Below are 57,671 nucleotides of genomic sequence, written 5' to 3' on the forward strand. Positions count from 1 at the left end.
CATACCTCGAACGACACGCGACGCACTAACGCAGTCACGAGGCCCATCCGGACTCGGAGTCATCGCGACACTCAACACGGCTGTGGACGTAGGCTCGCAGGGTGACCACTCAGCCCCGCCTCGTCCTCACCATCGCCGTCGTCGCGAGTTTCGTGTCCTTTCTCGACGGCACCGTGGTGAACGTGGCATTGCCTGCCATCGTCGACGAACTCGGTGGAGGCATCTCCACCCAGCAATGGACAGTGGACGCCTACCTGATTTCCCTGGGGGCACTCATGCTGGTGGCCGGGTCAGTCTCGGACACGTACGGCAGGCTCCGGGTGCTGCGCTGGGGCCTCATCGGATTCGCGCTCACATCGATCGCCATTGCCCTGGCCCCAACTGCCACATTCCTCATCGTGGCGCGGCTGCTCCAAGGCGTCGCGGGCGCAATGCTCGTCCCCAGTTCACTTGCCCTCATCACCTCAACGTTCCGTGGGCCCGCGCAAGCCAAAGCAATCGGCACCTGGACTGCCGCGACGTCAACGGCCATGATCATCGGTCCTATCGTCGGTGGCCTTTTTGTGGACTTCGCGTCATGGCGGTGGGTGTTCCTTATCAACGTGATCCCCGTGGGCGCGACGCTGTGGATGATGGGCCGCCTCGCGCAACGTGATGTGCGGAACCCCGATGGCCGTATTGACATCATCTCTGCCGTCCTGTGTGCAGCGGGCCTGGGCGGCATGGTGTACGCCCTCATTGAAGAGCCGATGCTCGGGTGGACCCACCCAGGGGTGTGGGCTACCGGACTTGCAGGCGTGGCAGCATTCGCCGCCTTCTTGATTCGCCAGACGCAAGTAGAGCAGCCAATGCTCCCACTCACTCTCTTCCGCGAGCGCAACTTTGCGTGGGGCAACGGCGCAACCTTCCTGATCTACGGTGCACTCGCACTCAATGGCTTCGTGGTGGCGGTGTACTTGCAAGAGGGAGCGGGACTCTCGGCCACGGCCGCAGGCTTGGCAAGCTTGCCGATCACAATCCTGATGATCGCGCTGTCGTCACGAGTGGGCGCGTGGGCGGGCCGGCATGGTTCGCGGCTCTTCATGACAGTGGGCCCGGTGACGATGGCGGCGGGCGCATTGCTGATGTTGACGGTCTCCGCTGACTTCAACTACTGGTGGCAGGTGCTGCCGGGCATGATTCTGTTTGGGTTGGGTCTCACACTGACTGTGACGCCGCTGACGTCAACCATTCTGGCTGCGGTGCCTTCGGAGCGTGCAGGGATTGCGTCGGCGACCAACAATGCGATCTCGCGCGTGGCAGGACTGGTTGCAGTCGCTCTCGTAGGCGCAGTTGTCGGTGGAGTGCTGGATTTGGGTGGCTTCCATCGGGCAATGTGGGCTACCGCCATTTTGATGGCCGCCGGAGGCATGGTGTCGTGGCTTGGCATTCGTAACACCGCAGCGCACGAGCAGCCAACACGCTAAAACGACCACAAAGCGCCTAGAGTGTGGTGATGACAAACACACCGCCGCAATACGCGTACAGCCCACTTCCACCCAAGTCGCTCGCTGTCGCGTACGTGCTGTGGTTCTTCTTTGGTCTGCTCGGCATCCACCAGTTCTACCTGGGCAAGGTGGGTCGTGGAGTGCTCTACCTGTTGACGGCCGGCATCTTCGGCATCGGCTTCATCATCGACCTCTTCACGCTGCCGTCGCAGACCCGCCAGGTGAACACCCAGCGTGCGGTGCGGCTATAACAAAACCCAGCATCGGCCGTATCGGAGCGTTCCGTACAATGAAGCGCATGTGCTCACCTATCGCATGCCCTGACTGCAAGAAGACCACCTGGACTGGCTGTGGCCTCCACGTCGACGAGGCGCTCGCGGGTGTCGCTGAAGCGGATCGTTGCGCCTGCGCGGCCTGACTGTCGACGCCACCTGACCCGTGGCGTTAGAGCCCGTCGAGCAACTCCACACCCCACGCTGCCTTTTCTTGCTTGGTGTAGAACGCTGTCCAGCCGCCGTACTCGCCAGAGTGCTCGTGCGCGATTCGTTCGCCTAGGTCAACAGCGTCCTTGAGCACGTCGGGGACTAGCGCGGTGTCGCGCCAGTGGATCAGGATGCCCCACTCCTCAACGCCGTGACTGGGCGGCACCAGTTCGCCTCGTGCCCCTTCTGCCGCAAGCGTCTTTCCAGCTGCCCGCGCGTTGTCCTCTGCTGTGAACGCCACGGTGACTTCCAAGTCCCGGGCTGTTGAGGCATCGGCCCCTCGCCCAAGGAACGTTTCCCAGCGTGCAGCATCGTCGCTCCACAGTCCGTAGGGCTCGGTGCGGCGGCGTGAACGACTGAACAATCCCATATCGCCTCACACTAGTGCGTGGGAGCGACCGAAAGTGGCGTTGCGGTCGCACAACCTGACGGCAACAGGGACGATGCTTATGGGAGGACTAGCATCGTGTCACCTTCGCGTCAGGGAGGCTTGCAGTGAGCGAGACCTTGGTCGATACCCACCCACGGAAGTTTGGTGTCCATTCTGAGGTGGGTGAGCTCCACAGCGTTTTGGTGTGCTCCCCTGGTCTTGCACACCATCGGTTGACTCCGTCGAACGCGAGCGACCTTCTCTTTGACGATGTCATGTGGGTGGATCACGCGATTCGTCACCATCGGGAGTTCGTTGACCTGATGCGCGAACGCGAGATTGAGGTGTGGGAACTCACGGCTCTGCTGACTGAGGTTCTCGATATCCCGAGGGCTCGCGCGTGGCTGCTGGACCGCAAGATCACGCCCAACGAGGTAGGGCTTGGCCTGGTGGAAGAAGTCCGCGCCTTCGTGAATGAACTTCCTTCTCCAGCTCTCGCGGGCTTTGTGCTGGGAGGCTTGTCCACGCGGGATCTTCCCGGGGACTTCCGTTCGTCCTCCGTAGCGCTGGTGCGCGAAGAGTCGGGCATGCGCGACTACCTGATGCCGCCTCTGCCGAACACCATGTACACGCGCGACACCACGAGTTGGATCTACGGCGGAGTCACGCTCAACCCCCTGTACTGGCCCGCGCGCCACGCAGAAACCCTGATTATGCGGGCGGTGTACGAGTTTCACCCTAAGTTCGCGAACCAGGTGCAAACCTGGTGGGGCGACCCGGAGCTTGACCATGGGCTTGCCACTCTTGAGGGCGGCGACGTGATGCCCGTGGGCAATGGCGTAGTGATCATCGGGATGTCGGAGCGTTCCAGTCGGCAGGCCATCACTCAGGTGGCCACAGAGTTGTTTGCCGCTGGCGCTGCCGAGAGGGTGATCGTTGCCAAGCTTCCGCGTATGCGTTCCGCCATGCATCTCGACACTGTGTTTACGCTGGCGGATCGCGATGTGGCAACGGTCTTCCCAGCGGTCGTGGACGCGATCGAAACTTACTCCATCTACGAGTCCACACGCCCTCTCGCCCTCGACGTGCGGCAGGAGTCACGACCCTTCACGGAGGTGGTCGCGGAGGCGATGCGGATCCCCAGCTTGCGACTTATCGCTACTGGCGGGGACCGCTACGCGGCGGAACGCCAGCAGTGGGACGATGCTAACAATGTGCTCGCTCTCGAGCCCGGCGTTGTGGTGGGCTATGACCGCAATACTCACACCAATGCTGCGCTGCGGGACGCGGGCATTGAAGTCCTCGAGATTGTCGGTGCCGAACTTGGGCGGGGTCGCGGCGGCGCTCACTGCATGACTCAGCCGCTCGTGCGTGACGCCCTGTCGTCATGACTCACACCGCGACTGCCTCCCGCGGGCTGGTCGACCGAGCACATACCCGGTTCACTCAGCCCCGTCCGCCCCGCCGGCGCGCGCCCGGCATCATTGAGCCGCATTTCTCCGGCCTCGGCGTGATTGTTGGGCTGTACTTCTTTTCACTCTCACTCACTCCCTCACTGCTTCCGCGTGAGGGGTGGGTGCAGGGAATCAACTCGGGTGTGACGTTCATGGTCGGTTACGGCCTGGGTGTCGCAGTGTTCGCAGTGGGACGGTTCCTCACTGTGCCGCAGGCGCGTGGACGCATCCGGGCAGTGCTGCTCACCGTCGCGCTCGTGGTTATTGGTGTGCAGACGGGCCTTGCCATCTGGGACTACGTGGGGTGGCAGAACGAGACTCGGCTGGACTTTGGAATGGACCCGCTGTCGCCCCTGGTATGGCCTGTCATCGTGGTGGTCGCAGCTCTGGTCGCAGGCATCATTCTTGCGCTATCACGCTGCCTGCGCGCGCTGTTTAGGTGGGCCGACGACCTCTTGGACCACTTCCTTCCTCGGAGACTGGCGGTGGCTGTCGCTGCGGTCGCGTTGACCGCTCTGCTGTGGTGGGTTGCGTCGGGTGCGTTCGTCAACGCGTTCTTTACTGTCTCGAACTGGGCGTTCTCAGGCCTCGACCTAGACGACAAACCGGGAGTGACGCAGCCGGTCGACGAGCATCGTTCCGGTTCCCCCGCGTCCCTCGTCGCGTTCGACGACCTGGGCCGACAGGGCCGTTCCTTTGTGTCCACAGGCCCCACTGCTGCGGACATCGACGAGGTGGGGCCAGGCGGCGCACTCGAACCGGTACGCGCCTACGTGGGATTGCGGTCCGCTGAGACTCTTGAGGAGCGCGCAGAGCTCCTGCTCGACGAACTGATCCGGGCCGATGCCTTCTCGCGGGAGGTGCTTGTGGTCACCAGCACCACGGGTACAGGGTTCATCGACCCTCGCGGGGCGGACCCAATCGAGTACCTGTGGAATGGGGATACCGCCATCGCGGGTTTGCAGTACTCGTATTTGCCGAGTTGGATCTCTTTGCTTGCTGACCAAGAAGAGGTGGAGGAGACCTCACGAGTCGCGTTCCGTACCATCCACGATTATTGGGCGACGCTCGAGGACTCCGCGCGCCCTGAGCTGTACCTGTACGGACTCTCGCTCGGCTCCACGGGTGTCGAGGCCGTGCTGTCGAGCGTCGACATCCTCAACGAACCCATCGACGGCGCCCTCATGGCGGGCCCGCCGTCGCTCAATGAGATGCACTACGAGATCACGCGGGATCGAGACGCTGGATCCCCTGCGGCGTTGCCGGTCTTCAATGACGGGCGCACGGTGAGATTCGCCGATGAGGCCAGGGTGGTGGACAGCAGTGGGGGCACTCAAGCGAACGGCCCCGTGTGGGGTGACACCAAGGTGGTGTATTTGCAGCACGGGTCTGATCCAGTCATCTGGTTCAACCCGGAATTGGCCTGGACGTCACCCGATTGGCTCATCCCCGGCCAGCGAGCGCCCGATGTGTCCAGCACCATGGCGTGGTATCCGCTCGTGACCATGTGGCAGGTGCTGTTGGATCTGCCAGCTGCGGGCAACGTTCCGGATGGTTTTGGGCATCTGTATACGGTGACGGCGAACATGCAGGCGTGGGCCGCAGTCACGAACGTTGAGGTCAGTGACTCTCAGATGTCTGCGCTTGCCGCACATCTTGAGGAACGCGACGAGATTTACGCAATATCGCAAGACTGATATTGCGTTTTTAGCGTCACTCCCGCTAGTCTCCCGGTAAGGCATGCCTCACTTGGCTGCTGCGGCGCGTCGAAGCGCCCCAATTCTCTCGAGCCTGGAGTCCCCACGTGACATTGCGTAGCGCCCCTTCGCGCCCAGCCGCCATTGTGGTGGCGCTGGTGCTTTTTGCCCTGACGGCAACCATGCTGACCGCCTTCCCCATCGCCGCATCCGCCGCGACCCCAGGATCGCTCACATGGGGAGTGAAGGAGTCGTTCCGCTCCTACCTGGCCACAGGCGGAACAGCCACGGCGAGCAGCGGCGCTACAGACAACGGCACGGCCACCACCTTCCCTGCCAGCAACGCGAACATTGTCGACGGCGCCGGCGAGGTGAACTACGCCGGATCGGTCACCTTCGCATACCCCTCGCACGGACTCGACATCACCCTGTCAAACGTCAGCATCACACTCGACGGCTCCTCAACGGCGACACTGAGCGCCGAGCACGCAGGCGTCCGCCAGTCGCTGGCCAGCCTCGATCTCACGTCGGGCTCCCAGACAGTTGCCGATGGCGTCACGACCTACTCCGGCGTCTCCTCCGTGGCCCTCGCAGGCACACCTGCCATCTTCGGCAACTACTACCCCGTTGGCTCCGCACTCGCGCCCGTCACATTCTCTTATGCCACGCCTGCGGTGGACCCAGACCCCGAACCCACGTCCCCCGACCCTGAACCGACGGAGACCGAGACACCCGACCCTGAGCCCACCGAGACCGAGACGCCGGACCCTGAGCCGACGTCCCCGGACCCCACCACGCCCGACTACGGCATCACGGTGAATTCAGTGGTCGCAGACGGAGACTCGGCCGTCGTCACGTTCTCTGGCACCTTCCCGGCAACCGTCAACGAGGTGAACACTGGCATCTACGCCTTGTGGTGCACCGAGGGCTACGACCGCTCACGCAGCACCGGCTGCGCATCAACTCGCGATGCTGGCGGATGGTTCGCCCACACAAGCCAGTACGCCACCATCGTCGGCTCCGTCGCTCATGGCGTGTGGTCCTTCACAGACGTCCAGGTCACCGTGCCCAACACCGTGGGTGACACCCAGTGCAAGGGCGCGGACGGCGACGCCGAATGCGGATTGCTCTTCCGTCTGGACCGCTACAACAACTCAGACACCAGTTTTGATCAGTTCGAGTCAGTGCCGTTCCCCGACACGACTCCCCCAGCTGTACCGCAGATCACCGTCTCAGAAACCGAGAATCTTGACGGCAGCGGACAGACTGTCACCATCACCGGAACGGGATTCGACTTTGAAGCCGACGGTGCACCCGTAGGATCACGCCCACCGCTCGCCGGCCTGAGCACTGGTGCCTACGTAGTCTTCGGCAAGTTCGCAGACCAATGGCAGCCCACCTCGGGCGCGCAATCGACGGCTCGTCTGGTCGCGGAAGACCAGGACCGTTGGGCACTGCCCGCCGCATACCTCTCGACGGGAAGCGACAATCCTGTTCCGCCCATGTTCCAAGCCGCACTGCGAGCCGACGGTGTTGCGGTCGACGCCAACGGCGACTTTGAACTGACCCTTGAGGTGTCTGATTTTGCCCCGGACGCCGACGGCAACTACGGCATTTACACCTATGCTGCGAGCGGTGCAAAGTACGCGCCGTACGAGACCGCAACTCTCCTCTCGTTCCGCGACGATGCCCCTGAACCGGCGAGCGGTAACCTCACGTGGGCCATCTCTGAGTCCTTCAACGCGTATGTCACAGGCCCCGTCGGACAAGGGTCGATCACCGCATCGGCCGGAGCCACGGACAAGCCTGAGCGCTTCACCTTCACTGCGGATGGCGGCAACGCCGATGTGACACTCGGCAAGGGCACCGCACAGTTCCGCGGGACTGTCGCGTACAGCGCACATCACGGCCAGTTGACCCTCTCCATCGAGAACCCGTTCATTCGAGTCACCTCCCCGAACTCCGCTGTTCTCAGCGTCATGACCGGCGGACAGCGCATTGATTTTGCGAACCTCAACTTGGGGGCAGCGGCACGGGTCGCGGGCACGAATGCCGCGACGTTCTCCGACGTTCCCGCCACCTTGACCAGTGATGGTGCGGCAGTGCTGCGTTCCACTGCAGGAAGCGCGATCGCTCCACTGACCGTCACCCTCGGGGCCTCTGCGCCCACCGACGGTGACGGCGATGGCAGTGACGGCGGCTCAACCCCAGGTAACGGGTCCGGCACAGGCACTCCAGGCAATGGCAACGGTGGCACCGTCGTCGCGGTCGACGAACCCACGTCAACACAGACCGCCGCCACCGTGGGGCGATTGACCTGGGGCATCAGCTCTGGGTTCCGCAACTACGTGACAGGGCCTATTGCTCAGGGCCAGGTGTCTGTCACTGGCGCGAGTGCCGGAGGTTCGACCTTCACGTTTGTGCAGTCCGCGGGCACGCCCAATGTTGCTGGCGGCACCGGCTCCGCGACATACGGAGGCTCAGTGCGGTTCTCCGGCCACCACGGAGCATTGGACTACACGTTCGCGAACCCTCGAGTCACCCTGACGTCGAGCACCACAGCGGTGTTGAACGTCGCGGTGAACGGCACTCGGATGAACTTCGCGACCCTCAACCTGGCATCGGGGACCCGCTCTGAGCTGAACGGCGCGGTCCGGTTCTCCAATGTGCCTGCCACGTTGACCTCTGCCGGCGCATCCGTCCTGAGCTTTGGCGGAAACTCCCTCGGTGTTGACCCAGTCACTGTGACGTTTGGCGCCGCAGCATCGGGCGCGACCGGATCGAGCACAGCACGGGTGGTGCAATCCGCGTTCACGACACACACGGACACCGACATCCCTGACACTCCCCCCGCAACAACGGGCATCGAACTTGATGCAGAGACTCTCGAGGCACTCTTGCGTGGCGAGGTTGTCACCATTCAGGTCGGCGGCTTCCAGCCCAACGAAGAAGGGATCTCGGTCGTCGTCTACTCCACCCCCACGGTGCTCGCGTCAGACCTCACGGCCGATGCGACGGGAACCGTGACGTGGACTGGGTCACTCCCCTCAACGTTGACCGGGCAGCACACCCTCACGTTCCAGGGCTCAGTTGACAAGGGCATCGTGCTAGATATCCCAGATGCGTCACTCGAAGGCATGTGCGTAGCCGATGCCGAACTGGCCTGGGGTTTCAAGTCCGGATTCCGCGCCTACGTCGAGTCCACCACCGCCAACGGTGAATGGGAGCTCGAAGGCGTCACTGAAGAGGATGGCATCTTTACCTGGGCCACCGGGCAGGCCGTGCTCGACCCCGAAGACTCCACCGGCGCTGTGAGCACTGAAGGATCGGTGCGCTTTACCGGCCACGGCGGCGCACTGGACACCACTATTGCGAACCCCACCGTGGAACTCTCGGCCGACGGCGCATACCTGCTGCTCGACGTCTCAGGCACCACACAGAGTGGTGAAGATGTCACGCAGGACGCGATCCGTTTTGCCGAACTCGACCTCGAAAGCGCGACGGTCACCACCGACGGAAACACCACCACGGTGTCCGATATCCCGGCGGCTCTGACGGAGGCGGGCGCGGTCGCGTTCGGCACCTATCCGACCGGCGAGGAACTGGACACCATCACGGTGACGTTGACCGGTGCCGACGATTGCGCCGCGGTTCTTGGTGGCGCACAGATTGCTGTAGCGGAACCGAGCCCGTCGCCCACACCCAAGGCCGAGTCTGACGACCCGGCAGCGACGGCAGAGACTTCATCAGAGGGTGGCTCGTTCTGGTGGATCTGGGTCTTGGCAGCGCTGGCGATTGCAGGCGCCGCGACTGCCGTCATTGTGGGGGCACGCCGCAAGGCTTGACTCTGCTGAACACTGAAGCGGGGCCGTCCTGGGGACATGGGCGGTCCCGCTTTGGCGTACTAGCGGACCGGAACGACAATGGGCGTGCCGTCTGGGTCATCCAAAACGCGCACAGGCACTCCGTACACACGCTCGAGCATATGAGCGTCAAGAACATCCCTCGGAGCTCCAAGGGCGGCCAACGTGCCACGCTCCATCACCGCGATGCGGTCCGCATAGGCCGCTGCGAGCGAGAGATCGTGCAACACCACCACCACTGCAGCGCCAGCGCGTGCCTGGGCCCGGGCAACTTTCAGCACGTCTTCCTGATGTTTGAGGTCCAGCGCCGCCGTGGGCTCGTCAAGCAAGAGGGCCTGAGTGCGCTGCGCCAGCACTCGCGCAAGCGACACCCGTGCGCGCTCACCGCCAGACAGTGAGGTGAACGTGCGCTCGGCAAGATGAGTGACATCGGCCTCAGCCATCGCGGTGGCGACCGCCGCGTCATCGTCTTCTTCGTCAGCCGTGCCACGCCAAGGAGCGCGCCCCATGTCCACCACTTCACGGACACGGAAGGAGAACGCTACGTGGTTGTCCTGAGGCAACACGGCACGATGTCGCGCGAGCTCGAGTGCATTCCACTGTGTGATCGCGCGCTCATCGCAGGTGACTCGCCCTTCACTCGGGGTGCGGTCCCCCGCCATGACTCCAAGCAACGTTGACTTCCCTGCCCCATTGGGTCCCACGAGCGCCACGATCTCGCCATGTTCCACGTCGAGGGATACGCGATCGACAAGAGTCGCATCGCCGATTCGCACGCTGACCTCGTCCACCGAAAACGCCACGCTCATGCCCACCCTCCTTGGCGGGACCGAGCACGGCGCAGTAGCCAGAAGAAGAAGGGTCCACCAATGAGGGAGGTGAGCAAACCAATGGGCAGCTCCGCGCCTGTGACCGCAGTCCGCGCAAACAGGTCAGCCCAGACCATGAGCACTGCACCACCCAGCAGCGAGCCCGCCAGGAGCATCTTGTGCGCGGGGCCAAGCATCATGCGCACCGCGTGAGGGACCACGAGCCCCACGAACGCAATGATGCCGGCGAAAGCAACAGCGGCACCCGTCAGGACAGCCACCACAATGATGGAGATCACCCGAAGTCGCTCAACTCTCAAACCCAGGTGCCCAGCAGTGCGTTCGCCCAGCGCCAGCAGGTCGTAGCGCCGCGCCAAGGCGAAAGCCACCGATCCCGCCACAAGCGTCAAGGAAGCGACAACCGCTACCTCATTCCACCGCGAGCCGTTGAGCGACCCCAGCTGCCAGAACACAATTTGCTCGCGCGCAGCCGAGTCGCCAATGAAGATCACGAGCGCCACACCAGCACCGGCAAAGGCGTTCACCGCGATTCCGGTGAGAAGCAATGTGACCACCTCAGTCCTCCCCTGGGACCGTGCCATGAAGTACACGAGCAAGGTGGCGCCCACGCCGCCCACGAAAGCCATGGCCGCCATACCGAAGACACCAGCGAACACGCCGCCCGACACAATCGCGAGCGCAGCGCCTAGTGCCGCACCCGAGGACACACCCACGACGCCGGGCTCGGCCAAGGGGTTGCCGAAGATTGCTTGCATGACGGCGCCGGCTATCGCGAGGGCGGCACCGACGGCGAGGCTCATCGCTACGCGGGGGAACCTGATCTGCCAGAGCGCTTGATAGGTCACATCGGTGGCTGGAGCCCAGGAGGTGTCGACTCCGATGCCTTGCAGGAGCGCACCGATGACTTCGGTCACTGACACCGTCAACTGACCCACCCCTGCAGAGGCGATCATTCCTAGGACCAACAACAACGTGAGTGCCGCGAGCAACACCGGCGCCCGCCACCGTCCTCGCTGGCGGCCGGCAGCGGCGCTCGCGGGAGCATCGGCCTTTGCGGCCGCCACGTCGGTCACGACTAGCCTTCCGGTGCGTACACCGCGCGAGCCAACGCGTCGACGATGCTGGCGGAGCGCGGGCCAAAGGCCAAGAGTTGGTTGTCGGCCATATCTACAATGCGCGAGTTCTGTCCCGCGGCGGTGAGTGCGATGGAGGGCTTGGATTCGAGGAGGCCTTCGACACCGCCGACGGATTCGAGCCCCTTGGTCATCACAATGATGACTTCGGGGTCTGCGGCGAGCATGGCCTCGTCGGTGAGGGGCTTCATGCCCTCGAGTCCCGTCTCGGTGGCAACATCGACGCCGCCGAGCGCGCCGATGAGTTGGTCAGCTCCGGACTCGTCGCCGAACATGTAGTAGACGCCAGAGGCACCGCGGAGGTACAGCATCATCACCCGCAGTCCTTCCTGGGGTGCGATGGACGCCACCTGAGCGGTGGTGGCTTCCACATCGGCGGCGATGTGTGCGGCGACAGTCTCCCCGGCATCGGCCACTCCCAATGCCGCTCCCACCTGGCGCGATAACTCCTCTGCACCCGCGAAGGTCGGGTCGTTCTGTACATAGACCACGGGGATGCCGGCGTCGCGGATTTGAGCTACAGCATCGGAAGGGCCGATGCTGCCATCGGTGAGCACCAGGGTCGGTTCAAGTTCGAGGACGGCCTCGGGGTTGACCGTGTGGCTGGACCCGGTGATGACGGGAAGATCTTCAGTTCCGGGGAACTCCCCCGCTGCATCGCGTCCGACGAGCCGGTCGCCCTGTCCAAGTGCCCACACGGTCGCGGCGATGGAACCAGAGATGTCCATTGCCACAACCCGGGAGGTGTCGTCGACGGTGACCTGGCGGTCGCCATCGCGTTCCTTCGAGGTGACCTCGACTGGAAGTGCAGGGTCTGGTGCGGGCTCGAGCGCCGGGACGGACGCATCGGCGATGGTGGCAGTCGACGGACCCACAAAGGCGTGAGGGTCGTCGAGCCACGCGACCTCATCCCAGGGCGTCGTCTGCGCGAGTGCAGACTCAGTGGCCGATGCGGCCTCCGCGGTGGGGTGGGCTTCTACTGCCGCACCGCTGGCCTCAGGTGTCAGCGGAACTGCGCACGCCGTCAGGAACAGTAGTGCCCCTGCGAACGCGGCGGTGATCGAACGTCGAGCCACGTCTATGAGGCGACAGGCTCGGGCACTGCGTCACCCAATGCGTTAAACATGTCCCCGTTGAAACGGAACGCCAGCTTTGCCTCAGCGAACAGAATCTGCGCTTGGTCCTCGCAGAAGTCGAGCGCATCGATTTGGTCGCGGTATGCCCTCTTGAAGCGCACCGGACTATCGATCGCCTCAAAGCGGTAGAACGCCAGTTGGTCCGGGGTCGCGTCGTAGTGCCTCGCAACCAGGGATGCGATGGCTTGACCGCCCGAGAGGTCTCCGAGGTATCGCGTGTAGTGGTGCGCCAGGTAGCGCGGGACATCCGCATCGGCAATGGACTCTAGGTGTGCGACGTACGCCTGTGTGGCGGGCAGCGCCGGGTGAGCGATTTCCCAGTCCCCAGCACCCAAGTGAGCGAGGTCCGACACGATTGATGGGAACCGTGGCAACGCAGGTTCAGACAAGAACTCGGGGTCGCCCGGCTGGGGCTGACGCGCTTCCAGCGCGCGATACACGTACGCGTATTGAGCGAGGTAGCGCGTGTACTCGTCGAGCGAAAGTTCACCACCCATCAAGCGTGAGATGAAGGAACGGTTCTCCGTGTCCTTGTGTTCGACGGCGGTGGCGTCGCGCAGTCGCGCAGCGAGTCCGGGGGCACCCTCAGCAGAAGTCATAGGCCGATGCTAGCAATTACGCAAGGGTCATGTCACGCAAAAATTTCGGTTCACCTCAACTTTCTGCCTCCCAGGAAACATCCCTCCCGTAGAATGACCCCATGTTGGACCACGCACCCCTCCTGACCACGATGGCGGTGGGCCTGGTCATGGCCTTCATCCTCGGCTTCATTGCCCAGCGCCTCAAAATGTCCCCCATCGTCGGCTACCTCGCCGCCGGGCTCGTCATTGGCCCCTTCACCCCCGGCTTCGTCGGAGACACCGAAGTCGCCTACGAGCTTTCCGAAATCGGTGTGATCCTGCTGATGTTCGGCGTAGGACTGCACTTCTCGATGAAAGATTTGCTCGCCGTCAAGAAGGTCGCCATCCCCGGCGCCGTCGTGCAAATGCTCTTTGCTACTGCACTCGGTACCGGCGTTGGCCTGTGGCTCGACTGGTCGTTGGGCGCCGCCTTGCTCTTTGGCCTCGCGCTATCCGTCGCATCGACCGTGGTCATGCTGCGCGCGCTCGAAGACAAGCAGCTTCTCGACACCCGCGCCGGTCACATTGCCGTGGGCTGGCTCATTGTCGAGGACCTCGCCATGGTGATTGCGCTGGTGGTGGTCCCCGTGCTCGCCGTCGATGCCGCCGGTCCGGGAGCCATCGCGGGCGAGCTCGCGTGGACCCTCGTACGCGTGGGGCTCTTTGTCGCACTCATGCTCGTCGTGGGCAAGCGAGTCATCCCCTGGCTCCTGGCGCGCGTCGCAGACACCGGCTCACGCGAGCTCTTCACCCTGTCCGTCCTGGCAATGGCCATGGGTACTGCCGTGGGGGCGGCGTGGTTGTTCGACGTCTCGTTTGCGCTCGGCGCCTTCTTTGCCGGCATGATCATGCGCGAGTCCGACCTCTCTCACCGCGCGGCCGATGACTCACTACCAATGCGCGACGCGTTCTCCGTCCTGTTCTTTGTGTCGGTCGGCATGCTGGTTGACTGGCACATCATCATTGAGGCACCGCTCGCGCTCCTGGTCACGACGCTCGTGATCGTCGTTGGGAAGTTCGTGATCGCGTTCGGCCTGGTGCGTGCCCTGAAGTACTCGAGACGGATGTCCCTGGTCGTGGCGGCCTCTCTCGCGCAGATCGGCGAGTTCTCCTTCATCCTCGTCACGATGGGTAGCGACTACGACATCCTGCCCGAGGCCGCACAGGACCTCGTCCTGGGTGGAGCGATCCTCTCCATCGTCATTAACCCCCTGCTTTTTGCTTGGGTCTCCCGGTTCTACCGCGAAGGCGTCGACCCGGACGAGGCGGATGCAGCCGATGCGCCGCGCACTTACACGGGCGGCGAGCACGTCATCGTCGTAGGCTTCGGGCGGGTAGGCACCCGTGCAGCGACCACGCTGTGGCAACAAGGCGTCCCAACGGTCGTCGTGGTCGATGACGAAAATGTCGTTAAAGCGCTGCGCGAGGATGGCGAGGAAGCGATCCTCGGCAATGCAGTGCGCTCCAAGGTGTTGAAGGCAGCGGGCTTGCCCAACGCGACAACAGTCCTTGTCGCCATTCACGACACCATCACGGCCGGAGCGATCGTGGCCAAGGTCAAGAAGCTCCACCCCGAGGTGCGCGTCATCGCGCGCGGCCAGACCGAGACAGACATGGAGTACCTGACTCACCTCGGAGCGGATCGAGTTCTCGTGGGAGCCTTCGAAGTTGCGGATCTGATGGCCATCGATGTCATGACGGATCCCGAGTCCAACCCCACCTAAGAGCGCTCAGGGCCCAGCACTCGCGACACGATGGCCTGGGCGCTTGCCGGCACTCCTCGGTGCGTCTGACGAGACGCCGCACATGCACAAGGGCCCTGGACACCGCGATGGTGTCCAGGGCCCTTTCGTGTGAGAAAGCGAGGGTTAGTCCTTGCCTCCCACGCGCTCCTTAAGGATGAAGGACAGCAAGATCCAACCGGCAAGCGCCGAGGCCAGCCACACAATCAGTGTTCCCAGCAGCCAGGCAGTGACGCCATCAATGGTCAGCCCATCGGTAATGAGGGTCGTCAGGAGCAGTGCCACGAAGGTCGAGACCAGGGCAACGCCGCCCTGGAGTGCCTTCGCATACTTGACCGCAACCTTGAAGATGAATGGGGACAGGATGGCCTGAGCGGCCACGAAGATCACAACTGCGATGATGAACCCATCGAACGCGTTGATCGAGAACCCGTCGACGAAGTACGAGGCGGCCAGTAGGCCGACAACCGCAGCAACGAGGCTGGACAGAATATTCCACATGAATCGCACCATGTGACTGACGCTACTGCACCCACACCTCTCGCCGCACGAGATAGGCATCGACACGCCCACCGCCTCCCCCACCTTGTCCGGCTTCATTGGGACCCCAAAGATGCGCCGCCGGACATGCGCGCGCTGCTGCGGCACTGCGCTCACCTCCACCACGGTTTCCTATAGTGTGTGTCGCACAGTATTGTAGGGGGCATGCTCGATCCTGACCTCGTTGCCCAGCACCGGCAAGAACTCCGTCGTGGCACGACGTCCCTCGCCTGCCTGGCGCTCCTCGCACACACGCCCGATTACGGCTATAACCTGCTCTCGCGATTGTCCGCGATCAGCCTGACTATCGAGGCGAACACCCTCTACCCGCTGTTGCGCAGGCTCGACAAGCAAGGGCTTCTGACATTCGAGTGGGACACCACTGACTCACGCCCACGCAAGGTCTATGCCACTTCTCCGGATGGCATCTCGCTCATTGACCTACTGCGCGCGGACTGGGAACGCCTCAGTTCCGCGCTGCAACTGATGGAGAAATCATGACACTCACCGACCGCTACATCGCCGCAGCCGCCGCCAAGCTCCCCGAGGATCAGCGTGCGGAAGTCTCGGCGGGACTTCGTGAAGCCATCGGGGACGCCATTGACGCTCGCCTCGACGAGGGCCTCGACAACGGTTTCGCAGACGCCGAGCGCTCCGCCCTGAACGCCATGGGTGACCCTGAGGCACTCGCAGCAACGTACAGCGAGCGTCCCCTCGTGCTCATAGGACCGGATCTCTTCCTCAAGTGGAAGCGGCTGACGGTGCTCCTGCTGTGGATCGTTGTGCCAATCATCGCAGTCGTCATCCCCCTCGCGGGCTACCTTGATGGCGACTCATGGGGCACGATTGTCGGCAGCACCATTGGCGGATGCATCACCGTGGCCGTCCACCTGGTCTTTTGGGTGACGCTCATCTTCGCCGTCCTCGAAAGGACCGGCGTCGGCGCAGCTGACCTCTCTGACAAGTGGACCGTCGACGATCTGAAGGAGACTCCAGATCCACGTGTCCCTGCCGGGGACACGATCGGCGCCGCGGTCACGTTGGTCATCACGGCGATCTTCCTCATCTGGCAGCAGGTCTACCCCTGGGCCCACACTGACACCGGCGAGGGCCTCCCGCTCCTCAACCCAGCCTTATGGTCGTTCATCCTGCCGGCACTCCTGGTGGTGATGGCCGTCGAGTTGGTGCTCGTAATCGCGCGCCAGGTGCGTGGATGGTGGACGCCAGCCGATGCCTGGGCAACGCTCGCAATCAACGTCGCCTCCGTGGTCCTCGTCGCGATTCCGGTCGCACAGCATGCGCTCCTCAACCGGGAACTGTTTGCGCACATCGGGTGGCCAGATGCGGCCACGACTGTGACGCTCGATCAGATTGAGTGGATCACACTGGCCGCGATTGTCGCGATCAACATCACAGACGTGGTGCAGGGCTTTCGCAAGGCGCGGCGCGCTACTCGGTCCCCCGGGTAACGCGGTTCCACGCGTTGGTGACCGCCACCGTTTCCACGATGGCACCCAGTTGCTTGCCGGTGAAGAACTCGCCAGCCCGGGCGCGCGCTTCTCGCTCGAGGCCTCGGGGAGGGTCCGTCAGGATCTCGGCAAAACGCAAGGCCGCCGCGTCGCCCTCCGAGACGGCATCGGCCCTCATGCTGCTCACCGGGCGGGCAAGCGCACTGATCAGCACCGGAGACGCCCCCTCAGCCGCCAGCTGCTCTGAATGAAGCCGGATGCAATGCGTGCAGCCATTGATGTGGGAGACACGCAGACGGATCATTTCCCGCAGGCGCGGCTTCAGCTCTCCGCCCACGGACATGTCGAAGTCCTCGAGCGTCTTAAAGAACTCCGCACGCACTTTGGCCTCAGTCACGGAGCGACCCTAGCAACGCATTCCGCGCCACGCCAGAGCCCTGGTCAGAAATCTGTGAATGCGCCTGAGATACCCGCCGACACCGAGCATCGGCCCTGTTCTGGAAGAATGACCCCCATGAGCGCACGCATCCCCGACAAGGCCACCGTTGATGGACTCGAGGACCGCTGGAACGAGACGTGGGAAGCGGACGGCACCTACCGCTTCGACGTGTCGAAGTCCCGCGATGAGGTCTACTCGATCGACACCCCTCCCCCGACAGTCTCGGGATCGCTGCACGTCGGACACGTCTTCTCCTACACCCACACCGATGTGGTGGCGCGCTACCAGCGCATGTGCGGCAAAGAGGTCTTCTACCCGATGGGGTGGGACGACAACGGCTTGCCCACGGAGCGTCGCGTGCAGAACTATTTCGGTGTCCGCTGCGACCCGACGCTGCCATACGTGGAGGACTTTGAGCCGCCGCACTCCGGTGGAGCGAAGTCGGTCAAGGCTGCCGACCAGGTGCCGATCTCGCGCCGCAACTTCATCGACCTGTGTGAGCGACTCACTGCCGAGGACGAGCAGCAGTTCGAGCACCTGTGGCGCCGTTTGGGCCTCTCCGTTGACTGGTCACGCACGTACCAGACCATTTCGCCGTCGTCACAGGCTGTCGCGCAGCAGGCGTTCCTGCGCTCACTCGACCGCGGCGAGGCCTACCAGGCTGAAGCTCCCACCCTGTGGGATGTGACCTTCCGGACCGCCGTCGCTCAGGCGGAACTCGAGGACCGCGACCGTCCCGGCGCGTATCACCGCCTCGCCTTCGAGCCGGCGGCCGACATGGAAGAAGCCACTGGCTCCTTCGAGACGGTGTGGATCGAAACCACTCGCCCCGAACTCCTCGCGGCCTGTGTCGCTCTCGTGGCACACCCCGATGACGAGCGTTACCAGCCGTTGTTCGGCAAGCACGTGCGCACCCCCATCTTTGGTGTCGAGGTTCCCGTGGTGCCACACCGCCTTGCATCGCCTGACAAGGGTTCAGGCATCGCCATGATCTGTACTTTCGGCGACGTCACAGACGTGATCTGGTGGCGTGAGCTCGGCCTGCCCATGCGTTCCATCCTGGGCCGCGACGGACGCATCCTCCCGGACGCACCCGAGGGCATCGAGACGGCCGATGCTGTGGCCGCCTACAACGAACTCGCCGGCTTGACCGTGTTCTCGGCACAGAAGCGCATGGTGGAAATGCTGGTGGAAGCGGACGCCATCGACGGCGACCCCAAGCCCATCCAGCACCCCGTGAAGTTCTTCGAAAAGGGCGACAAGCCCCTGGAAATCGTCACATCGCGCCAGTGGTACATCTCCAATGGAGGCCGCGACACCGACCTGCGCTCGGAGCTCCTCAAGCGTGGCGAAGACCTCGACTTTGTTCCCTCCCACATGGGCAAGCGCTACGAGAACTGGGTCAATGGACTCACCGGTGACTGGCTAATCTCCCGCCAGCGCTTCTTCGGTGTCCCCATCCCCGTCTGGTATCCACTCGACGACGCCGGTGAAATCGTGTGGGACTCCCCCATCGTCCCGTCAGAAGACGCACTGCCCGTGGACCCGTCCTCGCAGACCCCCGCCGGATACGACGAGGCTCAGCGCGATGTTCCCGGTGGCTTCACCGGCGAGAAGGACATCATGGACACCTGGGCCACGTCATCGCTCACGCCACAGATCGTGTGTGGCTGGCGCGACAACCCGGAACTGTTCGCCAAGACGTTCCCCATGGACCTGCGCCCTCAAGGTCAGGACATCATCCGCACCTGGCTGTTCTCGACTGTGGTGCGATCGCACCTCGAGCACAACGCACTCCCCTGGAAGCACGCCGCGATCTCCGGCTGGATCCTGGACCCCGACCGCAAAAAGATGTCGAAGTCCAAGGGCAACGTCGTGACGCCGCTGGGCCTCCTAGAAACTCATGGGTCCGACGCCGTCCGCTACTGGGCAGCTTCGGCTCGCCTGGGCACGGATGCCGCCTTCGACGAAGGCCAGATGAAGATCGGCCGCCGCCTGGCAAACAAGGTGCTCAACGCCTCGAAGTTTGTCTTGGGTGCCACCGGCATCGCCACTGCTGCCAACGAGTCGCTTGAGGCGGGCCTTACTGCGACGTCGCACGTGACCGCTGGTGTCATCAATGGCGAAGGCGTCCACGTTGCCGGAGGCGCCGCAGGAGACGCCAACCCTGCCGCCCTCGATGGCACCGGTTCGCTCGTGACGGACCCGCTCGACCGCGCCCTGTTGGCCGGCTTGGCTGAGGTCGTCGACACCGCCACGAAGGCGTTCTCCAGTTACGACCACACGCGTGCGCTCGAGCAGGCTGAAACCCTGTTCTGGACGTTCTGCGATGACTACGTCGAACTCGTGAAGGCTCGTGCGTATGACGGTGCCGCACCTGGTGCCGACATCGACCCATTGGCCCCCTGCTCCCCCGGAGCAGCATCGGCCCGTGCCACGCTGGTGATTGCCCTCGAGACGTTCTTGCGCCTCTTTGCACCGTTCCTACCGTTCGCCACCGAAGAGGTGTGGTCCTGGTTCCGCCCCGGAACCGTGCACCATGCCGCATGGCCCGCCTCGGCTCCGCTGCGCGCGGTCGTCGGTGACGGCGCGGACGCATCCCTCGTGGGAACGGCCGGCGAGGCCCTCGCCACGTTGCGCAAGATCAAGTCGGAGGCCAAGGTTTCCCAGCGCACCGAATTGGTCTCGGTAGACCTCCTCGTGCCAGAAAGCCAGGTGGCTGCGGTTAACGCCGCCAAGAACGACCTGATGGCCGCCGGCCGCGTCCGCGCGCTGCAGGTTGTCGATGCGGTGGCTGCACTCGACCCCGCAGTTGATGGAGGGGAATCGGCGGAGATCGCTGACACCACGGTGATGCGTACCGAGAACGCCGTCCTCTCGGAGTCCTAGGACACGAACAGGCCCCTCCACACCACAGGTCCGTCGACACCCCCCTCCACAGCACAGCTCCGTCCACACCACAGAGCCTCACCGTCACCGTGGCGGTGAGGCTCTGTGGTGTGTTGCGTGGATGATGAAGGCAGCGAGTGCGACGCCTACGATGCCGGTGTCGCCGTTGGCGCAGGTAACTCAGTCCGCAGGTCTACGGTGGGTGTGGGGGCTGGCACATCAAAGTTTTGAATCACTTCATCCAGCGCGTCCGGATCATATGAACGAACCACGATGGGCGAGTCGACCACGTCATCCTCGTGAGCCGTGTCTCCCTCCCACTGGCCAGCGGAAGTGTGCATCATCACGAGCACCGACCCGGCGATCATGGCGCTGTTGCCTAGCAGAGAGACCCACGCCAAGGCGCGCGCTCCTACCCGCCACCCCGGAGCCGCCACTGCGCCCAGAGCAAACAAGAAGCCCGCCCACGGCAACACAACAATCCCCAAGAGTGACGCCCAGGTCAGCGTTGGGCATCCGCGAACTGCGGTTACCGCCGGCATCATCTCGGTGGATTCAACTTCGCTACCGTAGCTGCGGCGAAGGCCCGGCGTCAGCGCGTCGTAGAGCTCAGCAAGCCGATCACGAACACGATCGATGTCGGCATCGTCATAGCCATACGCATAGAGCATTGTTCCGCTCAACGCAACGCGATGACACATCAGCACTAAGTCATCCATGGCGTGTCTGGCTCGCGGCGTCATCCATGCGTGCACGAGAAGCGGCTCGCCTGACACCTCGTACTGGGCTTGATGAACATGACCGTCAGAGTCCACGGCTTGTAGAGGATCCGAGGCTGTGGAGTTCCCGGGGTGGCGGCGCCTGAACTCCACCGCAGGCATCGAGTGTTGAAGGTAGATGATCTGGACCGCGGTGCCAGCGCCAAAAGGAAGGATCCCCTGGACGGTGACGCGTTCAAGTGGGGCGACCGAGCCGCCTGATGTCTGCACTTCTGTAGTCAGACGCATGGTCGTGGGAATGTTGCCCCCGTTGAATGGCGCGAGGCTTGACGAGTACTCGCCTAGTGCCGGTCCCCAGATGTCGCGTCTCCACCCAGGCGGCTCAACCGGGATACGCGCGAACGCCACCCCCAACGTGATCGCCACAGCGACCACAAGCACACCCATGCCGAAAGCGAGCGGTACGGCGAGGCCCTCGGTGACGAACAGCAGCGTGAGAGCCATCGCAACGACGCCTGTCACACAAACCTGAAACCATCGCTGCCAGATGACATAAGCGAACATATGCATCCCCCCTAGGCTCTACCCGTAGGGATCCTAGCGAAGTCGCTGGGCAGCCCTGCAACCAGCGCCCTGCGACCCTGCAATCTGAGACCCGCGACCTGAGACCCGCGACCTGAGAGCCGCACACTGCACACTCCACACTGCACACTGCACACTGCACACTGCACACCCGCACCCTTCCATCGGCACACTGCAGGGCGGCAGGTGTCACGAGGATTATCGGATCCGAGTGACCTCTGGACGGACTGCGTGTCGTGATGACACGGGCGCTGGTGGAGCTTTAGGCTGCACCTTCTTGTTGCTCCGGCGCCTCGTGCGCGATGTATGCCGGCAGCACTCGGTTCATGACGACTTCGCGGGTGACAACGACTTGTGCCACGTCATCGCGACCTGGCACGTCAAACATTGTTTCCTGGAGCACTTCCTCCATGATGGCGCGCAGGCCACGTGCTCCGGTGCCGCGTTCGAGTGCCTGTTCCGCGATTGCTTCGATAGCTTCTGGCTCGAAGTCGAGTTGGACTCCATCGAGGTCAAACATGCGCTGATACTGCTTGACGAGTGCGTTCTTGGGTTCGGTGAGGATCGAAACCATGGCAGAGACGTCCAGCGGTGACACTGTCGCGATCACGGGCAGTCGGCCAATGAACTCTGGGATCAGGCCGAACTTGTGAAGGTCGGCGGGGGTGACCTGCGCGAACAAGTCCGAGTTGTCTGCTTCCTTGAGTTGCGCGCCGAAGCCAATACCCTTGCGTCCGACCCTGGACGAGACGATTTCTTCGAGCCCAGCGAATGCACCACCCAGGATGAAGAGCACGTTCGACGTGTCGATCTGGATGAATTCTTGATGCGGGTGCTTACGGCCACCTTGCGGGGGCACTGAGGCTTGCGAACCTTCAATGATCTTGAGGAGTGCCTGCTGGACTCCCTCACCCGAGACGTCACGAGTGATTGACGGGTTCTCGGCTTTGCGGGCGACCTTGTCAATCTCGTCGATGTAGATGATGCCGCGCTGGGCCTTCTCGACGTCGTAGTGTGCGGCCTGCAGCAACTTGAGGAGAATGTTCTCGACGTCCTCACCCACATAGCCCGCTTCGGTGAGTGCAGTGGCATCGGCGATCGCGAACGGCACATTCAACATGCGTGCGAGCGTCTGCGCGAGATACGTCTTGCCTGTACCAGTAGGGCCGATGAACAACACGTTCGACTTTGCAATGTCGACCGTGTCCTCGTCGTCCTTGGCGGCAGTCTCACCTGCGCGGACACGTTTGTAGTGGTTGTACACCGCAACGGAGAGCGCACGCTTGGCGGCCTCTTGTCCGACGATGTACTGCTCGAGGAAGTCGAAGATGACTCGCGGCTTAGGGAGCTCGGTGAGTTCTGCTTCAACCGCCTCGGCGAACTCTTCTTCAATGATCTCGTTGCATAGTTCAATGCACTCGTCACAGATGTACACGCCAGGGCCCGCAATAAGCTTGCGTACCTGCTTCTGGGTCTTGCCACAGAACGAACATTTCAGCAGGTCGCCGCTGTCAGCTGGTCTGGTCATCGAGGTCTCCTCTCACGGACTCGGGCACCATCAACTCGAGCCGTACCCGTTCAGGCTACCCACCACGTCTGACACGCGCTGGGCGACGCGCCGCCCGGCTGTCCCCATCTGTGGATAACTCTTTCCGGAACGCACAACGGCCGCCCTCCCGAGGTCTCGGGAAAGCGGCCGTTGGAGCATCTAGGGTTGCGCTGGCCTAGCCTTCGGCCTGCTTCAGTGCACGGTCCTCGGGTGACACGGTGTCGACGCCCTTGCGTGACTCCAGTACCTGGTCGACGAGGCCGTAAGCCTTCGATTCCTGTGCGGAAAGGAAGCGGTCGCGTTCGATGTCTTCGCGCACCTTTGCTTCGGTCTGGCCCGTGTGCTTGGCAAGGGTGTACTCGAGCCATTCACGCATGCGGATCATCTCTTCCGCGTAGATCTCGATGTCCGAGGCCTGCGCGCGAGCGCCCTGCTCAATGCGGGGCTGGTGGATCATCACGCGAGCGTTGGGCAGTGCCAAACGCTTGCCGGGCGAACCGGCTGCAAGGAGCACGGCCGCCGCCGACGCCGCCTGGCCCAGGCATACGGTCTGCACCTCAGGCTTGATGTACTGCATGGTGTCGTAGATCGCGGTCAGCGCGGTCTGCGATCCACCAGGCGAGTTGATGTACAGCGTGATGTCGCGGTCCGGGTCCTGGGACTCGAGCACTAGCAGCTGTGCCATGACGTCGTCTGCCGAGGCATCGTCGATCTGCACGCCCAGGAAGATGATGCGGTCTTCGAACAGCTTGGCGTAGGGATCCTGGCGCTTGAACCCGTAAGCCGTGCGCTCTTCGAATGACGGCAGGATGTAGCGCGAGCTGGGCCCTGCGGGAGCTGCTCCGCCGAAGCCAGCAGTGCGGCCGGCTGCGTGCAATGCCTGCTGAATCTCACTCATGCCTTGCCTCCCTGCGAAGAGTCGCCAGCCTCTGCGGCGTGCGTAATGACCTTGTCGACAAAGCCGTATTCCATTGCCTCGGGGGCAGTGAACCAGCGGTCGCGGTCGGCGTCCTTGTTGATCTGCTCAGGCGTCTTGCCCGTCTGCTCTGCGGTCAGCGTGGCGAGCGTCTTCTTCATGTGCATGATGAGCTCGGCGTTGATGCGGATGTCAGTGGTGGTGCCGTAGATGCCGCCGGAAGGCTGGTGCATCATGACGCGGGCGTGGGGCGTCGCAAATCGCTTCCCCTGTGCACCGGATGAGAGCAGGAACTGCCCCATCGATGCGGCCATACCCATTGCCACCGTGGCAACGTCGGGCTTGATGTACTGCATGGTGTCGTAGATCGCCATACCCGCCGTGATGGAACCACCCGGCGAGTTGATGTAGAGGTAGATGTCCTTGTCCGGGTCTTCCGCAGCGAGGAGCATCATCTGGGCGCAGATGGCGTTGGCGTTATCGTCACGCACCTCGTCGCCCAGCCAGATGATCCGCTCGCGTAGCAACCGGTTGAAGATCGAGTCGTTCAGCGCCATTCCTGCGCCGTCACCTCGAGCCGTAATCTCGTTCACGTGAATCCTCCTGTGTGAATGTCCTGTTTGACCCTAACGCGCGCCGCCCCTGCTGTATTGCCGTTTGGGGGTTGTTTTCGCTACAGGGTGAACGATCCGTCACGCAGCGCCCGTGAGACCCGATGCCACAGAGTTATCCACTGCGGGTATCCACTCAGTTGGGCCAGCGCTAGAGTTCTGTCCACAAGTCGCAGAGCACCGGGGGGCACCGCCTTGAGTACACCGACTCACGATCAGTTTCTCAATATTCGCGGGGAGCGTTCCACCACCCCGCAATACACGGTGCAGCCCGATCTACGAAGTTCCACTCTGCGCATCGCACCGACGACGACGGACAAGGACTGGATGGGCGTCATGTCTCTGGTCCTCTCCATCACTTCGCTATTTATTGGTGTGAACGCGATCGGTGGCGTCATCTTTGGCCACATGAGTGTGAAGGCAGTCAAACGCGGAGAGGCCAGCAATCTGAAGGCAGCACGGGCAGGACTCGTGATGGGGTACATCGTCCTTGGATTCGGCTTCGTCGGGTTCGTGCTCTTGTTCCTGCTGATCGCCCTGATCAAAGCAATGGTCGAGGGCGTCACGTACTGAGCGCCCCCTGGCGAGCGAGCGCTAAGGTTTCCCTGAGTAGTCACGCACACATGGGGAGAACACCTTGAACACGCCCACCAACGACCCGTTTACCAACCCTCCCGGAGACGCACCGTACACGCCTCCGGCACCCGCGCCACCCGCGGCACCGACGGCTCCACCTCCAGCACCTGCCGGATACGAGCAGTACGGCACCAACGAGCAGTACGGAGCGAACGGGCAGTACTCATCGCAGGCTCAGCCCGCGTATGGGGCGCCGGCACCCTATGCACCTGTCCCCTACGCCCAGAACGCTCCTTACACGCCTCAGGTGAGCCAGGAAAAGAACTGGATGGGCATCGTTTCACTCATCCTGTCTTTGTCCTCCATCATCGTCGGCATCACTGTCATCCCCGGCATCATCCTGGGTCACATGAGCCTTGCGGCGGCCAAGCGCGGAGAGGCAAACAATAGGGGCCTCGGCCTCGCGGGCCTCATCACGGGCTATGTCTTGCTAGGCCTCTCCATTCTCTTGATCCTGGGCTACCTCCTCTTTGTGGGCATATTCGTGGCCGCGGCAAGTTCGAGTTCCACCTACTAGTCAGCGGATCTTCCGCCAACACGCACTGGGCGCGCTCCCACGGCCTCACTTAGGCTGGGAGCCAGCGCCCCTCACCACGCCCAAGGGCCACACAACGCACGAGGAGAGTCTGATGACCAACCCACCAGAAGATCCGTTCCAGAACCCCCAGAGCGGCACTGACGAGCCGCCCGCACAGGGGCAGCAGCAACCCGGTGCAACACCACCGCCACCACCACCCGGAGCGGCACCTCAAGGCGCCCCGCAGAACCCTCCGCAGTACGGACAACAACCGAACCCGCAACAGGCCTATGCCCAGCAGCCGCCGCAACAGCCGTATCCGGGCCAGGCTTCACCGCCGCCCGCCTATGGCGCACCTCAGTATGGGCAGCAGCAGCCGTACAAGGATCCCGCGACCGCCAAGAACTGGATGAACATCACGTCCCTGATCTTGTCGCTGTCCTCTTTGCTCGTCGGCATCACCCTCATCCCGGGAATCATCTTTGGCCACTTGGGACGCTCGGCTGCAAAGAAGGGTGAAGCCAACAACGGTGGACTGGGTCTTGCCGGCCTCGTTGTCGGCTACGTGTTCTTGGCACTCAGCATCATTGCGCTCATCGTGTTCTTCGTCTTCATTGGCAATGTGATTGACGACTGCTCTGGGCCTAACCCTGAGTCTTGGTGTGAGAGTGAGACGAGTTGGACGTGGGAAGCCACCGCGTAAGCCCATCGAACGAGTCGTCACGCAGGTGCTCCCCGCACCTGTGTGACGAGATGACGAGAAAGACCTGAGTGTGACAGTCCCTCCCCCTCGACCTGACGAAGCTCAGTCGGTGGTGCCGTATAGCTCCGCACCTGAGAGTACATACAGCTATCCACCTCAGGGTTACCCATCTCAACGCTATGCGCCGGTGAATGACAAGTCGTGGATGAACATCACGGCGCTGGTGGCATCGCTTTGTGGAGTGGGCATCGCGGGCATCGTCTTTGGCCACCTAGGGCTTGCCGCAGCCAAGCGGGGTGAAGCCCAGCAACGCAATCTCGGGCTCGCGGGGCTCATCATCGGCTACGTGCAGGTAGGGATCATCGCCGCGGTGGTGGTGTTCTATTTTGTCTTCTTCCTCGTTGCCATGGGCGTGATAGGAAGTTTCGCCTTCGGCAGCACCCCTTGACCAGGTAAGCCAGGAAGTGGCCGCCAACAGCGAAGGGCCCCCATCACCACAGTGATGGGGGCCCTTCGCTTGACGAAAGCGGCTGAGCCTTAGTTGGTGGCCTCTTCGGTTGCTTCGTCGTCTGACTTCTCGTCTTCGACCGATCCGATGACCTCGGAGAGGTCCACGTCTGCACCAGTGGTGTCCTTGATCGTGGCGCGGCGCAGTGCGAAGGCGGTGGCCTTCGAGCGTGCAACCTCGGCAACGATCGCGGGAATCTGGCCACCCTGCTCCACCTGCTGGATGAAGGTCTGGGGGTCCATGTTGTACTGGCGCGATGCGTTGATCAGGTACTCGAGGAGCTCGTTCTGCTCAACCTGGATCTCTAGGTCGTCGGCAAGCTGGTCGAGGAGGATCTGCGCACGCAGGGCCTTCTGAGCTTCCTCGGTGACCTCGGCGCGGTGCTCATCGTCTTCGAGTCGGTTCTCGTTCTCGAGGTGCGAGTGCACTTCGCCTTCGATGACCTTCTTGGGGAGTTCGAAGTCGGTGGCTTCCTTGAGCACGTCAAGCAGCTTCTCGCGTGCCTCGATGGCCTGGTTGTTGGCCTTGATGCGTGCGGCCTGCGACTTGAGGTCTTCCTTCAGCTCGTCAACGGTGTCGAACTCGGAAGCGAGCTGAGCGAAGTCATCGTCCACCTCAGGAAGCTCGCGCTCCTTGACTGCGGTGACCTTGACCGTGATCTGTGCGGTCTGGCCGGCCAGTTCACCTGCGGCCAGAGGTGCCTCGAACGTGGTCTCTTCGTCAGCCGAGAGGCCAATCAGAGCATCGTCCATGCCCTCGAGCATGTTTCCGGATCCAACCTGGTACGAGGTGCCCTGAACGTTGTCGACCTCGGCGCCGTCAACCTTGGCAAGCAGGTCGATAGTCGTGTAGTCGCCGTCAGCGACGACGCGATCGACGGTCTTGAGCGAGCCAAAGCGTTCGCGGAGGTTCGTGAGGCGCTCTTCGACGTCCTCGTCCGACACCTCGATGGGGTCGACCTCGACGGTGATGTCTGCGGCAGCAGGCAGCGTCACCTCGGGACGGATCTCCACCTGTGCGGTGAACTCAAGGCCTTCGAAGCCCTCTTCCGAACCGGGGATCTTCACAACGTCGACCTCGGGCTGACCGAAGGGGCGCACGCCCTGCTCCTGGACTGCGTCCGAGTACCAGCCGGGGAGGCCCTCGTTGACGGCGTGCTCAATGACAGCACCCTTACCTACGCGCTGTTCAAGGATACGCGGCGGCACCTTGCCCTTGCGGAAACCGGGGATCTGGACCTGCTCACCAATGTGCTGGTAGGCGTGATCCATCGCGGGCTTGAGGTCTTCCTCGCTGAGGGTGACCGTGAGCTTGACGGTCGTGGCGTCGATCTTCTCGAGGGCGCTAGTCACTGCTGTGCTCCTGACAAATTGGGGTTGGATCCTGTCCGCATGCGGGCATACCGCAGTCGGGCAACCCTGCGAGTCTAGTGCGTACGGCCATCCGCGCCCAATCGGTTTCGCTGAGGGCCGATGCCCCGACCGGGTTGGCCATGGGCCTCAGCCTCGCCGTGCGCTTCAGTCCGACTCCCCGTAGGGTCACTTTTATGGCTCATTCCACGTTCGATGTCCGGGTTGCGTCACCTGACGACGCCGCCAGCCTCGCGACGCTCCTGCGTGACTTTAACCAGGAGTTTGACGCACCAGTGGACGAGCAAACGGCGCTCGAGGGCCGGTTGAGCCGTTTGCTAGCGCGACGCGATTTCTTTGCTGTTCTGGTGGGCGATCCCGCCTTCGGTTTCGCCACAGTGGCGTTGCGAGCGACCGCATATGGTGATGGCGAAGTCGCCGCGCTTGAAGACCTCTACATCCGGCCCGACGCGCGTGGCCAAGGTGCAGGAAGCGCACTGATCGAGAGCCTCGGACAGCATGCCCGTGCACGAGGAATCGTGGCGGCCGAGGTCTTTGTTGACGAACCAGACGCCGATGCTCTGCGGTTCTATCAGCGCCACGGCTTTGTCCACCATGACCCAGGTACCGGTGAGCGCGCGTTCTATCTTCACCACAACCTTGACTCAGGGACTCGGCTCCCCCACCCCGAACGGCAGTTCGGAAGTACCGCACCCAAGGCGTAAACCCGCACATCGCACCAGGTCCTCGCCGAGGGGGCGTACGAGATTCCGGTGCGATGCGCGGGCAGTCTGGAGTTGCGCAGTCCTTTACGCGCTGCGCCTACGAACGATGACGAGCACCGCACCAGCCATCAGTAGCGCCACTGCGACGGCCATCATGCGCCAGGCGTCGACGCCGGTGACGGCAAGGCTGTTCGCCGCCGATACCGTGACGTCGTCCTCGTCAGATGCCTCTTCGCTTGTGGGCTCGTCCTGGTCGGGATCGGTCCAGGCCACGGTGGCCTCGTTCGTGACGGTTCCTGTCGCATCTGAGCTCACAGCCGTCGTGATGGTGACGTTCGGCGCAGATTGGCCCGCACCTATCCAGCCACTCAGGACGCATGTCACTGTGCCGCCATATCCGTCGGCATCGGTTCCATCCACTGTGCACGAATTCCACGCAGGCTGTGTGTGATCAGCGGGGTCAGCGGCTGTCACGTCGGTAACCCTGAGCGTTGACGGGATGTCATCGGTCAAGACCACGTCGTCCGTAGCGCCCGGTCCATCGTTCGTGACGCTCAAGTCCCACGAGACTTCGTTCCCGGCGGCCACCGCATCGGTATCGGCGGTCTTGCTGACGGCAAGATCTGGCACTCGGTCCACAGCACACGAGGGAGTCGACATGGGGTACGCCGACCACACGCTGCTATCAGGGTTCATCGTGACCACAATCAGCGCGCCATCTCGGAGCGTGGCCACGTCTGCGGACCTGTCCAAGATGAGGTTCTCCCAGGTCGGCACCTCGTCGCGGGTCGCAACCCGCCATCCTGGCCAGGCTGTTCCCCACTGCGTCACCGGGTCTACGGCAGCTCCAGGCCACAGAACCGCTCCACTCAATGGGCTTCCAGCCGGGAACTCATCAACGTGTACGGGTGCGCCGGAACCATCGGGAATCAAGTCCCCGTCCGCGTCCGCATACCAACTAATGGTGTACGGAAGACCCTGCTCGACATATGCGCTGGTAGTGATCTCAAAGGAGAACCACGGCGCATCGAAAACACACTCAGAAGCCCCTGTGACGGAAATCCAGCGTGGATCAATGAGCATGAATCCAGCGTCGATGGTCGGGTTAATGGCGCTTCCATCCGCAATCTGCTGGAAGCCCAAAGCGTTGTATTCGTCGCTACTCATGACGTCGTCGCTAGCACCACGCGACGGGTAATCGATGTGAACGGGACTTGTCCAATACGCGCCGCCGTCGTCAGCGGTCGAGCTGATGTTGGAGTCAACGTCGGAGCCTCCCGCCAAAGGCAGCGTCGCCATGTAGATGGCCTGCTGCTCGTCAGTGAGCTCAAAACTGACGCGGTACGTCGCGGGGTAGAGCCCCTCGAATACGTAGTAGCCCTCCGCATCGGTCACCGTCTCTGCGAGCACGGCACCGGTGAGGTCGTGCAGCCGCACTGTGACACCAGGCAAGGGAAGTTCACCATCGTCTTGAACGCCGTTGCGGTTGTCGTCAATCCAGACCCGATCGCCGATGCTCAGCGGCGTCTCCGGCTGTGACATTACGATGCCCGCTTTGAGTGGCGCTGTGCGGAAGTACGTGTAGGCAGCCTGACCACCATTGCCCCCTTGATGCGCAAGAGTCTGGGCCCAGCCTCCAAACGAGTTCCAGGCCGGTGCATCGTCCGCAGGTGCGTTGGCGGGAAGCACCTCCGGGTTTTGAGTGCGGAAGTAGATCCTGACGGCCTCTCCCGGCTGCAACAAGTCATCATCGGCGTACGTGATCTCGAAACGCAGCGCTGTGACCTGAGCCAAAGCATCCGCGTCATCCTTGATCGCGTCCCAGTCGGACTCCCAATCGGCACATCGAGCGCTGAATGGGTCTTGTTCATCGACCCCGCCCGTCATGACACAGCCCTCGTTCACGGCCGTCTGATACTGGACTTCAAGCGTTCCTTCAGCGCCCAGCCACTCGACCTCCATGCCTGCGACCAGTTCGGGCGTGAAGGTACTGCCACGGCTTAGACCGGACAGTGCAGTGGTGATACCCACATCGCCTGGCGTCGGCAGAACATCAACAGCCACCAACTGCTTCGTGGGCTGGTTGCCTGCGTTCGTCAACCACAAGCGCCACTCAGACGTGCCACCCGGCTCCGTCTTGACGGTGCATGGTGTGCGCTGCCAGGGGTCAAGGTCACCGTTGAGGTACTCCTCCTCGGTGCCACGGCACATGCCATCGATACCGGTCAACTGTTCGCCTGCATCGGTGTCCACGACCTCACGGACGTACTTGGTGAACCAATAGCCGGGGGCATCCATGACGCTGATGTCGACCTCGACAGGATCGACCGTGTGCGCACCGAGTTCATCGGTGTACGCCAAGTCGTACGTGTTGATGAAGGTGCCTGGAGCGTGACCAGCACTTACGGTCAACGGAAGCGTGACGGCGTACGTCTCGCCGGGCCATACCGTGTTGGCTTCGGGCAAGGCGATCGTGATGGTGTCGGTGCCGTCAACACACCCCGTCTCGTATGTCACGCTGGCGTCTGCCAGATCTGTTGACACGTCGTCGGCGTTTGTCCCACCTGAACCCAACGTGATGGTCGCCGTTTCGGCGTCGTAGATCATGTCGGGTACGCCCGCCACGCACTGGATGGTGTCGGTGAGCACGAGGCCCCGGACGGCCGTAGTGCCGTCGTTTGTCAGTGACAGACCAAAGTTGATACTGCTACCGGCGGCGGTCAGCGTGTCCCGCGGTGTCTTGGAGATAGAGACGTCGCTCGTGCGCATGGCGACGGAGAAGTTGGCATCTGCCGTGTCCTGCGCGGAGTTGTCCTGCGCGTTCACTGCGTCAACCGTCACAGCATTGACCACGGAGGTGCCATCGGGCACGGCGTCACCACTGTCACGGAACGACGAGCGGAGCTCGAAGTCGAAGCGGATCTTTTGTCCGTACGCAGACAGGTTGGTCGCGTGAGTGGACATGTCAGGCAGTCGGGCGGACCCGTCAGTCCAGAAGTTCACGCGCACACCGGTGACGTCGGCAAACGTGTGGCCTGCAGGCGGCAACGTCGCTGCCGCTGGTAGTGCCCGGAAACTGGCTCCCTGGGGCACGTCGAAGCCATCCAGCGGCGCACCGTCAGGAGCGACCCAGTCGGTCCCCACCAAGTATTCGATGCTGAACTTCACATCGGTCGATGCACCGGTGGGCTCGCCAACGATAGTCGTGGGCGACTGAAGCGTGAACAGGTTCCAGAACTCAGGCGTGACGTCGGTGATCTCGTAGCGCACCGGGTTGCTGTAGGAGTCACGGTCGGGAGCCGTGGCATCTGCTGCGAACTTGTTTGCACCCAGAGTCATCGTGACAGTGGGGTCGGTGTCAGCAGACAGAATTGTCGCGCTGCTCGGCGACAGTGACTTGAGTGCCTGAACAGTGACTTCTTGGGTAGCCAAAGCTCGAAGCTCCAGCGAGTCTTGCGCGGCGGCGTCCGCCGAATAGTGCGAGTACTCGCCCGCGCCCTGCACCACGTTGTCCACTGTGAGCGCGCTTGCCGCCAGGTCATTAGGGTCAACGGCAACGCCCGCCAGGGTTGTCTCGCGGACTTGCGTGGCGAACAAAGCGTTCAGGCGTTCACCGCTCTCAATACCGCCGGCCTCACTGTGCACACTGATCTCGATCGACGTGACGTCGTCGTTCGCAGCGAGGTACGTATTGACCTGCGCTGTGACCGTGTCCGGGTGGGCTGGGCCGAACGTCTCCGAAGGGGCTCCTTGCGGCGTGAGTGTCACGGTGAAGGTATCCAGGTCAGCACCCTCGGGGGTGTTGACCGATTCGAGGGACAGCACCTGAATCGCGTCAAAAGGGTCGGTTTCAGCGGCCGTAGAACCCTCGATTTCCTGGGCGCCGAGTGCAGGTTCGCGGAGCGTCAGCGACTCCACGGGGATTCCGTAGTCCGAGTTGTTTTCGACGCCAATGGACAATCCAAACTGCGGGTAGTCACCGGTGGCAGGGATCCACAACGGCACATTCAGCGCACGCGAACCCGTGGCAGCAGAGTCGCGCCAGGTCTTCGCTGCGACAACATCGATGGGGCTCTCCCCGGGCTCGTCTCCTGGAAGACCGGTGCGGGTCGTGAGGGTGTCTACATCGGTCACTTCATCGCCGATGACGGGCGTAGCCGGGTCGGCAGGGTTGATGCCCGTGGCCTGGGACAAGGCAAGGTTGGTGAATGTATCCAGCGTGTTGACACCGTTGGCTTCCCAGTTCAGCAACGTCCTGTAGCGCTGCGACTCGTCGAGCGGTGTGCCATCAGTCTTGGTGTACGTAACGCGAACACCGTCGACGCCGCCAGCAACTCCAAAGCTCTGCTCAGCGATCGCGTCAGTGGCAACAGTGAACACCGACCAGTCGATGCCGTCATACGTTTCGATGGTCGCTTGCACGCCTGCTGGAAGCGTGGTCGCCGCGACGCCGGTGGGACGGAACGTGGAGTCCCAGACGGACGTACCGGTACCAGCTTGGTGGTCAATAGAGTCTTCGATCACCAGCGAGTCCACGGGTACGTTCGAGAGCGGCGTTCCGTCGGTCTTATCCAGACGACTCGTCAAGATTGACACAAAGGTCGCACCAGGCTCCAAGGAAACTCGGCTCGGTGCGATTGCTTTAGTGGTGGTGCTTTCCACATACGGCACCTCGATCTCCACCACGTCCGTCGCAGGCGCGGCATCGGCGCTGTCGTCCGCGGTGGTGACCATGCCATCGGCGCTATTGCGGGCACCGTCGACCGGCACGTCACCTGCGGTGAGCTGATAGGGCAATCGCGCGCTTGCATTGGGGGCGAGATCGCCGGTGTACGTGATCGAGAAACCGTCGACTGTGCCTGAAGGCGCGGGGAAGGTGACGCCTGGCGAGTTGAGCGTCGCCGCGAGGGTCTCCGTCCCACCGCCCACATAGGTGTAGGTCACCGTGGCGGCGGTGGCGCCGGAAGGAACGGAGTTCGCAGCGCCGATGCTGTTGGTTCCGTCCGTGCCGAAGCCCTCGAAGGCCACGCCTTGAGCTGAGAATGTGTGCTCAGCCACTGGAGTACCGGTGGGGTCGTGTAGAGCAGGGTCGTTCACGGTCAGGGATGTCAGGCGTACGTTCCCGCTGCTGGTGACAGTGGCACGGCCTCCGAACGTCTCCCCCGTCACGATGTTCTGATTGTTACTCAGCGTGTTGCCCGTGGCATCGGTGTAGACCTTGGTTGCACGAGCAGAGAGCGACCGCGGCTCAACGACGATCGAATCCTGTGCGGTAGCAGTCTCGTCACCAAAGTCCGAGGTGACGGTGGCGGAGGCGATATTGCCCACCGTTTCCGAGGAAAGTCCTTCACGTTGCGTCATATCGAATGACAGCAGCGCGTGCTCACCGGCGGGAATGACGTCGTCACCGGATGAGTGCGAGAACTCTGTGGTGACGCCGATGATGTCGGCACGTGCCGCACCAACCGCGTCCAATGCTGCCGTCACAGCGGCCGCGTTCGGCAGTGTCGCGGAAGCTGGAAAGTCGACAGAGCCCCCGCCAGCGAGATCAAGGGAGATCACGGCCTGGTCTGCGCCGGCGGGCAAGGTGAGCGAGGTGAAGTCCTCAAAGGCGAAGTGGTCGAACGAGTCTGATCCGTCGGCCGGATCGGTCACCACCAATGATCCGGCAGGGACGTTCGAGTTGTGCCAGGCATCAAGGTTAATGGTGACCGTTGAATTGTCTCCGGCCACCATTCGATTCTCGGACCACGACTTAGATACCTGGGGCTCGAGGCTGGCCACAAACTCGATCCGCGCGGTGTCGGTCGCTTCGTCGTCTTTCACTTGCGCATCAGTCGAGGTGAGGTGCGCCGTGTTCGGAATGTCCTGCCCCCCAGCAGGGATCACCGCATTCGCGGGCAAGTGAGCGCTCAAGGTGAAGGTCATCCCGTGGCCGCTCGCAAGCCCGGTCTGGCCAGGAAAGCTGTTGTTCTCATCGTTGAAGACCACCGTCAACGTGTTGTCGTTGTCGCTGGCGGGTTCCGTAATGGTGGGGTCCGGCCAATCACCGTCAGAGGTGAACTGCAGGCTATCGGGAACATACTCAAACGGCTCAGGGATCGCGTCTGTCAATGTGGCATCCCAGCAATAGACAGTGTCGGATTGGCAGTTGACTGTGATGGTCCACGTGATGTCGCCGCCCGAATGCACCACCTTGCTCTCGGGTGTAGTGACCTCCTTGGTCACCTCCAACAGCGCCTTGGGATTCTCAGGAGCGGGCACCGCAGCCGCAGTGGGCGCAAGGCCCAATGCGAATGCCAACAGTGCAGCGACAATGGCGAATGCCCTGCGGCGAACGACCGCACTGATGCGGATCGAACGAGGGACATGGGACAGGACGGTGGCAAGCATGCCGCCAGTCAAAGCGATCGCCGCATACCGCCTGGTAGAAAAACGGGTGAAAGCGCGGGTGAAAGCCGGAGCACACTCCCGGCAAACTAGGACAAAGAGCCCGCAGGCTAGTGCAAGAGGCCTCGGCGAGCAGCTGCCGCGATAGCTTCCGACCGCGAGGATGCACCCAATTTGCGATACGCCGCCTTGAGTTGTGACCGCACGGTGTTGGCGGAGACAAACAGTTCTGCCGCTGCCTCGTCGACCGTCAGACCGCCAGCCACGGACCTGAGAGCCGCCACCTCGCGCGCACTCAAGGCACGTTCCGCCAGCGGTGAAGGATACCGGGGAGCAGGTGCCCCTGGCGCCACTCGATTCCATTGGTCTTCACCCAGCGCCGCGCGAGCCTGCTCGTCAACCATGCTCCACGCACACGGCAACGCGTAGGCGCGAATCAATTCATCAGCCCTCGACAGAGACTCCCAAGCTGCGTCGTGTTCCTTCAGTTGCAGGCAACACATCAGTCGCACCACCGCGCCGTGGGTCCTCGCCACCGGCCCACCGTAACTACCCCATTTAACCAACGTGGCCGCATCAAGTGCCGCCCTGGCATCGCCCAGCACATACTCGACGTGCGCCTTCAACGCCTGAACTCGCGGCAAGGGGGGCAGGACCGACAGCACCGATTGAGCGCGATCTGGTTGCCCCAGAGAAAGACGGACTTCAGCCTCCGCCAATCCCACGAGCGCATAAGAGAAACTCGACTCCGGCATCAGGTCCGCGCGTGCCAGACGTTGCCGCGCGATGTCATCAAGCAACGCCATAGGCGCGCCCTGCGACTGCGCGACTATCGCCTGAACGTACAACGTGAAGGCCCAAAACTCATCGCGCTCGGCGACGCTCATCGGGTCCTCAAGGTGCTCCACAGCATCGGCCGTCCGCCCCTGGTAGACAGCGACCAACGCGAGCGCCAAGTTCTCCGCGACCATGGCGATACGTGTCCACCGGCCGCGCGGCCGGCGCAGGGCCCTCGCACGCTCCAGCCACGCTTGCGCATCCGCCACGTCACCGTCGATGGCCGACATCAGTGCGAGGCAGCCAGCTGCGTTCCGTGGCACAAAATCGACACGACTCGCGGGTCCAAGGGTGTAACTCGTTTCGAAGTGCTCGCGAGCGCGGGGCAGGTCGAATGCGAACAGAGACGTGATCCCCCACTGGAGAAACACGATGGGGGCAAACGACGCCGCGATGGTGCGCTCACCAGACACTGCCTGCACCTTGGCGTGAGCCATAGCGACGCTGTCGCGCGCCTCGTCAAAGTTGCCTATGCGCCGTGCACGGAGCATGCGCCACAGACCGTACAGCGCCATGTCTTGGGCAGGCTGAACCGGACGAGATTGTTCTCGCTCCTCCTGCCCATGGATCCGAGAGAAATTCTCTTCTGGATTGAGTGCAGGCCAACTGTCGGACGACAGCGCCAACGTGCGCATGTCCAGCGCAATCTCAAGTCCCGACATCAACCCCAGACGTGACTCTCGAAGTCGCGCGGGAAGCGCACCCAACGCCCACGCCACCAGTCCAGCGTGATCGATAAAGAGTTCAGACCAGTTTCGTTCGAATATGACGGTGGCGGCTTCCCACTCTTCGCCCTCGATGGCGTGATAGAGCGCTACATCCGGATGGAGTGCACCGTCGGTCATTTCCAGCATCGCTCGATGCTCCGCGCGCAAGGATGCCGGGTCGACCGCCTGCCTGCGGCGCACGAGCGTCCCACGAACCGCCGGAATCACCCGCAGGCGTTGACTCGCCCCGTGTCCACGGACTGCCGCAAGTGACGCACGCGTCACAACGTCGACGAGGGCGTCAAACTGTTCATCGGAGGCCCGCGTCAAGCGCCGCAGCGTGGACCGATCACACCACGTCGCTGCGGCTGTGGCCTCCAGCAGCGCGAGACTCTCTGCATCAAGGCGCGACAACAGTTCGGTGTCCACATATCCGTCAAGGACCTCTGACAGCAACACATCACGTGAATGCGTGCGTGCTGACAACAAGGCGACGGCCGCCGGCCACCCGACCGCGGTTCTCTGGATCTCGAGGGCATCGACAGCATCTGCGCCAGTGCGACCGCGCGTCGCCGCCAAAGCATGCACAATCTGATCGCGCCCGACACTCAGCTGATCCTCATTGATCACCACTCCCCCGGCAGCTGCAACCGCATGGTCTGGGAGTGAACGTGAGTCTGTGGAGATCACGATGATGGCGCACTTTGTGCGATCCATGAGCTCGCGGATTCCAGCGAACGCCTGGTCCGCACCTTCGGGAGAGGGATGCGGCAGGTGCGACACCACAAGTGTGTCGAGTTGACTGAGCCGGTCGTCTGCTGCCAGCGCTGTGAGGGTTTGCTGAAGAGCCTCGGCATTCACCCCGCGCAACGACAGCCACGCACTTCGATCGCGCCGCTCGGGCTCCGCCGTTAGCCATCCCTCGACCGCATCGGCTTTGGCGTATCCGAACGGCGCACACACCACGGTCAGGGGGTGTCGGGCTTCCAACACCGCATCGACCTCTGGTCGGGGCAGTGCCGCGGGATGAGCGCGAGGGCGCCACGAGAGGTCAAGTCGCGGGGTCGCAGAACCGACGGCCATGACTCTCCTTTCCCGCGAGCGCGTAGAGGCGTTCAACTGAGGACCATAGTCCTGCATTCAGGGCGCTCGGACCAATTTGAATGAAGTAACAACTGTTCCACCAATGAAGGAGGAAATGTCATGCCAGGCACATTTGAGGGAAAGATCGCCGTTGTCACCGGCGGAGCCTCGGGACTCGGCGAGTCTATCGCCAAGAAAGTTGCGGCAGAGGGCGCCACTGTCGTCATCGCAGACGTGTCCGGGCGCCAGGATGAATTAGCGAAGGAGATCGGCGGCACCGCCGTCGGGTACAAACTCGATGTCGCAGATGAGGAGGCAATCAACGCCTTCGAAACGTGGCTTCGCGATCGCTACGGTCACATCGACACACTCTTCAACAACGCCGGAGTTAACGGCGTCATGGCGCTCAGCCACGAGTACCCCATGGATTCGTTCGACAAGGTCATGTCGGTCAACGCACGCGGCGCGTTCATGGTTCAACGGATGGGGCTGCGGCTCATGCTCGATGAGGGTGGCTCCATTGTCAACACGGCGTCGATTGGAGGGCTCTTCGCCACACCCACCGCGTCGGCATACATTACGTCGAAGGGAGCTGTGGTGATGATGACCAAGACCGCCGCCCTCGAATACGCTCGCAAGGGCATCCGCGTCAATGCAGTGGCTCCGGGAATCATTCGTACCCCGTGGCTCGATGGCCTCGATGAGGACCTCATCGAGACGCTGGCCCAGCAGGTGCCACAGGGCCGTGTCGGCACATCCGACGAGGCAGCAGATGTTGCTCTATTTCTTGCGAGCGATCACGCGACTCATGTCACCGGTCAAGTCATGCTGGTCGACGGCGGACGTTCGGCAGGATAGCCACACTGCATACGGACTACCTGCGGCGTCGCGTCAGCGAGGACGTGCCACCGCAGGTAGTCCCCGCTGCCTTACCCACCACTCAGCGAACACGATGTTCGGCACCCAACACAGAAACGGCACCCACAGGTATGCAGAGGCGAACGCCTCATCGTCGTTCTCGGCGCCCAGAGCCATGTAGATGACGATCAGGACGATGAGCCAGAGCCGAAGTGTGACTGCAGCGAAGGTGAGCGAATAGTTCCGGATCATCCACGCCTGGTGGCGAGCGAGATCTCGCCTTCGCGCGGCGCGCACCGCCAGGATGACTGTCCCGAGCCACAGCGCCCCAAGGAGCCCGAAGCCCGCAGTGCCGATGGCGCCGGCTGAGTTCGATGGCGCTATGACGAGTCCGGACAGCGCCCCAACAACCACGGACACTGCGTAGATGCGTCCCATCACGCGGTGGGTGGCAGTGAAACGGCGTCGGAGCCGCTGAGAGAACTGGGCTGGACCGAGGACGAGTGCGGCACAGGCGCTCACAATGTGGACGTAGAGCGCTGACCTGAGAAACGTTGATCCTTCCGCGTAGGTGCGCGCTACCTCCGAGCCTTCGGCGAGGTCATCGAGCGGCTGACTGGCGTAAATGCCAGCGCTCACTGCAGCGATGGCAAGGGCGAGGAGCGCCACAACTCCCCACCCGATCTTTGAGGACGTTGACACGCTGCGCGATTGGACGCGCGTAGGACTCGAAGTCGACATAGGTACCCTCCCGGGGCCGCGGCTTAGCCAGTGTTAATGCCATTAACTTAGACGAGGATGTTAATGTCGTCAACATGAGTGAGAAAACGGCCTATCACCACGGCGCGCTGCGCGAGGCACTCCTCCAGGAGGGGCACGATCTCCTCGCAGAAACGGGGCCAGAACAGTTCTCACTCAACGCCCTGGCGCGGCGAGTGGGAGTGTCCCCCGCCGCCCCCTACCGACACTTCACTGACCGCAACCACCTGATCGACGCAATAGCCGATGCCGGGTACGAACTCTTTGGTGCGGCGCTCGGGGACGCCGTACGCAAGGCGTCCGATCCCGGCGACGCCGTGCGCGGCATCGTCCGGGCGTACCTCTCCTTCGCAGCGACCCACGCCACCTACTTCTCGGTGATGTTCCGTGACAGGCAGGACCGCCCCAACGCGGTTGGCCCACCTTCCTTCACCACTTTCGCCGATGCCATCACCGCCGCACAGCGCAGCGGACACCTGAACCCTCACGACGACGCCGCAGGCATTGCGCGCGCGATCTGGGCAGGCGTCCACGGTGCCGCGGTGCTCACCAGCACGGGCGGATTCGCCAAAGTAGGGCTGGCAGCTCCCCAGGAACAACTCGTCGAAGAGCTGGTCTCACCGCACTTGCGAACGCCACCGGACTAGCGTCTGGCAACGCTCTTGCCAACGGGCCACTGCCTCCTAGCGGTGCTTGAGTGTCACTTCTTCGCCGGATTGAGCGCCCAGTGACCGCCAGGGCACATCACTCAACGCGTTCGGCGAGGCGGCACCGGCTTTGCAGCAACGATGCTGGACACCGGAATACGCTCCACCCCGCGCACCCCGTCAACCACCACGAGCTCGTCGTCGGCGCTGAGCAGTTCACCGAGCGCATCGGTGGCTTCCCCAGTCGAGATCAGATAGCGCACCACCACTCGCGCACCGGGCCTCGGTAGGCGGATGCGTCCTTGGCTCTCACTGTGCTCAGGCATGAACCCATCCTCCCAGGAACACCTCTGCGCACACCAGGAACACCTCTGCGCACGAGCACACAACGCCGCCACCCAACTCGGCACCACCCCTCCCCGACCGATGCGAAGTGGCTCCATTTGCCAGCCTTGAGGACTCAATACGGTTAAGTGGAGCCATCTGCTGGGCGCTACGGGCAATGGCAGCCCGCGAAACAACAAGAGGCCCTCCCGAACGGGAGAGCCTCGTGCCAACGATGTTGCTACACATCACCATGCGTCGGGGTGACAGGATTTGAACCTGCGACCCTCTGGTCCCAAACCAGATGCGCTACCAAGCTGCGCTACACCCCGTTGCCCGTTTCCAGGCGTCGTAACTCTAGTACATCTGTGCCGGTCTCAACGACACCACCACAACATCGGCCTTTCCGTACACTCCGATTACACGGCTTTTCTCCACGAAGTTCCACGGCTCAGGAGGCCACCATGCTCGGTGTTGCACTTGTTTTGGCAGGAGCGGCCGCTCTGCTTCACGTCTACATTTTTTGGATGGAGTCGTTTGCGTGGATGCGCCCGGCCACACGAAGAGTCTTTGGGATTGCAAGCGAAGCCGATGCTCGGGCTACTCGGGATATGGCCTACAACCAGGGCTTTTACAATCTGTTCCTGGCGGTCATTACCGGAGTGGGCATCGGCTTCGCGGCGTCGGGCTCCGAGGCGGTGGGAGCAGCCCTGATCTTCGCCGGTGCAGGCTCAATGGTGGCTGCGGCCATCGTTCTCATCACGAGTGGTCCTGCGTACCGTAGCGCGGCTATCAAGCAGGCGACTCTTCCACTTCTTGCAGTCGTGTTCCTGGCCTTCGCGCTGATCTAGCAGGCCCCGATTGAGCCGTTGCGGCGTGCGAGTTTTTATTGTCGGCGCGGCTCGGCTACTCTAGGAGCGCTGACACGGTGGATAACGGTTCACCAGCCAGCATTGCGGGTGTAGCTCAATGGTAGAGCCTCAGTCTTCCAAACTGATTACGCGGGTTCGATTCCCGTCACCCGCTCCATTTGCAAAGCCCTCGCCACATGGCGAGGGCTTTTGTGTTGCCGGCGTTAACGGAACCGCACTGTGCACTGCGCGCTGGGCAACGTGGCGCGCCGGGCAACGTGGCGCGCTGCGTAACGTGGCGCGCCGGGCAAGGCGGGCTAAGCGAGGCATGTTCCGGACCGGCTTACCCGAGGAACATCCCAATGATTGCGCCAGCCGCGGCAAGCGAGACAGTGTCGTGGACGCCGTCAATCCAGGTCGCTGCTTGCCCGCGCATCGCGAAGCCGTCATGGATCAGGTGCGCTCCCCATCGGAAAGCCACGCCAAGAACTGCGCCCGTGAGTGCCGCGGCCCACCAGGAATCCACACCCAGTGCTACGAGCAGCACCGCGAGCGCTATGACGCCCAGGAGGTTTCCCACGACCATTTGCCCGAAGGCCAATGGCATGTTGGCGCCCTTCATATCTTCATCGGTGAATCCGACGGCGCGTTGCCATTGGCGAAAGAACAGCGGTGGCGAGTACCACAGCGATCCGATCACGAAAGTGGCGACGAACCCGAGTACGACGCCCAGCCACGGAACTGCATCAAAGTTGAGCCACTCCATTGTTTGCTCCCTTGTGTCGTTGTCGTCTACGCGCCTTCAGTGCTTCCTTCTGCCGCGGATGCGATGTCGGCGAGGTCGTCAGCGACGACCTTCTTGGTGGCCTTCATGCCACTTGCGCCAAACACCACCCATCCGAGTTTCTGAACAAAGGAGGGGTCACGCGGCTCCCCGGTAAACGAGCAAGTGAGCCGGGTACCAGAGTCGATCGGTTCGCAATGGAACTCGGTCGTGTAATACGTACCGTGGGACAAGGACCCGACGGTGGTCCGCACGGGGGCTTGGATGCCTGTCACTTCCATGACTTCGGAGGCTTCGCGTCCAAACATCTTGCGGGTCTCACGCCAGATGGTGCCGACTTCGTACCCGTCGCCCTCGAGGCGTTCAACCTTGAGAATCCCTGACATGACTTCTGTGGCGTGATCGAGATCGGTGAGCACCTCGAAGACGCGCTCGGGTGGCGCCTCGATGTCTCGCGTCACTTCAACAGTCCGGGGTTTCATCGCTGTTTCCTCAGTTCACTCGGCAACTTCCCTGCTTTCAAGGATAGTCCCGGTACGAGTCAGGCGCTCGTGGGGTCAGTTACCTCGGGCTCGTCGGCGTCAAAGTGCCCGTATCCGCACTCCTCAATGAGGTATCGCTGAAGCACGGAATACGCCACCAAGAAGTCGTCGCCTGCGTCGCTCTTGAGCGACCTCGATTTCAGTTTGACCGCTGCATATTCGCCAAGGGAAAGGTTGCGCGTACGGAGCACGATCCGTTGACGAAGTTCTTGCGCCCGTCCGTTGCTGACACCAAAGGACATGGTCGAGGTGGTGGTGACATCCGGCGCACGGAGCTCCGTGACATAGGACTCGGGACGCTTCACCTCGACAAGACGCTGCTGCACCATGAAGTCGGAGCCGTCCTTCGCGTGGCCTGTTGTCACAAACTCTGAGTTGACTTGACCCCATGCACCTTCGACGACGTCGATGCGTTCGATCTGGGGATGGAGCCGCACTTGCGCCTCACGATCGTCGATGAACGCCCAAATGTCCTCGATGGCGGCATCAAGTGGCAAAGTGAACTCGCTCGTCAGCGTCAGGTGGGGCATGGCTTCTCCTTTTCCAGGGACGATGCTAGCGGCAGGGACGTTGTCACGTCCCCTGATCTTGCTCCCCTGGGGCATCGGCGCTAGCCTGGCCATAACCGCACTCGGAAGGACGGCCCCATGAGCCACGCAACGCGCTTTGACGCGGCGTTCGCTCCTGCCTCCTCGATGTGTATGACCTCCGCTTGCATGTGCTGTGCCATGTGCGACGCGGACTGCTGTCTGTAGAGCGCTGGCACTGCCCCGCGGCCCCAGGCCACGGAGGTGACGCGCCGCCAGCGCTCGCCCCAGGAATCAAAGAGATTCCCCCTGCGTTACCCCCGCTAGCCGCGCTCGTGCACGGGCGCATTCATCGAATCACAAGGAAGAGAACCCCATGGCAAAGATCTATGAGGACGCCACGGCCCTCATCGGCAACACTCCCCTGGTCAAGATCAACGCGCTCGCTGAAGGCGCCGGCGCCACGGTGCTGGGCAAGCTCGAGTTCTACAACCCCGCTAACTCTGTGAAGGACCGCCTCGGTGTCGCGATCGTCGACGCAGCAGAGAAGGACGGCGCCCTCAAGGCTGGCGGAACCATCGTCGAGGCAACGTCCGGCAACACCGGCATCGCCCTCGCCATGGTTGGTGCAGCACGTGGCTACAACGTCGTGCTCGCTATGCCGGAAACGATGTCGAAGGAGCGCCGCGCCCTGCTGCGCGCCTTCGGTGCCGAACTGGTGCTGACCCCCGGACCAGAGGGCATGAAGGGCGCAGTCGAGGCTGCCAACAAGATTGCAGAAGAGCGTCCCGGATCGGTGCTGGCTCGCCAGTTCGCCAACGAAGCGAACCCCGAGATTCACCGCCGCACCACCGCGGAAGAGATCTGGAACGACACTGACGGCGAAGTTGACATCGTCGTGGCCGGCATCGGCACCGGTGGAACCATCACCGGCGTGGGCGAAGTCCTCAAGGAAAAGAAGCCCGGCGTTCAGATCGTTGCGGTCGAGCCCAAGGAATCGGCGATCCTCAACGGCGGTGAGGCAGGCCCGCACAAGATCCAGGGAATCGGCGCCAACTTTGTGCCTGAGGTTCTCAACACTGAGATCTACGACGAGGTCTTCGACGTCGACTCCGAGACTGCAATCGCCACGGCTCGCGCTGCTGCCCGCAAGGAAGGTCTGCTTGTCGGAATCTCCTCCGGTGCCGCCCTGCACGCTGCTATCGAGATTGCCAAGCGCCCTGAAAACGCTGGCAAGACCATCGTGACGATCATTCCGTCCTTCGGCGAGCGTTACCTGTCATCGGTGCTGTACGCCGACCTGATGGACTAAGGAGCTTCACCCACATATGACTGACCGCATCGGATTCTGGGGCTTGGTCCTGGAGGACATTCGCACAGCGCACCGCCGCGACCCCGCAGCGCGTTCCACGCTGGTCATTGCGTTGTCCTACCAAGGCGTCCATGCCGTGTGGCATCACCGTGTCGCACACTGGCTGTGGAACCACGGGCTCAAGACCTATGGCCGATTGTGGTCGCAATATGCACGCCGTCGCACCGGGATTGAGATTCATCCCGGTGCGACGCTTGGGCGTCGGGTCTTCATTGATCACGGAATGGGCGTCGTGATCGGCGAGACTGCCGTGGTCGGCAACGACGTCCTCTTGTTCCACGGAGTCACCCTCGGTGGAACCACGATGAGCCCTGGCAAGCGCCACCCCAGCATCGGCGATCGCGTTGTTGTGGGCGCCGGCGCCAAAGTCTTGGGACCCGTGCACATCGGTTGCGATGCCCGCATCGGCTCTAATGCGGTAGTCGTCAAGGACGTTCCCGATGGAGCTACGGCAGTGGGGATTCCTGCCAAGATCCGCAACCACCCCTCGGACCGCGAGGCCAGTACCGCTGCGTCCGCTGTCGACTCGGGCGACTCGCATCGGCACCCAGATCCCGATGCGCCGCCGCAGAGTTTCGAGCAGCGCGAACCGGCGATGTACTACATCTAGCGCAGAGCCTTCTGTCACCCCATACGCACGTCAGTTCGGTGGCGGGATGTGCGGCAAGACTGGACGCCGATGCGTGTTGCCATTGAGCCCGATTTACATTCACCAACGAGTGTAAATTTGCCGCATTTCGACGCGCATATCAACGTCCCTACCGTTGGTATCCTCACTGGTACAAGTGCGAATTGCCGCATTTCTCGGACAACCTTGGTTCGAACACTCCCAAAACCTGTAACGACCGGCTACAGTGACAAACAGAGCTTCCCCAAAGCTCGAAGGTGAGAGCGCCCCTCAGCCGCTCTCACCGCAAAAGGCCCCCGCCTCATGGCGGGGGCCTTTTGTCATGTATGTGGTGCGCGAGCCGCGTGGTGACACGCCACTCTCGACGCGCACTACGAGGCGAATGACCTCAGCATCCACGCCGTTTCCTCGTGGAATGCAAGACGCGCGTTATAGAGGTCAGCAGTGGCGCCATCTCCTGCCTCATCGGCAGCCTCAGACAGCGGGCGAATCAAGGAAGCAACCTTCTCGTGATCGCGCTGCAGATTCTTCACCATGGTCATGGCGTCATCCGTCGGCTCGTGATCCTTGAGGTTGGTCAGTTCAAGCATCTCCGCCATTGAGCCCGGGGCCATCTCACCCAACGAACGCATACGCTCCGCGAGTTCGTCCACCGCAAGGAACAGCGCGTTGTACTGCTCCTCCAGCATCAGGTGAAGTGACCGGAAATGCGGCCCAGTGACATTCCAGTGATATCCGTGAGTTTTCACGTACAACGCAAAGGTGTCCGCAGTAGTGCGGGCGAGTCCTGCGTTAATTTCCTTCAAGTGCGCTTCGTCAATACCAAGGGCAGGGGTTGTTTCAGCAGTCATCAACTTCGCTCCTTCCAAGAAATGCGTACGAGATACACCAGGTGTAACGGCTCGATTACGGACGCTATTCCCTTAGCCAAAAAGTCGCTTCTGCACCATTTTTTGGAGTAGCGTCAACATCATGGCGGACTTCACACCCATCGCGGCCACAGGTGACTCCGGCGAGGCATGCCCAGCGCCCACGCCCCAGCACATTCCAGACGACTCCACCCTGGCATCGGCCCTTGCCCAGGCCCAGACGGTTGCGGTCGTCGGCGCTTCTCCCAACGACCAGCGCACCTCCTACGCCATCGCCGTATGGCTCATGGACAACACGCCCTACCAAGTGTTCTTGGTCAACCCCATGGCAGTGGGCGAAGAAATCCGCGGGCACGGCTTCTACTCCTCCCTCGCAGACCTGCCGGTGACGCCGGATATTGTCGACGTCTTTCGTCGCAGTGAACACGTGCCTGAGGTTGCAGACGAAGCCGTTGAAGTTGGCGCGCGCATGCTGTGGATGCAACTTGGCGTCGTCAACGACGAAGCCGCCTCCACAGCACGCTCCGGCGGCCTCATGGTGGTGCAAAACCACTGCATCAAGATTGAATACGCACGGCTCCGCGAGCAGATTGAGCACCCTGAGTCCCAGTAGCGCGTCAGCCCCCGCCGCTTGTCACCGCCGCGTGGCAATATTGATCCATGAGTACCCCCGACGGCTACCGCCGCACCTCTGTTGACCAGACGCGCTCGAAAGAGATGCTCCACGTTGACGCGTTTGCCTTTGCTTTCACCGTGCCGGAGAAGGACCAAGGCTTCATGGATAAAGTCGTGCCCTGGCGTCGGGCACGAGCACTCGAGGTGGCCGATGCTTCACGCGGCACCGTAGGTACGCTCGCCGCCGTCCACGCAAGCTTTGAGTTCCACATGCGAGTCCCTGGGGGCGCGGAAGTGCCGACCGCCGGGCTCACGTGGGTAGGTGTCCATCCTGGCCACCGGCGTCGCGGATTGCTGCGCGACATGATCAATGACCACTTTGAACGCTCAATCGCGCGAGGCGAACACCTCTCCGCCCTCATCGCTGCGGAGACAGAGATCTACCAACGATTCGGCTACGGTCTCGCGACACACGACGTCCAAATGGAACTCGGCCGCGGCGTGGGGCTACGAGACTTCCCCGAGGCCGAGCAACTGCACGTCGAGCTCGAAACCGCGTCAATGGAACGCCATGGCGCAATTGTCAGCGACATCCAGTCACAGATGACACGCGCCGGAAGCTTCACCCGGATCACCGACAACACGCTGCACGACCTCTTCATCGACTTGGAATCAGACCGTGATGGCGCGGAAGAACAACGCATTGCGATCATTCGAGACGGCGAACGCCCCGTCGCATGGGCACTGTTCCAACGCAAGCAAGAATGGGGCTCCGCCGGGGCCGATGGCAAAACCCGCGTGAGAATGTGGGGATCACTCACGGCCGCCGCCACCCAGCGCCTCATGACTGTCATGTGCGACTTTGACCTGATGACGTCGACGGCCGTCGGAGGTTTCGCTGGTGACGACCCTCTCATTCTGCGACTCAAAGATGTCCGGGGCGCCAAACTTGCCATCAAGGACAAGATCTGGCTCCGTGTCCTGAACGTTCCCGGCGCACTGCAAGCGCGCACGTACTCATCCGACACGACCGCAACCCTGGCGATCGCTGACACGCAGATCCCCGACAACGACGGCACGTGGCGCATCACGATCACCGACGGGCGCGCCACAGTGGAACGCACTGATGCGGCTCCCGACATCTCCCTCAACGCTCAAGAGTTGGGTGCCGTCTACCTCGGCGGAACCACGCTCGCCCAACTCCACGCAGCAGCGTTGGTCACCGAGCATCGGCCCGGCGCCATGCGAGAACTCTCACGCGCGTTTGCTGGCGACACGATGCCCGCCGGAAACCTCTTCTTCTAAACGCACCGACCACAGAAAAGCCGCACGATTTCTTGACCCATCCAATACCTGAAAGACTGGACGCATGAAGAAGGCACAGGGTTACCAGTCCATCTCCGTTCCCGAGGACCGTCTCGACGACTTTTTTCAGGTAGTGCAATGGGCGTTCGTAGGTGAATGGCTCAAAGAAGACCGGCAAGATTACGTGGACGCACTCCCCACCGAGCGCGCACGTGCGCTCCAGGTCTCGGACGAGGTGCGAGGCGAGGTTGGCGAATTGGCCGCCGTGCACGCATCGTTCGGCACCGAGATGATCACCAACGGTGGACGCCGAGTCAAGACCGCAGGCCTCTCGTGGCTCGGGGTTCACCCCGCACACCGCCGCCGCGGACTCATGACGGCCATGATGCGCGACCACTTTGACCGTTGCATCGAGCGCGGCGAAGCCGTCAGCGCGCTGTACGCCATGGAAGCGGAGATCTACTCCCGGTTCGGGTATGGCATGGCATCGCAGACCGTCAAGGCATCTATCCCCCGCGGCTCCGCGATGTGGTCCGTCGACGGTGTCGATGACCTGTCCATCCGCCTCGAACGCGCCGACTTCGACAAGCACGATCAACTTGTCGCGGACCTCCAGGCCAAGCTCACCCGTCCGGCCACGATCATCAACCCCGAAGGCTCGGGACGCAATGCGCGCTTCACCGACCCCGTGGGAAATCGTCACGGCTACGAGAAGTGGCGTATTGCCATCGTTGAGGACCGCGGAGAGCCAGTGGCGTACGCATTCTTCCGACGCAAGCCTGACTCTGAACTCGGCATCCACGACGGCGTATGCCAGGTCCGTGAACACGGCGCCCTCTCTGCGGCGGCATCGCAGAAGCTGTGGCAGACACTGCTCGACTTCGACCTCGTGGGCACGACCCACACAGAGAACCTCGCGACCGACGATCCCCTGCTGCACCAACTCAAGGACGCACGCGGTGCGCGCTCCAAGATCGTCGACAACCTGTGGGTCCGCATCCTCGATGTGAAGACTGCACTGGAGTCACGCGAGTACTACCACGACTGTGATGTCACCTTCTCGATCACCGATAAGCACGTTCCCGCTAACCAAGGCGTGTGGCGCATCGTGGTGAGCGGAGCCGATGCTGAAGTGAGCAAGGTCAGCGATGACGCGTCCTCGCAGGCGGACCTGTCGATGAACGCTCGTCATCTGTCCACCATTTACTTGGGCGGAACGTCGGTCGAGTCCTTGTCGGCAGCCGGTCAGGTGGCGGAGCACACTCCGGGCCAGGCGCGTGAACTTGCGGTGGCCATGCTGTCGCCGGTTGCGCCGCTCACTAACTGGGACTTCTAAACCCCACCCCTTCTCCGCCAAGTGGCTCCATTTCGCTGTTTTGAGGCCTCAAAACAGCGAAATGGAGCCACTTGGTGTGGGGTGTGATGCCGCCACTCGGTGTGGGAGGATCCGCCAGTTCGCGTGGGGTGGCTTCGAGCGAGGTTAGCGGTTGGCCTCGTATGCCGACATCTCGTCAATACGGCGCTGGTGACGGGCGTCCCCACTGAACGCCTCGTTGATGAAGGCATCGGCAATAGCCGTCGCCTCGTCGAGTGAGTGCATCCGCGCGCCAAGCGAACCCACGTGGGCATCATTGTGTTGGCGAGCCAGTTGGGCCACTTCAACAGACCAGATCAGCGCCGCTCGAACACCCGTCACTCGGTTAGCAGCCAACTGCTCTCCGTTGCCCGAGCCGCCAATCACAATGCCCAGCGAACCAGCATCGTCCCGCACACCCTCGGCGGCAGCGATGCAGAACGACGGGTAGTCATCGAGAGCGTCATACTCGTGAGCGCCATGATCAATGACGGAGTGCCCAGCCTCCGAAAAGTGGGCCTTCAGGTGTTCCTTGAGCTCGAATCCGGCGTGGTCCGCGGCGATGTGGATGCGCATAAGGCCATCTTGCCAGCACACAGTGCGCACGCGCGACACGTACTCGCTTCCCACACCGCCTGGCCGTGAGCCGCCCATCCTCGCCGTGAGCGAAAACGCCCCTAGCCACCCACACCCGGGTCGTAGGGTGAGGACATGGCACTGCACTCAGGCATCGACAAGTCCAAGCTCTCTCCTACTGTTCGTCCCGGCGACGACTTCTTCCGCTACGTCAGCGGCCCTTGGGAAGACACACACGTCATCCCCGATGACCGTTCGGCGGACGGCAGCTTCTACACGCTTCGCGACGAAGCAGAAAAGCACACCCGCGTCATCATCGAAGCAGCCGCACCCGACACTCTGCTCGGCGCACTGTACGCGAGCTTCATGGACGTCGACCGCGTCAATGCGCTGGGTGCCACACCTCTGGACGCCGATTTTGCGGAACTCGACGCCGCAGCAGACCACGAGGCTCTGGCCGCCGCGACTGGTCGTCTGCAGCGCCAAGGCGTCGGCGGCCTCGTCGGCTACTACGTGTTTGCAGACAAAAACGCACCCGACAGCAACGTGGTCTATCTCAGCCAGTCCGGCATCGGCCTTCCCGACGAGGCGTACTACCGCGAAGACGACTACGCGCCCGTCCGTGAGCAGTATGCGGCGCACATCGACCGCATGGCGGCGCTGACGGGACAGTCCTTTACCGGCTCGGAGATTCTTGCGCTCGAGACCGCGATCGCTGAGCACCACTGGGACGTCGTGAAGTCCCGCGAAGCGGAGCTGACCCACAACCCGACGACGCTTGACCGTCTGGCCGATGACGCCGCTGGCTTTGCCTGGAAGGCGTGGGCGGACGCCATTCACCTTCCCGAGGCGGCACACGACCTGCTGATTGTCGGAGAGCCCAGCTACTTCGGGGCGCTTGGCGCTCTGTGGAAGAACACGGACCTGGAGCAGTGGAAGCGTTACTACGCGTGGCGCATCGTCTCGGCCCGTGCCCCGTACCTCACCGAGGAAATCTCCAAGGCCAACTTCTCCTTCTACGGCACTGTGCTGTCAGGCGCCACCCAGCAGCGTGATCGCTGGAAGCGCGGCGTGGGCTTTGTTGAGGCCGTCGCTGGCGAACTCGTCGGCCAGGAGTACGTCAAGAAGCACTTCCCGCCCACTCACAAGGCAGACATGGATCGCCTCGTGGCGAATCTGATCGAGGCCTACCGTCAGTCCATCAACGGCCTGCCATGGATGACACCGGCCACTCAGCAGCGCGCACTCGACAAGCTCGCGAACTTTACGCCCAAGATCGGCTACCCGGAGAAGTGGCGCGACTACACCGGGCTGGAAGCAGCGGCCGATGACTTGGTGGGCAACGTGCGCGCCTCCAGTGTGTTCGATGAGGACTGGGAATGGTCCAAGATCGGCAAGCCCGTGGACCACACCGAATGGCTGATGACGCCCCAGACAGTCAACGCCTACTACCTGCCTACGGCCAACGAGATTGTCTTCCCAGCAGCCATTTTGCAGCCCCCGTTCTTCCACCCCGAGTCCGATGACGCGATCAACTACGGTGGCATCGGCTCTGTGATCGGCCACGAGATCGGTCACGGATTCGATGACCAAGGCTCCAAGTACAACGGCTCGGGCGCCTTGGAGAACTGGTGGACTGACGAGGACCGCGAGGCCTTCTCGGAGCGCACCTCTCGCCTCATCGACCAGTACAACAGCTACTCGCCTGCACAGTTTGGTGACGAGCCCGTGTACGTCAACGGTGCGCTCACCATCGGAGAGAACATCGGCGACCTCGCCGGAGTCGAGATTGCGCTCAAGGCCTACGAGATTGCTCTTGGCCACCCCATTGAAGAAGCGCCTTCCGTGGACGGGTTCACTGCCACCCAGCGCTTCTTCATCGGCTACGCACTCACCGAGCAGATGAAGATCCGCAACGAGGCTCTTAAGACTCGCATGTCGATGGACCCGCACTCCCCCAGCGAGTTCCGCGTCAACGGCATCGTGCGCAACGTCGATGCCTGGTACGAGGCATTCGGCATCAAGGAAGGCGACGAGCTGTACCTGGACCCCGCTGAACGCGTATCCATCTGGTAAGCATCCATGCCTGATCCCGTTGACATCGATCCGTACGCGGACCTCGACCCACCTGACACCCGCAGCATGCACGAGCGCATGATCGCCGGCGACCTCTACCGAGGCGACGACGAGATCGCGGCAGGCGTGGCGCGTGGTCAGGAACTATGTGAGCGGCATGCCGCACAGGCACGCACTGATCCTGACGGCGCCACCGAGACTCTTCGTGAACTGCTCGGCAGCATGGGCGACGATGTCTGGATCAGGCCGCCGTTGCATGTGGACTATGGCTCCAACATTCACATTGGGGACAGAACCTGGATCAACTACAACCTGGTGGCGCTTGACCCGGTCAGCATCCATATTGGGGACGACGTACTGATCGGGCCCAACGTCCAACTCTTGACACCCACTCACCCCATCGATCCGGACTTGCGCCGCGCAAAGTGGGAGGCGGCAGAACCGATCACCATTGGTGACAACGTCTGGATTGGTGGCGGAGCGATCGTGTGCCCGGGCGTCACCATCGGCGACCATGCAGTGATTGGTGCCGGAGCGGTGGTCGTGAAGGACATTCCCGCGTACTCGGTCGCGGTCGGGAACCCAGCACGTGTGGTGCGAAAGATTGATGAAAACGAAGCACCCACAGACCCCAGATCGGGTCTACAGTAGAAGGAAGCCCCGATGTGGGGCGGTCACAGATGTGAAGGAGGCGCCAATGGCTGAAAAGCAGAACATTGACCTGATCGACCAGGACGTAGTTGCTGAGAGCAACGGCGGCGGCGAAGGCGGCGGTTGCTGCGGCGGAAGCTGCGGCTGCGGAAACTAGTCGACACTATTCGACTTCTTAAACCAAGGAGCGGGATCGGACCCAAGCGGTCCGGTCCCGCTTTTTGCGTCCCTCCGCGAACTGCCCCTCCGCGAACTGCCAAGTGGCTCCATTTCGCTGTTTTGAGGCCTCAAAACAGCGAAATGGAGCCACTTGGCGTGGAGGCGGCGGGGGTGTGGAGGCGGCGGGGGTGTGGAGGCGGCGGGTTAGTGCTCCGTCGCTTGGTCGCGTGCCAGGCGCGCATACAAGCCATCCGCCGCCACGAGATCCGGATGCGTTCCGGACTCCACGATGCGCCCGCCCTCGACGACGTGAATGACATCCGCATCGCGAATGGTGGAGAGCCGATGCGCGACCACCAACGTGGTGCGGCCGCGAGCCGCGCGGTCCAGTGCCGTCTGCACCACGCGCTCGGAGACCGTGTCGAGCGCACTGGTAGCTTCGTCGAGCAACAACACTGGCGGGTCCTTCAAGAGCACGCGGGCAATCGCGATCCGCTGCTTCTCTCCGCCGGACAGCCGGTACCCGCGCTCCCCCACCACCGTGTCGTACCCGTCCTCGAAAGACTCGATCTGCTCGTGAATGTTCGCGGCACGGCACGCTTCTTCCAACTCAGCGTCGGTGGCATCTGGCTTGGCGTACCGCAGGTTCTGCGCAATGGTCGCGTGGAACAGGTACGTCTCCTGACTCACCACGCCTACCTCGTCCACGATCGACGCGTGGGTGAGGTCACGCACATCCGCCCCTGCAAACTGCACGGATCCGGCCGATGCTTCGTGCAGTCGCGCAGCCAGGTACACGATGGTCGTTTTGCCCGCGCCGGAGGGTCCAACAAACGCCGCAGTCTGGCCCGGCTGGACCTCAAATGACACATCGTTGAGCGTGGGTCGAGAATCTTCAGCAGCACCCGGATAGCGAAAACTCACGTCCTCAAACTTCACCGACCCCAACGGTCCGGGTGCGTCCGCCACTGCGATCGCATCGGCGCTATCCACGATGTCCGGGGTGAGGTCGAGGTACTCGAAGATGCGGGCAAAGAGGGCTCGCGATGTCTGCACTTCCAGCGCCACACGCATCAACGCCATGAGGGGAAACAGCAGCCGACCCTGGATAGCCGTGAACGCAACGATAGTTCCTGCGGTGATGGACGGGTCAAAGCCCTGGTCGAGTGAGCGTGCAATAAGAAAGCCCGAGACCAGGTAAATCACCGCGGGAACGGAGCTCATGATGACCGTCACAAGGCCAAAGAACCACTGCCCAGACATCGACAGGCGCACCTGCAAGTCGATCTGATTGGCGTTCTCTGCTGCATACCGCTCGGACTCCAACCGCTGGCGATTGTGCACCTTGGACAGCAGGATGCCGCTGACGGAAAGCGTCTCCTGCGTGATCGCGGTCATCTCCGAAAGCGACTCCTGGGTCCGCGATGCAAGGCGTGCACGGACCTGGCCTACCCGGCGCTGCACAAGCACCAAGACGGGCATCATCACGATCGCCACGAGCGTCAGGCGCCAGTCCAACACGATCATTGCGACCAGCGACGCGAGGACCGTCACGGAGTTACCCAGAATCGAGGACACAAAGGTCGTGAGCACTCCCGAAACGCCGCCGACGTCATTGCTGAGGCGCGACTGGATGTCACCGGTACGCGTACGCGTAAAGAACGCCAGGTCCATCGATTGGAGCTTGTCGAACAGCCGAGTGCGCAAGTCGCCAGTGACGTTGTTGCCTACGGTCGCGGTCACGTAGGTCTGCCACACGCTCAACGCTGCGGTGATCAGAAAAATCACGATGACGAGCAACACGAGTTCCGTCAGCAAGGTCAGGTGCGGGCCTGCCTGATCTGCCGGGAAGAGCGCGTTGTCAAAGATTCGCTCGACGATGAGGGGTGGGATCACTCCAGCCGATGCCGTGATCACCACAAGGACGGCCGTCACCACGAGGGATGCCTTGTATGGCGCGAACATCGCTAAGACGCGCCGCCACAAATGCGGAATCTCAGGGGCGTCGGCGTTGCGGGCGCGCTGCGCGGCCTCATCCCTGCCTGCAACACCGCGGCCACTACCGCCACCCATGGCGGCTCGGCGGGATCCTGCAGGCGCGGGTGTATGCATGTGGCAAGCCTAGGCTGACACTATGACAACGGTTGCCAGCCCCCGCATCGACCCTGTGACGCTCCCCTCCCTGCAGCAAGCCGACGCCTACGACCTCGACGAGGGGCCCCGATGGGAGGACCTCGACTTCTCTGGCCTCTCATTTGACGGGCGGGATCTCACCGACACCGCAATGACCGGGTGTCTAGTGTCAGGAGTGCCGTTTGAGGACGTAGCCGCGCGAGGAGTCGCCATCTCAGACTCGCGAGTTGAAGCGTTGTCGGTCACGACGTGGCGCGGCGCCTCGAGTACCTGGCGCCGCAGCGAAGTAGCTCGCGCACGCATTGGCGCCGCGGAGTGGTACGACTCCGAATGGGACCAGTGCATGCTCACCGGCTGCAAGGTTGGCTACCTCAACCTGCGTGCCGCCACGGTGACGGATGTGGTTTTCGAGGACTGCGTTTTCGACGACCTTGACCTCATGAGTGCAACGCTGACGCGCGTCGAGTTTCGCAATTGCCGCGCGGGCATGCTGACAGTCAGCGGCGTTCGCTGCACAGATGTGAATCTCACGGGACTAGATCTAGGCGGCGTCGACGATCCAGCGGGACTGTCCGGGGCGCTGGTGTCCCAGGAGCAGGTCTTCGAACTCGCACCAGTGTTCGCCTCCCGGGCAGGGTTGCTGGTCGCGGACTGACACAATGATCGCTATGTCTGCTGCCCCACACATCGCATACTTTGAGCCGCGCATCCCCGAGAACACCGGTGCAGCGATTCGACTCTCCGCGGTGACGGGCGCGCACCTTCACCTCGTGGAGCCGCTGGGATTCGACCTGTCCGAGCCCAAGCTCAAGCGAGCGGGGCTGGACTATCACGACCTGGCATCGGTCACCGTGCACGCCGACTTCGACGCCCTGCTCACGGCGATGCCGGACTCCCGGGTGTTCGCGTACACGGCACACGCTGACACCATCTATTCGGACATCGAGTACCGCCCCAGCGATGTGCTGCTGTTTGGCCCCGAACCCACGGGACTACCCGAGGAGATCATGGCGCACCCGCGCATCACGTCGCGCGTGCGCATCCCGATGATTCCCGGGCGCCGCTCGCTCAACCTCACCAACGCGGCGTCGCTCGTGGTCTACGAGGCGTGGCGCCAGGCGGACTTCACGTAAGCTCCCGCCGAACTCAGGAATGAGCCAGCGGAGGCACCGACCACCATCCATAGACTCCGGTGCCACCTGCATCGACACAGATGAGTCCGTACCGCCGTGCAGCGCGCGCGATCAGCGACACCATGTGCGCTGCGTCCTCGGAGTTGACTTCCATGTCGCACACCTTGCCGAACACGCTCTCCGTCGGCGTCATGTCGTGCCACGGCCCCGCGAGATGTTCCGCCTCCGTGCGTGCGGGCCAACGGCGTTCAAGTGCGCGAGCAAACCGCTGTACACGGCGCGATGGCCGCGCACCGCTGGCCTCATCGAAGAGCCGGTCGAGGACATCGTCTGCACTATCCGGGGAACGTGGAAGAAAACCCTGGTAGACACGTACTGGATAACCCATGGTCGGGATTCTACTGTGGCGCTTACGGCGTAGGGCTGCGGTCGTCGTAATCGCGGAAGGTCTGTCCTGTCCGCGACCGAGTGACCCGGGTGATGATGCCGACGAGGCAGATGATGAGGAGTCCACCGAACAGTGGCGGGCACCACAGCGCGACTGCGCTGGCGAGAATGCCCGCATACATGTCGCCCAGGCGTGGACCGCCGGTGACGACAACGATGAAGATTCCTTGGAGGCGTCCGCGCATCTCGTCGGGCGCGGCCTTCAGGGTCATGGTTTGGCGGAAGATCGCTGAGATCTCGTCGGAGGCTCCCATACCTGCCATGGCTAGTCCCAGGATCACGAGCGCTGGCCAGTAGATGCCCGACCATCCCTCACTCGCCTCGTGGGGAATGCGCATCATGATGAGCACGGCGATTCCAAAGAGTGTGACGAATGCTCCGTAGACGGCGATGGCGCGCGACACGGCGAGTCCGTGACGGTGGACGCGTCCCACGGGTCCCGAGAACACGCTCGCGAGCAGCGTTCCTACGGCACCGGCCGCAGTCAGTGCGCCAACGGTCAGCGGTCCGCCGCCCACGACGGTGGCACCGAGAGCCGGGAACAGCACTAGTGGCCGCCCGAAGGTCATCGCGATGATGTCGACGATGAAACTCATACGGATGTTGGGGGCGCGTTTGAGGAACGCGAGTCCTTCGCGGACCTGTCCCCATCCTGCGGAGACCCGTTCACCGAGCCGAGGGAGCGAAGGCAACATCCAGATGCCGAGGAAGCCAGCGGTGAACAGCACGGCGTCGATGGCGAATGTCCATGGCAGCCCGACCGTGGCGGCGAGCACCCCCGCGAGCGCTGGCCCGACGGTGACCATCATGCCGATGCTGATGCCGTTCAGGGCGGTTGCGCGCGAGATGAGTTCTGGAGGCAGGATTCGCGGCACCACGGAGGAGCGCGTGGCGCCGGCAATCGTCGCTGCGACGGCGTTCACGGTGGTGACGAGGTAGAACGGCCATACTGCGGCGTGTCCCCCGCTGTCTTGCGCGATGGCGTCCCACGTGGACAGCGCTACGAGTGCGAGGGTGCTGGCCCATGCGGTGAGGGAGGCGATGATGAGGATGCGGCGACGGTCAAAGACGTCGGCTA

51 protein-coding genes and 2 tRNA genes (1 of these 53 running past the window's edge) are annotated in these 57,671 nt (G+C 62.7%); 28 read left to right on the top strand and 25 right to left on the bottom strand.

Going from position 1 to position 57,671, the window contains the following annotated elements; translation table 11 throughout:
* Positions 1–101 precede the first annotated feature (101 nt).
* The 3 genes from AOP79_RS00005 to AOP79_RS12100 are packed head-to-tail and all read left to right on the top strand — an operon-like array spanning position 102 to position 1,905.
* The gene (locus tag AOP79_RS00005; protein ID WP_062069093.1) at positions 102–1,466 is read left to right on the top strand and encodes an MFS transporter; all 1,365 of its coding nucleotides are present in this window, start codon (positions 102–104) and stop codon (positions 1,464–1,466) included.
* A gap of 29 nt (positions 1,467–1,495) precedes the next feature.
* Entirely contained in the window at positions 1,496–1,738 is a 243-nt protein-coding gene (locus AOP79_RS00010; RefSeq protein ID WP_062069096.1) for a TM2 domain-containing protein, read from the top strand.
* A 47-nt stretch (positions 1,739–1,785) separates the two neighbouring features.
* Positions 1,786–1,905: a DUF8730 family Cys-rich protein gene (locus AOP79_RS12100; protein WP_500778230.1), complete on the top strand. Its 120-nt coding sequence runs from the start codon at positions 1,786–1,788 to the stop codon at positions 1,903–1,905.
* A 26-nt stretch (positions 1,906–1,931) separates the two neighbouring features.
* Here AOP79_RS12100 and AOP79_RS00015 read toward each other — a convergent pair whose 3' ends face one another.
* Positions 1,932–2,339: a ribonuclease E inhibitor RraB gene (locus tag AOP79_RS00015; protein WP_062069099.1), complete on the bottom strand. Its 408-nt coding sequence runs from the start codon at positions 2,337–2,339 to the stop codon at positions 1,932–1,934.
* 125 nt (positions 2,340–2,464) lie between these two features.
* Between AOP79_RS00015 and AOP79_RS00020 the strand changes: the two genes are divergently transcribed.
* The 3 genes from AOP79_RS00020 (at position 2,465) to AOP79_RS00030 (ending at position 9,335) form a co-directional block, all read left to right on the top strand.
* Positions 2,465–3,730 carry an arginine deiminase gene (locus AOP79_RS00020; RefSeq protein WP_201774418.1) on the top strand — a complete coding sequence of 422 codons (1,266 nt, stop codon included), beginning with the start codon at positions 2,465–2,467 and terminating at the stop codon, positions 3,728–3,730.
* A complete protein-coding gene (locus AOP79_RS00025) occupies positions 3,727–5,490 on the top strand; it encodes an alpha/beta hydrolase (RefSeq protein WP_062069102.1) in 1,764 nt (587 codons plus the stop codon). The genes AOP79_RS00020 and AOP79_RS00025 overlap by 4 nt, the downstream gene beginning before the upstream one ends.
* Positions 5,491–5,597: 107 nt before the next feature.
* Positions 5,598–9,335 carry an HtaA domain-containing protein gene (locus AOP79_RS00030; protein WP_062069105.1) on the top strand — a complete coding sequence of 1,246 codons (3,738 nt, stop codon included), beginning with the start codon at positions 5,598–5,600 and terminating at the stop codon, positions 9,333–9,335.
* Between the two features lie 59 nt (positions 9,336–9,394).
* Here the strand turns inward: AOP79_RS00030 and AOP79_RS00035 are convergent, their stop codons facing one another.
* From AOP79_RS00035 to AOP79_RS00050, 4 genes are read right to left on the bottom strand one after another with little or no spacing between them, the layout of a single operon-like run.
* The gene (locus AOP79_RS00035) at positions 9,395–10,162 is read right to left on the bottom strand and encodes a heme ABC transporter ATP-binding protein (RefSeq protein WP_062069109.1); all 768 of its coding nucleotides are present in this window, start codon (positions 10,160–10,162) and stop codon (positions 9,395–9,397) included.
* Positions 10,159–11,247: a FecCD family ABC transporter permease gene (locus tag AOP79_RS00040; RefSeq protein WP_062070932.1), complete on the bottom strand. Its 1,089-nt coding sequence runs from the start codon at positions 11,245–11,247 to the stop codon at positions 10,159–10,161. Before AOP79_RS00040 ends, AOP79_RS00035 begins: the two co-directional genes overlap by 4 nt.
* Before the next feature lie 11 nt (positions 11,248–11,258).
* On the bottom strand, positions 11,259–12,392 hold the full coding sequence (locus AOP79_RS00045) for a heme/hemin ABC transporter substrate-binding protein (protein ID WP_236683189.1): 1,134 nt from the start codon (positions 12,390–12,392) through the stop codon (positions 11,259–11,261).
* A 2-nt stretch (positions 12,393–12,394) separates the two neighbouring features.
* Entirely contained in the window at positions 12,395–13,051 is a 657-nt protein-coding gene (locus AOP79_RS00050; protein ID WP_062069112.1) for a biliverdin-producing heme oxygenase, read from the bottom strand.
* A 101-nt stretch (positions 13,052–13,152) separates the two neighbouring features.
* On the opposite strand from AOP79_RS00050, the gene AOP79_RS00055 reads away from it, so the two are divergent.
* The gene (locus AOP79_RS00055; protein ID WP_062069115.1) at positions 13,153–14,796 is read left to right on the top strand and encodes a cation:proton antiporter domain-containing protein; all 1,644 of its coding nucleotides are present in this window, start codon (positions 13,153–13,155) and stop codon (positions 14,794–14,796) included.
* 144 nt (positions 14,797–14,940) lie between these two features.
* Here AOP79_RS00055 and AOP79_RS00060 read toward each other — a convergent pair whose 3' ends face one another.
* Positions 14,941–15,327 (bottom strand): phage holin family protein, encoded by a 387-nt coding sequence (locus AOP79_RS00060; RefSeq protein ID WP_062069118.1) that lies wholly within the window; start codon positions 15,325–15,327, stop codon positions 14,941–14,943.
* Positions 15,328–15,519: 192 nt separating this feature from the next.
* Here AOP79_RS00060 and AOP79_RS00065 point away from each other — a divergent pair, with 192 nt between their 5' ends.
* A complete protein-coding gene (locus tag AOP79_RS00065) occupies positions 15,520–15,855 on the top strand; it encodes a PadR family transcriptional regulator (protein WP_062069121.1) in 336 nt (111 codons plus the stop codon).
* The gene (locus AOP79_RS00070) at positions 15,852–16,823 is read left to right on the top strand and encodes an HAAS signaling domain-containing protein (RefSeq protein ID WP_062069124.1); all 972 of its coding nucleotides are present in this window, start codon (positions 15,852–15,854) and stop codon (positions 16,821–16,823) included. The genes AOP79_RS00065 and AOP79_RS00070 overlap by 4 nt, the downstream gene beginning before the upstream one ends.
* On the opposite strand, the gene AOP79_RS00075 is transcribed toward AOP79_RS00070, so the two are convergent.
* The gene (locus AOP79_RS00075; RefSeq protein WP_062069126.1) at positions 16,804–17,220 is read right to left on the bottom strand and encodes a carboxymuconolactone decarboxylase family protein; all 417 of its coding nucleotides are present in this window, start codon (positions 17,218–17,220) and stop codon (positions 16,804–16,806) included. The genes AOP79_RS00070 and AOP79_RS00075 overlap by 20 nt on opposite strands.
* 117 nt (positions 17,221–17,337) lie before the next feature.
* Here AOP79_RS00075 and valS point away from each other — a divergent pair, with 117 nt between their 5' ends.
* Positions 17,338–20,151, top strand: a complete 2,814-nt coding sequence (valS, locus tag AOP79_RS00080) for a valine--tRNA ligase (protein ID WP_201774419.1) — start codon at positions 17,338–17,340, stop codon at positions 20,149–20,151.
* A 146-nt stretch (positions 20,152–20,297) separates the two neighbouring features.
* Here the strand turns inward: valS and AOP79_RS00085 are convergent, their stop codons facing one another.
* The 4 genes from AOP79_RS00085 to AOP79_RS00100 form a co-directional block, all read right to left on the bottom strand.
* Entirely contained in the window at positions 20,298–21,440 is a 1,143-nt protein-coding gene (locus tag AOP79_RS00085; protein WP_152647931.1) for a hypothetical protein, read from the bottom strand.
* Between the two features lie 274 nt (positions 21,441–21,714).
* Complete coding sequence (gene clpX / locus AOP79_RS00090; protein ID WP_062069134.1) at positions 21,715–22,980, bottom strand: ATP-dependent Clp protease ATP-binding subunit ClpX; 1,266 nt, start codon at positions 22,978–22,980, stop codon at positions 21,715–21,717.
* A gap of 196 nt (positions 22,981–23,176) precedes the next feature.
* Positions 23,177–23,899: an ATP-dependent Clp protease proteolytic subunit gene (locus AOP79_RS00095; protein WP_062069137.1), complete on the bottom strand. Its 723-nt coding sequence runs from the start codon at positions 23,897–23,899 to the stop codon at positions 23,177–23,179.
* Positions 23,896–24,474 carry an ATP-dependent Clp protease proteolytic subunit gene (locus tag AOP79_RS00100; protein ID WP_062070936.1) on the bottom strand — a complete coding sequence of 193 codons (579 nt, stop codon included), beginning with the start codon at positions 24,472–24,474 and terminating at the stop codon, positions 23,896–23,898. Before AOP79_RS00100 ends, AOP79_RS00095 begins: the two co-directional genes overlap by 4 nt.
* A gap of 249 nt (positions 24,475–24,723) precedes the next feature.
* Between AOP79_RS00100 and AOP79_RS11640 the strand changes: the two genes are divergently transcribed.
* From AOP79_RS11640 to AOP79_RS00120, 4 genes are all read left to right on the top strand, one after another.
* Positions 24,724–25,101, top strand: coding sequence for a DUF4190 domain-containing protein (locus tag AOP79_RS11640; RefSeq protein ID WP_161794198.1), 378 nt, complete (start codon positions 24,724–24,726; stop codon positions 25,099–25,101).
* 64 nt (positions 25,102–25,165) lie between these two features.
* A complete protein-coding gene (locus AOP79_RS00110; RefSeq protein ID WP_062069142.1) occupies positions 25,166–25,681 on the top strand; it encodes a DUF4190 domain-containing protein in 516 nt (171 codons plus the stop codon).
* A 112-nt stretch (positions 25,682–25,793) separates the two neighbouring features.
* On the top strand, positions 25,794–26,384 hold the full coding sequence (locus AOP79_RS00115; RefSeq protein WP_062069145.1) for a DUF4190 domain-containing protein: 591 nt from the start codon (positions 25,794–25,796) through the stop codon (positions 26,382–26,384).
* A 187-nt stretch (positions 26,385–26,571) separates the two neighbouring features.
* The gene (locus AOP79_RS00120) at positions 26,572–26,832 is read left to right on the top strand and encodes a DUF4190 domain-containing protein (RefSeq protein WP_152647933.1); all 261 of its coding nucleotides are present in this window, start codon (positions 26,572–26,574) and stop codon (positions 26,830–26,832) included.
* A gap of 89 nt (positions 26,833–26,921) precedes the next feature.
* Here AOP79_RS00120 and tig read toward each other — a convergent pair whose 3' ends face one another.
* A complete protein-coding gene (tig, locus tag AOP79_RS00125) occupies positions 26,922–28,244 on the bottom strand; it encodes a trigger factor (protein ID WP_062069151.1) in 1,323 nt (440 codons plus the stop codon).
* Positions 28,245–28,438: 194 nt separating this feature from the next.
* On the opposite strand from tig, the gene AOP79_RS00130 reads away from it, so the two are divergent.
* Positions 28,439–28,966, top strand: coding sequence for a GNAT family N-acetyltransferase (locus tag AOP79_RS00130; protein WP_062069154.1), 528 nt, complete (start codon positions 28,439–28,441; stop codon positions 28,964–28,966).
* Positions 28,967–29,050: 84 nt separating this feature from the next.
* Here AOP79_RS00130 and AOP79_RS00135 read toward each other — a convergent pair whose 3' ends face one another.
* Together AOP79_RS00135 and AOP79_RS00140 are read right to left on the bottom strand one after the other, a co-directional pair.
* On the bottom strand, positions 29,051–35,359 hold the full coding sequence (locus AOP79_RS00135; RefSeq protein ID WP_062069157.1) for an SdrD B-like domain-containing protein: 6,309 nt from the start codon (positions 35,357–35,359) through the stop codon (positions 29,051–29,053).
* A 107-nt stretch (positions 35,360–35,466) separates the two neighbouring features.
* Positions 35,467–37,983 (bottom strand): response regulator transcription factor, encoded by a 2,517-nt coding sequence (locus AOP79_RS00140; RefSeq protein WP_062069161.1) that lies wholly within the window; start codon positions 37,981–37,983, stop codon positions 35,467–35,469.
* Between the two features lie 120 nt (positions 37,984–38,103).
* Here AOP79_RS00140 and AOP79_RS00145 point away from each other — a divergent pair, with 120 nt between their 5' ends.
* On the top strand, positions 38,104–38,841 hold the full coding sequence (locus AOP79_RS00145; protein WP_062069165.1) for an SDR family NAD(P)-dependent oxidoreductase: 738 nt from the start codon (positions 38,104–38,106) through the stop codon (positions 38,839–38,841).
* Between the two features lie 33 nt (positions 38,842–38,874).
* Here AOP79_RS00145 and AOP79_RS00150 read toward each other — a convergent pair whose 3' ends face one another.
* On the bottom strand, positions 38,875–39,543 hold the full coding sequence (locus tag AOP79_RS00150) for a DUF2306 domain-containing protein (RefSeq protein ID WP_236683190.1): 669 nt from the start codon (positions 39,541–39,543) through the stop codon (positions 38,875–38,877).
* A gap of 113 nt (positions 39,544–39,656) precedes the next feature.
* On the opposite strand from AOP79_RS00150, the gene AOP79_RS00155 reads away from it, so the two are divergent.
* The gene (locus tag AOP79_RS00155; RefSeq protein ID WP_082093228.1) at positions 39,657–40,247 is read left to right on the top strand and encodes a TetR/AcrR family transcriptional regulator; all 591 of its coding nucleotides are present in this window, start codon (positions 39,657–39,659) and stop codon (positions 40,245–40,247) included.
* 101 nt (positions 40,248–40,348) lie between these two features.
* Here the strand turns inward: AOP79_RS00155 and AOP79_RS00160 are convergent, their stop codons facing one another.
* Both AOP79_RS00160 and AOP79_RS00165 read right to left on the bottom strand, forming a co-directional pair.
* Positions 40,349–40,573, bottom strand: a complete 225-nt coding sequence (locus AOP79_RS00160; protein WP_062069174.1) for a putative acetyltransferase — start codon at positions 40,571–40,573, stop codon at positions 40,349–40,351.
* A gap of 256 nt (positions 40,574–40,829) precedes the next feature.
* Positions 40,830–40,903 (bottom strand) — tRNA-Pro (locus AOP79_RS00165).
* A 132-nt stretch (positions 40,904–41,035) separates the two neighbouring features.
* Here AOP79_RS00165 and AOP79_RS00170 point away from each other — a divergent pair.
* On the top strand, positions 41,036–41,422 hold the full coding sequence (locus AOP79_RS00170; protein WP_062069176.1) for a DUF1304 domain-containing protein: 387 nt from the start codon (positions 41,036–41,038) through the stop codon (positions 41,420–41,422).
* 104 nt (positions 41,423–41,526) lie between these two features.
* Positions 41,527–41,600, top strand: a tRNA-Gly gene (locus AOP79_RS00175).
* 165 nt (positions 41,601–41,765) lie between these two features.
* On the opposite strand, the gene AOP79_RS00180 is transcribed toward AOP79_RS00175, so the two are convergent.
* From AOP79_RS00180 to AOP79_RS00190, 3 genes are read right to left on the bottom strand one after another with little or no spacing between them, the layout of a single operon-like run.
* Positions 41,766–42,188 carry a DUF1761 domain-containing protein gene (locus tag AOP79_RS00180; RefSeq protein WP_062069178.1) on the bottom strand — a complete coding sequence of 141 codons (423 nt, stop codon included), beginning with the start codon at positions 42,186–42,188 and terminating at the stop codon, positions 41,766–41,768.
* A gap of 26 nt (positions 42,189–42,214) precedes the next feature.
* Positions 42,215–42,688, bottom strand: coding sequence for an SRPBCC family protein (locus tag AOP79_RS00185; protein WP_062069180.1), 474 nt, complete (start codon positions 42,686–42,688; stop codon positions 42,215–42,217).
* Between the two features lie 59 nt (positions 42,689–42,747).
* Positions 42,748–43,278 carry an SRPBCC family protein gene (locus tag AOP79_RS00190; protein ID WP_062069183.1) on the bottom strand — a complete coding sequence of 177 codons (531 nt, stop codon included), beginning with the start codon at positions 43,276–43,278 and terminating at the stop codon, positions 42,748–42,750.
* A 373-nt stretch (positions 43,279–43,651) separates the two neighbouring features.
* Between AOP79_RS00190 and cysK the strand changes: the two genes are divergently transcribed.
* Together cysK and cysE are read left to right on the top strand one after the other, a co-directional pair.
* Entirely contained in the window at positions 43,652–44,587 is a 936-nt protein-coding gene (gene cysK, locus AOP79_RS00195; RefSeq protein ID WP_062069186.1) for a cysteine synthase A, read from the top strand.
* A gap of 16 nt (positions 44,588–44,603) precedes the next feature.
* A complete protein-coding gene (gene cysE, locus AOP79_RS00200; RefSeq protein WP_082093229.1) occupies positions 44,604–45,257 on the top strand; it encodes a serine O-acetyltransferase in 654 nt (217 codons plus the stop codon).
* Positions 45,258–45,646: 389 nt separating this feature from the next.
* Here cysE and AOP79_RS00205 read toward each other — a convergent pair whose 3' ends face one another.
* The gene (locus AOP79_RS00205; RefSeq protein WP_062069189.1) at positions 45,647–46,126 is read right to left on the bottom strand and encodes a Dps family protein; all 480 of its coding nucleotides are present in this window, start codon (positions 46,124–46,126) and stop codon (positions 45,647–45,649) included.
* Positions 46,127–46,247: 121 nt separating this feature from the next.
* Here AOP79_RS00205 and AOP79_RS00210 point away from each other — a divergent pair, with 121 nt between their 5' ends.
* The 3 genes from AOP79_RS00210 (at position 46,248) to AOP79_RS00220 (ending at position 49,400) form a co-directional block, all read left to right on the top strand.
* Entirely contained in the window at positions 46,248–46,757 is a 510-nt protein-coding gene (locus AOP79_RS00210; protein ID WP_062069192.1) for a CoA-binding protein, read from the top strand.
* Positions 46,758–46,804: 47 nt separating this feature from the next.
* Positions 46,805–48,064: a GNAT family N-acetyltransferase gene (locus AOP79_RS00215; RefSeq protein ID WP_062069194.1), complete on the top strand. Its 1,260-nt coding sequence runs from the start codon at positions 46,805–46,807 to the stop codon at positions 48,062–48,064.
* Between the two features lie 64 nt (positions 48,065–48,128).
* Positions 48,129–49,400: a GNAT family N-acetyltransferase gene (locus tag AOP79_RS00220; protein ID WP_062069196.1), complete on the top strand. Its 1,272-nt coding sequence runs from the start codon at positions 48,129–48,131 to the stop codon at positions 49,398–49,400.
* 144 nt (positions 49,401–49,544) lie between these two features.
* Here the strand turns inward: AOP79_RS00220 and AOP79_RS00225 are convergent, their stop codons facing one another.
* Positions 49,545–49,994 carry a ribose-5-phosphate isomerase gene (locus tag AOP79_RS00225; RefSeq protein ID WP_062070938.1) on the bottom strand — a complete coding sequence of 150 codons (450 nt, stop codon included), beginning with the start codon at positions 49,992–49,994 and terminating at the stop codon, positions 49,545–49,547.
* A gap of 135 nt (positions 49,995–50,129) precedes the next feature.
* Between AOP79_RS00225 and AOP79_RS00230 the strand changes: the two genes are divergently transcribed.
* Positions 50,130–52,070 carry a M13 family metallopeptidase gene (locus AOP79_RS00230; protein WP_062069198.1) on the top strand — a complete coding sequence of 647 codons (1,941 nt, stop codon included), beginning with the start codon at positions 50,130–50,132 and terminating at the stop codon, positions 52,068–52,070.
* 6 nt (positions 52,071–52,076) lie between these two features.
* Entirely contained in the window at positions 52,077–52,721 is a 645-nt protein-coding gene (locus AOP79_RS00235) for a sugar O-acetyltransferase (RefSeq protein ID WP_236683191.1), read from the top strand.
* 363 nt (positions 52,722–53,084) lie between these two features.
* On the opposite strand, the gene AOP79_RS00240 is transcribed toward AOP79_RS00235, so the two are convergent.
* The gene (locus AOP79_RS00240; protein ID WP_439644660.1) at positions 53,085–54,992 is read right to left on the bottom strand and encodes an ABC transporter ATP-binding protein; all 1,908 of its coding nucleotides are present in this window, start codon (positions 54,990–54,992) and stop codon (positions 53,085–53,087) included.
* A 22-nt stretch (positions 54,993–55,014) separates the two neighbouring features.
* On the opposite strand from AOP79_RS00240, the gene AOP79_RS00245 reads away from it, so the two are divergent.
* Together AOP79_RS00245 and AOP79_RS00250 are read left to right on the top strand one after the other, a co-directional pair.
* On the top strand, positions 55,015–55,668 hold the full coding sequence (locus AOP79_RS00245) for a pentapeptide repeat-containing protein (RefSeq protein WP_062069203.1): 654 nt from the start codon (positions 55,015–55,017) through the stop codon (positions 55,666–55,668).
* Positions 55,669–55,681: 13 nt separating this feature from the next.
* Positions 55,682–56,146, top strand: a complete 465-nt coding sequence (locus AOP79_RS00250) for a tRNA (cytidine(34)-2'-O)-methyltransferase (RefSeq protein WP_062070942.1) — start codon at positions 55,682–55,684, stop codon at positions 56,144–56,146.
* A 13-nt stretch (positions 56,147–56,159) separates the two neighbouring features.
* Here the strand turns inward: AOP79_RS00250 and AOP79_RS00255 are convergent, their stop codons facing one another.
* Positions 56,160–56,534, bottom strand: a complete 375-nt coding sequence (locus AOP79_RS00255; protein WP_062069207.1) for a hypothetical protein — start codon at positions 56,532–56,534, stop codon at positions 56,160–56,162.
* 22 nt (positions 56,535–56,556) lie between these two features.
* Positions 56,557–57,671, bottom strand: the 3' portion of a protein-coding gene (locus tag AOP79_RS00260) for an MFS transporter (RefSeq protein WP_082093231.1). It continues 244 nt past the right edge of the window; the window shows 1,115 of its 1,359 coding nt (coding positions 245–1,359); its start codon lies beyond the right edge, outside the window — the gene reads right to left on this strand; it ends in the stop codon at positions 56,557–56,559.

Origin of the sequence: Demequina sediminicola, assembly GCF_000975055.1 — a bacterium.
GTDB classification, from domain to species: Bacteria; Actinomycetota; Actinomycetes; order Actinomycetales; family Demequinaceae; genus Demequina; species Demequina sediminicola.

Bases quoted from the DNA above. Each gene is read 5' to 3' on its own strand.
- AOP79_RS00010 (WP_062069096.1), top strand. From the start codon at position 1,496: ATGACAAACACACCGCCGCAATACGCGTACAGCCCACTTCCACCCAAG.
- AOP79_RS12100 (WP_500778230.1), top strand. From the start codon at position 1,786: ATGTGCTCACCTATCGCATGCCCTGACTGCAAGAAGACCACCTGGACT.
- AOP79_RS00015 (WP_062069099.1), bottom strand. From the start codon at position 2,339: ATGGGATTGTTCAGTCGTTCACGCCGCCGCACCGAGCCCTACGGACTG.
- AOP79_RS00025 (WP_062069102.1), top strand. From the start codon at position 3,727: ATGACTCACACCGCGACTGCCTCCCGCGGGCTGGTCGACCGAGCACAT.
- AOP79_RS00035 (WP_062069109.1), bottom strand. From the start codon at position 10,162: ATGAGCGTGGCGTTTTCGGTGGACGAGGTCAGCGTGCGAATCGGCGAT.
- AOP79_RS00050 (WP_062069112.1), bottom strand. From the start codon at position 13,051: ATGACTTCTGCTGAGGGTGCCCCCGGACTCGCTGCGCGACTGCGCGAC.
- AOP79_RS00055 (WP_062069115.1), top strand. From the start codon at position 13,153: ATGTTGGACCACGCACCCCTCCTGACCACGATGGCGGTGGGCCTGGTC.
- AOP79_RS00060 (WP_062069118.1), bottom strand. From the start codon at position 15,327: ATGGTGCGATTCATGTGGAATATTCTGTCCAGCCTCGTTGCTGCGGTT.
- AOP79_RS00065 (WP_062069121.1), top strand. From the start codon at position 15,520: ATGCTCGATCCTGACCTCGTTGCCCAGCACCGGCAAGAACTCCGTCGT.
- AOP79_RS00070 (WP_062069124.1), top strand. From the start codon at position 15,852: ATGACACTCACCGACCGCTACATCGCCGCAGCCGCCGCCAAGCTCCCC.
- valS (WP_201774419.1), top strand. From the start codon at position 17,338: ATGAGCGCACGCATCCCCGACAAGGCCACCGTTGATGGACTCGAGGAC.
- AOP79_RS00085 (WP_152647931.1), bottom strand. From the start codon at position 21,440: ATGCATATGTTCGCTTATGTCATCTGGCAGCGATGGTTTCAGGTTTGT.
- clpX (WP_062069134.1), bottom strand. From the start codon at position 22,980: ATGACCAGACCAGCTGACAGCGGCGACCTGCTGAAATGTTCGTTCTGT.
- AOP79_RS00095 (WP_062069137.1), bottom strand. From the start codon at position 23,899: ATGAGTGAGATTCAGCAGGCATTGCACGCAGCCGGCCGCACTGCTGGC.
- AOP79_RS00100 (WP_062070936.1), bottom strand. From the start codon at position 24,474: ATGGCGCTGAACGACTCGATCTTCAACCGGTTGCTACGCGAGCGGATC.
- AOP79_RS00115 (WP_062069145.1), top strand. From the start codon at position 25,794: ATGACCAACCCACCAGAAGATCCGTTCCAGAACCCCCAGAGCGGCACT.
- AOP79_RS00130 (WP_062069154.1), top strand. From the start codon at position 28,439: ATGGCTCATTCCACGTTCGATGTCCGGGTTGCGTCACCTGACGACGCC.
- AOP79_RS00135 (WP_062069157.1), bottom strand. From the start codon at position 35,359: ATGCTTGCCACCGTCCTGTCCCATGTCCCTCGTTCGATCCGCATCAGT.
- AOP79_RS00140 (WP_062069161.1), bottom strand. From the start codon at position 37,983: ATGGCCGTCGGTTCTGCGACCCCGCGACTTGACCTCTCGTGGCGCCCT.
- AOP79_RS00145 (WP_062069165.1), top strand. From the start codon at position 38,104: ATGCCAGGCACATTTGAGGGAAAGATCGCCGTTGTCACCGGCGGAGCC.
- AOP79_RS00155 (WP_082093228.1), top strand. From the start codon at position 39,657: ATGAGTGAGAAAACGGCCTATCACCACGGCGCGCTGCGCGAGGCACTC.
- AOP79_RS00160 (WP_062069174.1), bottom strand. From the start codon at position 40,573: ATGCCTGAGCACAGTGAGAGCCAAGGACGCATCCGCCTACCGAGGCCC.
- AOP79_RS00170 (WP_062069176.1), top strand. From the start codon at position 41,036: ATGCTCGGTGTTGCACTTGTTTTGGCAGGAGCGGCCGCTCTGCTTCAC.
- AOP79_RS00180 (WP_062069178.1), bottom strand. From the start codon at position 42,188: ATGGAGTGGCTCAACTTTGATGCAGTTCCGTGGCTGGGCGTCGTACTC.
- AOP79_RS00185 (WP_062069180.1), bottom strand. From the start codon at position 42,688: ATGAAACCCCGGACTGTTGAAGTGACGCGAGACATCGAGGCGCCACCC.
- AOP79_RS00190 (WP_062069183.1), bottom strand. From the start codon at position 43,278: ATGCCCCACCTGACGCTGACGAGCGAGTTCACTTTGCCACTTGATGCC.
- cysK (WP_062069186.1), top strand. From the start codon at position 43,652: ATGGCAAAGATCTATGAGGACGCCACGGCCCTCATCGGCAACACTCCC.
- cysE (WP_082093229.1), top strand. From the start codon at position 44,604: ATGACTGACCGCATCGGATTCTGGGGCTTGGTCCTGGAGGACATTCGC.
- AOP79_RS00205 (WP_062069189.1), bottom strand. From the start codon at position 46,126: ATGACTGCTGAAACAACCCCTGCCCTTGGTATTGACGAAGCGCACTTG.
- AOP79_RS00210 (WP_062069192.1), top strand. From the start codon at position 46,248: ATGGCGGACTTCACACCCATCGCGGCCACAGGTGACTCCGGCGAGGCA.
- AOP79_RS00215 (WP_062069194.1), top strand. From the start codon at position 46,805: ATGAGTACCCCCGACGGCTACCGCCGCACCTCTGTTGACCAGACGCGC.
- AOP79_RS00220 (WP_062069196.1), top strand. From the start codon at position 48,129: ATGAAGAAGGCACAGGGTTACCAGTCCATCTCCGTTCCCGAGGACCGT.
- AOP79_RS00225 (WP_062070938.1), bottom strand. From the start codon at position 49,994: ATGCGCATCCACATCGCCGCGGACCACGCCGGATTCGAGCTCAAGGAA.
- AOP79_RS00230 (WP_062069198.1), top strand. From the start codon at position 50,130: ATGGCACTGCACTCAGGCATCGACAAGTCCAAGCTCTCTCCTACTGTT.
- AOP79_RS00235 (WP_236683191.1), top strand. From the start codon at position 52,077: ATGCCTGATCCCGTTGACATCGATCCGTACGCGGACCTCGACCCACCT.
- AOP79_RS00240 (WP_439644660.1), bottom strand. From the start codon at position 54,992: ATGCATACACCCGCGCCTGCAGGATCCCGCCGAGCCGCCATGGGTGGC.
- AOP79_RS00245 (WP_062069203.1), top strand. From the start codon at position 55,015: ATGACAACGGTTGCCAGCCCCCGCATCGACCCTGTGACGCTCCCCTCC.
- AOP79_RS00250 (WP_062070942.1), top strand. From the start codon at position 55,682: ATGTCTGCTGCCCCACACATCGCATACTTTGAGCCGCGCATCCCCGAG.
- AOP79_RS00255 (WP_062069207.1), bottom strand. From the start codon at position 56,534: ATGGGTTATCCAGTACGTGTCTACCAGGGTTTTCTTCCACGTTCCCCG.